The organism is Rhodococcus sp. NPDC058521, assembly GCF_042719695.1.
Lineage (GTDB): Bacteria > Actinomycetota > Actinomycetes > Mycobacteriales > Mycobacteriaceae > Rhodococcus_F.
Genome location: NZ_JBHXNL010000001.1, coordinates 486,453 through 544,123 on the forward strand (window position 1 = coordinate 486,453; position 57,671 = coordinate 544,123).

General features: G+C 65.2%; 54 protein-coding genes (2 of these 54 cut by a window edge). 33 read left to right on the forward strand and 21 right to left on the reverse strand.

Features of this window, described 5'->3' with window-relative positions:
* The 7 genes from ACFWO3_RS02265 to ACFWO3_RS02295 all read right to left on the reverse strand — a co-directional run.
* Nucleotides 1-128 carry the 5' portion of a hypothetical protein gene (locus ACFWO3_RS02265; protein WP_378573246.1) on the reverse strand. The gene continues 211 nt to the left of window position 1, outside the view, so 128 of the gene's 339 nt are visible here — the first part of the coding sequence; its start codon is at nucleotides 126-128; its stop codon lies off the left edge, out of view.
* Nucleotides 129-227: 99 nt separating this feature from the next.
* Nucleotides 228-2,015 carry an acetyl/propionyl/methylcrotonyl-CoA carboxylase subunit alpha gene (locus ACFWO3_RS02270; protein ID WP_378573248.1) on the reverse strand — a complete coding sequence of 596 codons (1,788 nt, stop codon included), beginning with the start codon at nucleotides 2,013-2,015 and terminating at the stop codon, nucleotides 228-230.
* A gap of 161 nt (nucleotides 2,016-2,176) precedes the next feature.
* Nucleotides 2,177-3,565, reverse strand: coding sequence for a condensation domain-containing protein (locus ACFWO3_RS02275; RefSeq protein WP_378573250.1), 1,389 nt, complete (start codon nucleotides 3,563-3,565; stop codon nucleotides 2,177-2,179).
* Nucleotides 3,565-3,981 (reverse strand): SufE family protein, encoded by a 417-nt coding sequence (locus ACFWO3_RS02280; protein ID WP_378573252.1) that lies wholly within the window; start codon nucleotides 3,979-3,981, stop codon nucleotides 3,565-3,567. The genes ACFWO3_RS02275 and ACFWO3_RS02280 overlap by 1 nt, the downstream gene beginning before the upstream one ends.
* A gap of 27 nt (nucleotides 3,982-4,008) precedes the next feature.
* Nucleotides 4,009-4,905, reverse strand: a complete 897-nt coding sequence (locus tag ACFWO3_RS02285; protein WP_378573254.1) for a sulfurtransferase — start codon at nucleotides 4,903-4,905, stop codon at nucleotides 4,009-4,011.
* Nucleotides 4,906-4,986: 81 nt separating this feature from the next.
* Nucleotides 4,987-6,435 carry a condensation domain-containing protein gene (locus ACFWO3_RS02290; protein WP_378573256.1) on the reverse strand — a complete coding sequence of 483 codons (1,449 nt, stop codon included), beginning with the start codon at nucleotides 6,433-6,435 and terminating at the stop codon, nucleotides 4,987-4,989.
* Nucleotides 6,426-7,937, reverse strand: a complete 1,512-nt coding sequence (locus ACFWO3_RS02295) for a condensation domain-containing protein (RefSeq protein WP_378573258.1) — start codon at nucleotides 7,935-7,937, stop codon at nucleotides 6,426-6,428. Before ACFWO3_RS02295 ends, ACFWO3_RS02290 begins: the two co-directional genes overlap by 10 nt.
* Nucleotides 7,938-8,202: 265 nt before the next feature.
* Here ACFWO3_RS02295 and ACFWO3_RS02300 point away from each other — a divergent pair, with 265 nt between their 5' ends.
* Nucleotides 8,203-9,987, forward strand: coding sequence for an MFS transporter (locus ACFWO3_RS02300; RefSeq protein WP_378573259.1), 1,785 nt, complete (start codon nucleotides 8,203-8,205; stop codon nucleotides 9,985-9,987).
* Here ACFWO3_RS02300 and ACFWO3_RS02305 read toward each other — a convergent pair.
* From ACFWO3_RS02305 to ACFWO3_RS02315, 3 genes are read right to left on the reverse strand one after another with little or no spacing between them, the layout of a single operon-like run.
* Nucleotides 9,889-10,548: a Maf family protein gene (locus ACFWO3_RS02305; RefSeq protein WP_378573261.1), complete on the reverse strand. Its 660-nt coding sequence runs from the start codon at nucleotides 10,546-10,548 to the stop codon at nucleotides 9,889-9,891. The two genes, ACFWO3_RS02300 and ACFWO3_RS02305, sit on opposite strands and share 99 nt — an antisense overlap.
* A complete protein-coding gene (locus tag ACFWO3_RS02310; protein ID WP_378573264.1) occupies nucleotides 10,545-10,913 on the reverse strand; it encodes an acyl-CoA carboxylase subunit epsilon in 369 nt (122 codons plus the stop codon). The genes ACFWO3_RS02305 and ACFWO3_RS02310 overlap by 4 nt, the downstream gene beginning before the upstream one ends.
* A complete protein-coding gene (locus ACFWO3_RS02315) occupies nucleotides 10,910-12,550 on the reverse strand; it encodes an acyl-CoA carboxylase subunit beta (protein ID WP_378573266.1) in 1,641 nt (546 codons plus the stop codon). The genes ACFWO3_RS02310 and ACFWO3_RS02315 overlap by 4 nt, the downstream gene beginning before the upstream one ends.
* A 115-nt stretch (nucleotides 12,551-12,665) precedes the next feature.
* Between ACFWO3_RS02315 and ACFWO3_RS02320 the strand changes: the two genes are divergently transcribed.
* Genes ACFWO3_RS02320 through ACFWO3_RS02335 form a run of 4 tightly spaced genes read left to right on the forward strand, consistent with a single transcriptional unit; the run spans nucleotide 12,666 to nucleotide 16,078 of the window.
* Nucleotides 12,666-13,514: a biotin--[acetyl-CoA-carboxylase] ligase gene (locus ACFWO3_RS02320; RefSeq protein WP_378573268.1), complete on the forward strand. Its 849-nt coding sequence runs from the start codon at nucleotides 12,666-12,668 to the stop codon at nucleotides 13,512-13,514.
* Nucleotides 13,515-13,527: 13 nt separating this feature from the next.
* The gene (locus ACFWO3_RS02325; protein ID WP_378573270.1) at nucleotides 13,528-14,046 is read left to right on the forward strand and encodes a PH domain-containing protein; all 519 of its coding nucleotides are present in this window, start codon (nucleotides 13,528-13,530) and stop codon (nucleotides 14,044-14,046) included.
* 22 nt (nucleotides 14,047-14,068) lie between these two features.
* Nucleotides 14,069-14,749, forward strand: a complete 681-nt coding sequence (locus ACFWO3_RS02330) for a response regulator transcription factor (RefSeq protein WP_378573272.1) — start codon at nucleotides 14,069-14,071, stop codon at nucleotides 14,747-14,749.
* Nucleotides 14,750-14,758: 9 nt separating this feature from the next.
* Nucleotides 14,759-16,078 carry an ATP-binding protein gene (locus tag ACFWO3_RS02335; protein WP_378573274.1) on the forward strand — a complete coding sequence of 440 codons (1,320 nt, stop codon included), beginning with the start codon at nucleotides 14,759-14,761 and terminating at the stop codon, nucleotides 16,076-16,078.
* Nucleotides 16,079-16,109: 31 nt separating this feature from the next.
* Here the strand turns inward: ACFWO3_RS02335 and ACFWO3_RS02340 are convergent, their stop codons facing one another.
* On the reverse strand, nucleotides 16,110-16,652 hold the full coding sequence (locus tag ACFWO3_RS02340) for a GtrA family protein (RefSeq protein ID WP_378573276.1): 543 nt from the start codon (nucleotides 16,650-16,652) through the stop codon (nucleotides 16,110-16,112).
* 168 nt (nucleotides 16,653-16,820) lie between these two features.
* Here ACFWO3_RS02340 and ACFWO3_RS02345 point away from each other — a divergent pair, with 168 nt between their 5' ends.
* Both ACFWO3_RS02345 and purE read left to right on the forward strand, forming a co-directional pair.
* Nucleotides 16,821-18,083, forward strand: a complete 1,263-nt coding sequence (locus ACFWO3_RS02345) for a 5-(carboxyamino)imidazole ribonucleotide synthase (RefSeq protein ID WP_378573980.1) — start codon at nucleotides 16,821-16,823, stop codon at nucleotides 18,081-18,083.
* Nucleotides 18,076-18,585, forward strand: a complete 510-nt coding sequence (gene purE / locus ACFWO3_RS02350; RefSeq protein ID WP_378573278.1) for a 5-(carboxyamino)imidazole ribonucleotide mutase — start codon at nucleotides 18,076-18,078, stop codon at nucleotides 18,583-18,585. The genes ACFWO3_RS02345 and purE overlap by 8 nt, the downstream gene beginning before the upstream one ends.
* Nucleotides 18,586-18,627: 42 nt before the next feature.
* On the opposite strand, the gene ACFWO3_RS02355 is transcribed toward purE, so the two are convergent.
* Both ACFWO3_RS02355 and ACFWO3_RS02360 read right to left on the reverse strand, forming a co-directional pair.
* The gene (locus ACFWO3_RS02355; RefSeq protein ID WP_378573281.1) at nucleotides 18,628-19,341 is read right to left on the reverse strand and encodes a TIGR03089 family protein; all 714 of its coding nucleotides are present in this window, start codon (nucleotides 19,339-19,341) and stop codon (nucleotides 18,628-18,630) included.
* 53 nt (nucleotides 19,342-19,394) lie between these two features.
* Nucleotides 19,395-20,864 (reverse strand): LCP family protein, encoded by a 1,470-nt coding sequence (locus ACFWO3_RS02360; RefSeq protein WP_378573982.1) that lies wholly within the window; start codon nucleotides 20,862-20,864, stop codon nucleotides 19,395-19,397.
* 127 nt (nucleotides 20,865-20,991) lie between these two features.
* Here ACFWO3_RS02360 and rfbD point away from each other — a divergent pair, with 127 nt between their 5' ends.
* From rfbD to ACFWO3_RS02380, 4 genes are all read left to right on the forward strand, one after another.
* Nucleotides 20,992-21,834, forward strand: a complete 843-nt coding sequence (gene rfbD / locus ACFWO3_RS02365) for a dTDP-4-dehydrorhamnose reductase (protein WP_378573283.1) — start codon at nucleotides 20,992-20,994, stop codon at nucleotides 21,832-21,834.
* A 62-nt stretch (nucleotides 21,835-21,896) separates the two neighbouring features.
* Nucleotides 21,897-22,796 (forward strand): glycosyltransferase family 2 protein, encoded by a 900-nt coding sequence (locus tag ACFWO3_RS02370; RefSeq protein WP_378573285.1) that lies wholly within the window; start codon nucleotides 21,897-21,899, stop codon nucleotides 22,794-22,796.
* Nucleotides 22,786-23,865 carry a sugar phosphate nucleotidyltransferase gene (locus ACFWO3_RS02375; protein ID WP_378573287.1) on the forward strand — a complete coding sequence of 360 codons (1,080 nt, stop codon included), beginning with the start codon at nucleotides 22,786-22,788 and terminating at the stop codon, nucleotides 23,863-23,865. The genes ACFWO3_RS02370 and ACFWO3_RS02375 overlap by 11 nt, the downstream gene beginning before the upstream one ends.
* Nucleotides 23,865-24,635, forward strand: a complete 771-nt coding sequence (locus ACFWO3_RS02380; RefSeq protein WP_378573289.1) for an SGNH/GDSL hydrolase family protein — start codon at nucleotides 23,865-23,867, stop codon at nucleotides 24,633-24,635. The genes ACFWO3_RS02375 and ACFWO3_RS02380 overlap by 1 nt, the downstream gene beginning before the upstream one ends.
* Here ACFWO3_RS02380 and ACFWO3_RS02385 read toward each other — a convergent pair.
* From ACFWO3_RS02385 to cofD, 3 genes are read right to left on the reverse strand one after another with little or no spacing between them, the layout of a single operon-like run.
* A complete protein-coding gene (locus ACFWO3_RS02385) occupies nucleotides 24,614-25,180 on the reverse strand; it encodes an NUDIX hydrolase (RefSeq protein WP_378573291.1) in 567 nt (188 codons plus the stop codon). The two genes, ACFWO3_RS02380 and ACFWO3_RS02385, sit on opposite strands and share 22 nt — an antisense overlap.
* A complete protein-coding gene (locus ACFWO3_RS02390) occupies nucleotides 25,181-26,521 on the reverse strand; it encodes a coenzyme F420-0:L-glutamate ligase (protein WP_378573293.1) in 1,341 nt (446 codons plus the stop codon).
* Nucleotides 26,518-27,504 carry a 2-phospho-L-lactate transferase gene (gene cofD / locus ACFWO3_RS02395; RefSeq protein WP_378573295.1) on the reverse strand — a complete coding sequence of 329 codons (987 nt, stop codon included), beginning with the start codon at nucleotides 27,502-27,504 and terminating at the stop codon, nucleotides 26,518-26,520. The genes ACFWO3_RS02390 and cofD overlap by 4 nt, the downstream gene beginning before the upstream one ends.
* Before the next feature lie 499 nt (nucleotides 27,505-28,003).
* Between cofD and ACFWO3_RS02400 the strand changes: the two genes are divergently transcribed.
* Nucleotides 28,004-28,264, forward strand: a complete 261-nt coding sequence (locus tag ACFWO3_RS02400) for a WhiB family transcriptional regulator (protein ID WP_378573984.1) — start codon at nucleotides 28,004-28,006, stop codon at nucleotides 28,262-28,264.
* A gap of 21 nt (nucleotides 28,265-28,285) precedes the next feature.
* Here the strand turns inward: ACFWO3_RS02400 and ACFWO3_RS02405 are convergent, their stop codons facing one another.
* Nucleotides 28,286-28,780, reverse strand: a complete 495-nt coding sequence (locus ACFWO3_RS02405) for a metallopeptidase family protein (protein ID WP_378573297.1) — start codon at nucleotides 28,778-28,780, stop codon at nucleotides 28,286-28,288.
* Nucleotides 28,781-28,915: 135 nt separating this feature from the next.
* Here ACFWO3_RS02405 and ACFWO3_RS02410 point away from each other — a divergent pair, with 135 nt between their 5' ends.
* The 15 genes from ACFWO3_RS02410 (at nucleotide 28,916) to secA (ending at nucleotide 47,568) form a co-directional block, all read left to right on the forward strand.
* Entirely contained in the window at nucleotides 28,916-29,311 is a 396-nt protein-coding gene (locus tag ACFWO3_RS02410) for a DUF3499 domain-containing protein (RefSeq protein ID WP_378573299.1), read from the forward strand.
* Between the two features lie 109 nt (nucleotides 29,312-29,420).
* Nucleotides 29,421-30,791 carry a phosphomannomutase/phosphoglucomutase gene (locus ACFWO3_RS02415; RefSeq protein WP_378573301.1) on the forward strand — a complete coding sequence of 457 codons (1,371 nt, stop codon included), beginning with the start codon at nucleotides 29,421-29,423 and terminating at the stop codon, nucleotides 30,789-30,791.
* A gap of 49 nt (nucleotides 30,792-30,840) precedes the next feature.
* On the forward strand, nucleotides 30,841-31,956 hold the full coding sequence (locus ACFWO3_RS02420) for a tobH protein (protein ID WP_378573303.1): 1,116 nt from the start codon (nucleotides 30,841-30,843) through the stop codon (nucleotides 31,954-31,956).
* Nucleotides 31,956-33,194, forward strand: coding sequence for a mannose-6-phosphate isomerase, class I (gene manA, locus ACFWO3_RS02425; RefSeq protein ID WP_378573305.1), 1,239 nt, complete (start codon nucleotides 31,956-31,958; stop codon nucleotides 33,192-33,194). Before ACFWO3_RS02420 ends, manA begins: the two co-directional genes overlap by 1 nt.
* A 58-nt stretch (nucleotides 33,195-33,252) precedes the next feature.
* Nucleotides 33,253-34,173, forward strand: coding sequence for a cation diffusion facilitator family transporter (locus ACFWO3_RS02430; protein ID WP_378573307.1), 921 nt, complete (start codon nucleotides 33,253-33,255; stop codon nucleotides 34,171-34,173).
* Between the two features lie 39 nt (nucleotides 34,174-34,212).
* Entirely contained in the window at nucleotides 34,213-35,754 is a 1,542-nt protein-coding gene (locus ACFWO3_RS02435; RefSeq protein ID WP_378573309.1) for an amino acid permease, read from the forward strand.
* A gap of 10 nt (nucleotides 35,755-35,764) precedes the next feature.
* Nucleotides 35,765-36,409 carry a TetR family transcriptional regulator gene (locus ACFWO3_RS02440; protein ID WP_378573311.1) on the forward strand — a complete coding sequence of 215 codons (645 nt, stop codon included), beginning with the start codon at nucleotides 35,765-35,767 and terminating at the stop codon, nucleotides 36,407-36,409.
* Nucleotides 36,410-36,466: 57 nt separating this feature from the next.
* The gene (ahcY, locus tag ACFWO3_RS02445) at nucleotides 36,467-37,951 is read left to right on the forward strand and encodes an adenosylhomocysteinase (protein WP_378573313.1); all 1,485 of its coding nucleotides are present in this window, start codon (nucleotides 36,467-36,469) and stop codon (nucleotides 37,949-37,951) included.
* Nucleotides 37,952-38,013: 62 nt separating this feature from the next.
* Entirely contained in the window at nucleotides 38,014-38,673 is a 660-nt protein-coding gene (locus tag ACFWO3_RS02450; protein ID WP_378573315.1) for a dTMP kinase, read from the forward strand.
* A 46-nt stretch (nucleotides 38,674-38,719) separates the two neighbouring features.
* Nucleotides 38,720-39,397, forward strand: a complete 678-nt coding sequence (gene mtrA / locus ACFWO3_RS02455; RefSeq protein WP_378573318.1) for an MtrAB system response regulator MtrA — start codon at nucleotides 38,720-38,722, stop codon at nucleotides 39,395-39,397.
* A complete protein-coding gene (gene mtrB, locus ACFWO3_RS02460) occupies nucleotides 39,394-41,250 on the forward strand; it encodes an MtrAB system histidine kinase MtrB (protein WP_378573321.1) in 1,857 nt (618 codons plus the stop codon). Before mtrA ends, mtrB begins: the two co-directional genes overlap by 4 nt.
* Nucleotides 41,247-43,010, forward strand: coding sequence for an MtrAB system accessory lipoprotein LpqB (gene lpqB / locus ACFWO3_RS02465; protein ID WP_378573323.1), 1,764 nt, complete (start codon nucleotides 41,247-41,249; stop codon nucleotides 43,008-43,010). Before mtrB ends, lpqB begins: the two co-directional genes overlap by 4 nt.
* Nucleotides 43,011-43,068: 58 nt before the next feature.
* Nucleotides 43,069-43,746 carry a ComF family protein gene (locus tag ACFWO3_RS02470; RefSeq protein ID WP_378573325.1) on the forward strand — a complete coding sequence of 226 codons (678 nt, stop codon included), beginning with the start codon at nucleotides 43,069-43,071 and terminating at the stop codon, nucleotides 43,744-43,746.
* A gap of 170 nt (nucleotides 43,747-43,916) precedes the next feature.
* Nucleotides 43,917-44,594, forward strand: coding sequence for a ribosome hibernation-promoting factor, HPF/YfiA family (gene hpf, locus ACFWO3_RS02475; protein WP_378573327.1), 678 nt, complete (start codon nucleotides 43,917-43,919; stop codon nucleotides 44,592-44,594).
* Nucleotides 44,595-44,724: 130 nt separating this feature from the next.
* Nucleotides 44,725-47,568, forward strand: coding sequence for a preprotein translocase subunit SecA (gene secA, locus ACFWO3_RS02480; protein ID WP_378573329.1), 2,844 nt, complete (start codon nucleotides 44,725-44,727; stop codon nucleotides 47,566-47,568).
* Nucleotides 47,569-47,589: 21 nt separating this feature from the next.
* Here secA and ACFWO3_RS02485 read toward each other — a convergent pair whose 3' ends face one another.
* Nucleotides 47,590-47,946, reverse strand: a complete 357-nt coding sequence (locus ACFWO3_RS02485) for an Rv3235 family protein (protein WP_378573331.1) — start codon at nucleotides 47,944-47,946, stop codon at nucleotides 47,590-47,592.
* Nucleotides 47,947-48,330: 384 nt separating this feature from the next.
* Here ACFWO3_RS02485 and ACFWO3_RS02490 point away from each other — a divergent pair, with 384 nt between their 5' ends.
* The 5 genes from ACFWO3_RS02490 (at nucleotide 48,331) to ACFWO3_RS02510 (ending at nucleotide 54,196) form a co-directional block, all read left to right on the forward strand.
* Nucleotides 48,331-49,755, forward strand: a complete 1,425-nt coding sequence (locus tag ACFWO3_RS02490) for a wax ester/triacylglycerol synthase family O-acyltransferase (protein WP_378573333.1) — start codon at nucleotides 48,331-48,333, stop codon at nucleotides 49,753-49,755.
* 28 nt (nucleotides 49,756-49,783) lie between these two features.
* The gene (locus ACFWO3_RS02495; RefSeq protein WP_378573335.1) at nucleotides 49,784-50,290 is read left to right on the forward strand and encodes a DUF6912 family protein; all 507 of its coding nucleotides are present in this window, start codon (nucleotides 49,784-49,786) and stop codon (nucleotides 50,288-50,290) included.
* Nucleotides 50,291-50,397: 107 nt separating this feature from the next.
* Nucleotides 50,398-51,513: a ferredoxin reductase gene (locus ACFWO3_RS02500; RefSeq protein ID WP_378573337.1), complete on the forward strand. Its 1,116-nt coding sequence runs from the start codon at nucleotides 50,398-50,400 to the stop codon at nucleotides 51,511-51,513.
* Nucleotides 51,514-51,571: 58 nt separating this feature from the next.
* The gene (locus ACFWO3_RS02505; protein WP_378573339.1) at nucleotides 51,572-52,819 is read left to right on the forward strand and encodes a fatty acid desaturase family protein; all 1,248 of its coding nucleotides are present in this window, start codon (nucleotides 51,572-51,574) and stop codon (nucleotides 52,817-52,819) included.
* A 138-nt stretch (nucleotides 52,820-52,957) separates the two neighbouring features.
* Entirely contained in the window at nucleotides 52,958-54,196 is a 1,239-nt protein-coding gene (locus ACFWO3_RS02510) for a fatty acid desaturase family protein (protein ID WP_378573341.1), read from the forward strand.
* A gap of 29 nt (nucleotides 54,197-54,225) precedes the next feature.
* Here ACFWO3_RS02510 and rsgA read toward each other — a convergent pair whose 3' ends face one another.
* Complete coding sequence (rsgA, locus tag ACFWO3_RS02515) at nucleotides 54,226-55,215, reverse strand: ribosome small subunit-dependent GTPase A (protein WP_378573986.1); 990 nt, start codon at nucleotides 55,213-55,215, stop codon at nucleotides 54,226-54,228.
* The gene (gene aroA, locus ACFWO3_RS02520) at nucleotides 55,212-56,531 is read right to left on the reverse strand and encodes a 3-phosphoshikimate 1-carboxyvinyltransferase (protein ID WP_378573343.1); all 1,320 of its coding nucleotides are present in this window, start codon (nucleotides 56,529-56,531) and stop codon (nucleotides 55,212-55,214) included. The genes rsgA and aroA overlap by 4 nt, the downstream gene beginning before the upstream one ends.
* 38 nt (nucleotides 56,532-56,569) lie before the next feature.
* Here aroA and ACFWO3_RS02525 point away from each other — a divergent pair, with 38 nt between their 5' ends.
* Nucleotides 56,570-57,328 (forward strand): SOS response-associated peptidase, encoded by a 759-nt coding sequence (locus tag ACFWO3_RS02525; protein WP_378573345.1) that lies wholly within the window; start codon nucleotides 56,570-56,572, stop codon nucleotides 57,326-57,328.
* 10 nt (nucleotides 57,329-57,338) lie between these two features.
* On the opposite strand, the gene ybaK is transcribed toward ACFWO3_RS02525, so the two are convergent.
* Nucleotides 57,339-57,671 carry the 3' portion of a Cys-tRNA(Pro) deacylase gene (gene ybaK / locus ACFWO3_RS02530; protein WP_378573347.1) on the reverse strand. The gene runs 162 nt beyond the window's last position, so 333 of the gene's 495 nt are visible here — the last part of the coding sequence; its start codon lies off the right edge, out of view; it ends in the stop codon at nucleotides 57,339-57,341.

Below are 57,671 nucleotides of genomic sequence, written 5' to 3' on the forward strand. Positions count from 1 at the left end.
TGGCTTCGCTGCACGTGGTCGGGATCGGTGATCGAGCCGTCTGCCAGGGCAGGCCGATCGTCCACTCGCTCGTCTGCCCGCAGTGCCCGCAGATACCATCCGCCGGCATTGATCTCCACTGGTTCCATCGTGCTGGCTCCTCGTTCGGTGTCGGGACATGTCGAACAGACCACTGCGCGCCGTGCAACGTGGAAGTTGCACGGCGCGCAGTTCTTGTTCCGAGCGTGCTATTTGATCTCGGTCAGCACGGTGCCCTGGGTGATGGCCGCACCCGGTTCGACCGACAGGCCGGTGACGACTCCGGCCTTGTGTGCGTTGACCGGATTCTCCATCTTCATGGCCTCGAGGACTGCGATCAGCTCGCCCTCCGCGACTTCCTGGCCTTCCTCGACGGCAACCTTCACGACGGTGCCCTGCATGGGTGCGGTGACCGCGTCGCCGGAGGCGGCGCCTCCACCTGCTCCGCCACGCTTGCGGGGCTTCGGCTTCTTGCGGATGGCACCGGCGTCGCCGGCACCGCCACCGAGCGAGAACTGGCCGGGCAGCGAGACCTCGACGCGACGTCCGCCGACCTCCACGACCACGTTCTGTCGGGGCTGAGCGTCGTCCTCGTCCAGCGGCTCACCTGCGGTGAACGGCTCGATCGGGTTGTCCCAGTCGGTTTCGATCCACTTGGTGTAGACGTCGAACTTCTCGCCGTCGCCGATGAAGGCCGGGTTGGACACGATGTGCCGGTGGAACGGGATGACCGTCGCCAGGCCCTCGACATTGAACTCGGCCAATGCACGGCGCGAACGCTCCAGTGCCTCGTCGCGGGTTGCGCCATACACGATCAGCTTCGCGAGCATGGAGTCGAACTGGCCGCCGATGACGCTACCGCTCTCGACACCCGAGTCCATGCGGACGCCGGGGCCTGACGGAGGCTCGAACTTGGTGACCGGTCCCGGCGCAGGCAGGAACCCGCGACCGGCGTCCTCACCGTTGATGCGGAATTCGAAGGCGTGGCCGCGTGGGGTGGGGTCTTCCTTGATGGACAGTTCTTCGCCATTGGCGATGAGGAACTGCTGGCGAACCAGGTCGATGCCAGCTGTTTCTTCGGTGACCGGGTGCTCGACCTGCAGGCGGGTATTGACCTCGAGGAAAGACACCGTGTCGCCCTGCACCAGGTATTCGACTGTGCCTGCGCCGTAGTAGTGGGCCTCGCGGCAGATGGCCTTGGCCGACTCGTGGATGCGTTTGCGCTGCTCGTCGGTGAGGAACGGCGCGGGGGCCTCCTCGACGAGCTTCTGGAAGCGGCGCTGCAGCGAGCAGTCGCGGGTGCCGGCGACGACCACATTGCCGTGCTTGTCGGCGATGACCTGCGCTTCGACGTGGCGAGCCTTGTCGAGGTACTGCTCTACGAAGCATTCACCGCGGCCGAATGCCGCCACAGCCTCACGGGTGGCGGATTCGAACAGATGCGGAATCTCTTCGATGGTGTGCGCGACCTTCATGCCGCGGCCACCGCCACCGAATGCCGCCTTGATGGCGACCGGAACGCCGTATTCCTTCGCGAACGCGACGACCTCGTCGGCGTCCTTGACCGGGTCCTTGGTGCCTGCTGCCATCGGAGCCTTCGCACGCTCGGCGATGTGACGAGCGGTGACCTTGTCGCCGAGGTCACGGATCGACTGTGGGGAGGGCCCGATCCAGATCAATCCGGCGTCGATCACAGCCTGAGCGAACTCTGCGTTCTCGGAAAGGAACCCGTAACCGGGGTGAACGGCGTCGGCGCCGGACTTGTGCGCCGCGTCGATGATCTTGTCGATCACCAGGTAGGACTCCGCAGACGTCTGTCCTCCGAGCGCGAAGGCTTCGTCAGCGAGGCGCACGAACGGTGCGTCGGCATCGGGTTCGGCGTAGACGGCGACGCTGGCGAGCCCGGCGTCGGCCGCCGCTCGAACAACCCGGACCGCGATCTCGCCGCGGTTTGCGACGAGAACCTTCGTTATGTGCGCACTGGCATGACTGGGCACTGAACCTCCTGTGGTTCTCATGGTCTTCTCGCGGAGTGGTCCCCAGAGGGAGCATCACCGGGTGGGTTACGAGCATCACATCGGAGTGTATGCACAGATATTGCGGAGCCCGTAACCGGATAGCGCTTACACATTAGGTGGCCGCCTCGGACTGCGAAAGCCTACCCACGGGTAGCGGCGAGGAGCAGTGGTCGCAGCTCGGATACCCATTCGGTCATATGCGCAACGGCGGTGTCGTTGTTCGGATAGCGAACAGACAGGTTGAGGCCCTGCGGCGTGCGGTTGATCCACACGTGGACATCGTGCGTGTACTGCCTGCTTCGCAGTGCCTGTGCACGCCACTCGTGCCACTCGTCGGCGCGTGGGACGAACCGAACATCCATGTACGACACGACGAATCTGGGACGGATCGGTATACCGAGCGTGTGCCCGATCCGGTCGAACGGCACCGCTCCGGCGGGACGCCCGTGGTTCAGGCTCGCCTGCGCGTTTCGGGCCACCGACGCGAAGGCACCCGGTTTCGAATCGTCGTGGTCGACCTCGAAATCGACCGGGCACAGCCCGACGAACCACCCGAGTGCCGCGAGCCACTTCGGATCGTTCCGGGTGTGGACCGGCGTAACTGCCCGGAACTGGCCACCCGCACCCATGCGGGTGCCTGCAATTCCCAGACAGGCGAGTGCACCGGCGAAGAAGCCCACGCCGGCATGTCGGCACGCCGCTGCGAAGTCCGTCGATTCCTCGGCGCCGAGAAGCCACTCGGACATACCTCGTTGTGGTCCGTCACTGCGTGGACCGATGTCGAGGGGGAACCGGGGCAGACCGGACTCGTCGAACACCTGCCGCCAGATGTCACGCGCGGCCTGCTCCGTGCCGTGATCGACCTCGGACCTGCGCTCGGCGCTGCCGAAATCCACGTAGCTACCCACTGGCACGAGGTCGGCGGGACCGTGTCCGGAAGCTTCGCGGTACAGGGCGGACAACTCGTGCGCGATCAGGACGATCGAGTACCCGTCGATGATCGAATGATCGGCGCCGAAGTAGACGGTGAAAGTGTCGCGCTCCGCAGACTCCAGCGTCGCGAAGATGTACGACGGCCAGTGGAACGGCGACGCGTAATCGTCGAACAGTTGCTGCAGATGTGCGGCGTTCGCCTCGGCGTCGGTGGCATACCCGTGGCTGACCGCGCCGACATGGATGCCTCCGACCGGCACGGTCTGCCGGCGGATCGCCGAATAGTCCGCTGCGTCGCCGCCCTGTGAGGTGTCACCGAATCCGGGAAGTAGCGACGTATGCGAACGCAGGACCTCGTGACGATCGATCCACGAAGTCAGAGCGGATCGGAACGCGGGCACATCCAGCGCCCCGGCGATCTCGAAGGCACAACCCAACCAGGCCTCACGGCCACCTTCGGCGCAATATCTCAGGTGTGCCTCGTGGGCGAACGACACCGATCGGTCGTCGTCCGTCCACGGAGACCGCGCGTACGGGAGCCATTCGGTCATGGCACCGGACCGAATCGGGTAGTCGCCGAGTTCGGTGAACTCCATCAGTTGCGCAGGTGCCGCTTGATGCGAGCCAGCATCGCCGACATTCCACGCAATCGCAAAGGGCTGACCGCCTCCGCGAGGCCGAGATCGGAGTAGAAGTCGTCGGGGACGGCAAGAATCGCGTCCGCACTGAGCCCGTCCAGGCCCTGATACAGGATCGAAGCGAACCCACGAGTGGTCGGCGCTTCCGCAGGCGCACTGAAGTGCAGACGTACCTTCTGTCGATCGGAATCGTCGACCGACAGGAACAGGGGAGACTGACACTCCGGGACGGGCTCCATCGCCGACTCCTCGAGCTCGGTTGGCAGCGGGGCCAATTCGCGACTGAACTCGAGGAGCAGCTGGAGTTTGTCCTGGGCGCCGACGGCTGCGAAGTCGTCGACGATCTCGGCAAGGGATTCGGGCAGGTCACTCATGGTTGTACTTCTCGCCTGTGATGTCGGTCAGTTCGCGACTGGAACGTCACCGGGCTCTTCGCCCTTCACGATCGGAACCCGCACGGCGTTGCCCCACTCGGTCCACGAGCCGTCGTAGTTGCGCACGTTCTCGTAACCGAGGAGGTGCGTGAGAACGAACCAGGTGTGGCTCGAACGTTCGCCGATGCGGCAGTACGCGACGACGTCGTCGTTCGGCGACAGGCTGCCATAGATCTCGTTCAGCTCCGAGCGGGAACGGAAACGGCTGTCCGGAGCCGCCGCTTTCGCCCACGGAATGCTCTCGGCACTCGGAATGTGGCCGCCGCGCAGTGCGCCTTCCTCCGGGTAATCGGGCATGTGCGTGCGCTCGCCCGTGTATTCCTGCGGCGAACGCACGTCGATCAGCGGACCCTTGCCCAGATGCGACAACACATCGTCCTTGAACGCCCGAATGGGTGCATCCTTGCGCTCGACCACCGGGTAATCCGTGGGCGAAGTCTCCGGCACGTCGAACGAGGTCTCGCGGTTCTCGGCGAGCCAGGCATCACGACCACCGTCGAGCAGTCGGACGTCCTCGTGGCCGAACAGTGTGAACACCCAGAGCGCGTACGCAGCCCACCAGTTGCTCTTGTCGCCGTACACGACGATCGTGTCGTCGCGAGCGATTCCCTTGCGGCTCATCAACTCGGCGAACCGGGCGCCGTCGATGTAATCGCGGGTGACCGGATCGTTGAGGTCGAGATGCCAGTCGACCTTCACAGCACCCGGAATGTGCCCCACGTCGTAGAGCAGCACGTCCTCGTCCGATTCGACGACCTTCACATCGGGTGAGCCGATGTTCGCGGACAGCCATTCGGTCGATACGAGACGGTCGGGGTGAGCGTATTCGGCGAACGACGGGTTGGGATCTGGCGCGACGGGCACGGTCTGGCTCCTGAGGCAGATTCGGTACGGGCTGTGACCCGAGTCTATGCGGAGTCCGCGAGTGAGTTCGATCTGCGTGCGTCAGTTGACGCGCACGGTGGTCAGATCGAGTTGGCTCGTGAGCTCCGCGATGGGCGTGACACCGTACTCGCAGATGTCGACGAGCACCTTCTGCAACGTGTCGAGAAACAGTGACACGCTGTGCCGTGCAGTCGGCGTCTCGGGGAACCGTGACCGCAGCGCCAGACCCTTGTTGGTTCGCGAGATCCAGAACTGAGCGTCGTCGGCAACAGTCACGTTGCTGATGTGGTGCGCGTTGAGCTCGTCGTGGTCGTCGGTGCCGGGCAGGCGCCGATAGTCGATGTAGGACACCATGAACACGTCGGTGCGGGTGCGGCGGTAACCGTCTCCGAGAGCCTCCCGCACCTGCGCCATGGAAACACCCTTGAGAGTGAGCGCGGTGCGGAACGAGGCGTGCGTGTGCGCGAGCGACGACTGGAAATCACCGTCCGGGGTGATCTCCACGGTCAGTGGCGCGCTGGTGGTGAGCCAGCCGAGTGCGTTGGCCCACTGGGCATCCTGACGGGTATGCAGCGGGAACTGCAACGGCATCCGGGATGTTCCGGTGATCGAGTGAACCGCCGACCCCATCGCGGTCAGCAGGCCCGTGAACAGGCTGCCACCGCTCTCGAGGCAGATCTCCTCGAACTTCTCCGTGATCGCAGCATCGGCGAGCGGACGCACGTCCGCACCCTGCGGTGCAGGGCGGCCCGGCTCGACTCCCAGAGCCATCGGGAAGCTCGGTGCGGTTCCGCCGCAGCGTTCGTAGAACCGCGCCCATTCGCGAACACGCGGATCGTCTGCTGCGGTAACAGGAGCTATCGATTCGAGTTCGCAGTAGCGGAGGAAGCTGCCGGGATCGCCGAGTTCCTGGGTGACGTCGTCTTCGGTCGGGCCGGTACCGTCCACGGTCCGCGTGAGAATTTCGTAGATCTGGCGCAGTTCGCCGAGCGCGATGACGAGCGAATAGCCGTCGACAAGGGTGTGGTCGAACGCGCTGACGACCGTGTAGTGCGACTCCCGTTCGATCGTTGCGAACAGATACGCGGGGAACGTCAGCGGGTCGCACACCGTCGTGAACCGGTGCCGCAAGTGCTCGCGGACCTCCTCGGACGACGTCGTGTGGACGGGCCCCGAGGGGACGAATTCGATGTCCGAAGGATCGAGATCGAAACGGCGGAGAGCACCGTCCACCACTTCGAATCCGGTCTGGAGGGTGTCGTGCCTGCGCACGAAGTACTCGAGTGACGTCGCGAGAGCCATGCGGTCCAGCTTGCCGGGGAGGTCGAACGCCGCAGCCATCCAGACGCTGCGCCCGACCCCGTGGGTGCGGGCCGTGTCCAGGTGGAATTGCTGGTTGTACGACGGCGGTACCGGGGACTGCGTCACCGAGTCAGGGCCTGTGGACACGGACCATTCGGTGATCTCGCCGGGTTCGAGCATGTATCGGTCGATCGAGGTTACGTGCATGGGGTCGTCTCCGCTCCCTCGTTGTCGGATGGTGTCTCGCTGTCGAACGCGTAGTCGCCCGTTTCGGCGACCGTCTTCATGATGGTGGACATTCGCTCGGCGTACGCGGCGACCGATTCGTGCGCCTGTTCCGTATCGGGATGCGAGATCGCCAACCACGTGCCCTCGAGGACACGATTCACCCACATCGACGCGATCTGCGTTGCCTTCCCTCCGACGAGGCCCGTCGCCTTGGTCGACACGTAGTCCTCGGTGCCGGGCAGGCGGCGCCCGTCGATGTACGACACGATCGGAGGCGGCGCAAGGGTCGTCTGGTGGGCTACGGCCTCCGGTCCGGCGGCTGCGCTCACGGTGTCGATGACCTGCTGAACGGACACCTCGCCGAGCGACTTACCGGAGTGGTACGCCTCCTGCGCGCGCGTCGCGAGTTCGGTGAACGAGTGCTTGTCCGAGATCTCGAACCCGACCGGGATGAGGTTGATGAACCAACCCTGAGACCAGAAGTATTCCGGAGCGTTGCGGGTACCGATGGGTGAAAGTGCCATGTACCGGCCGCGTCCGGCGAGTTCGTGTTCGGTGATGGCGAGCGCTGCGAACACACCACCGATGAAGTTGGAGCCGTTCTTCTTGCACACCTCACCGAACTTCTCGCACTCGGCGGCGTCGGCGAGATCGAAACGACTGCCGATCGCAGGCTTCGGCTCGTCCGCGGCGCCGAGATCGAGCGGGAAGCTGGGAAACGAGCCACCGCTGCGGGTCAGATGACCGATCCAGCCATGCACCTCCGGCGATTCGAGAGTGAGCGCCGCGGCGCGTTCACGTTCCTCCTGGCTGAAGGTGATGTAGCTGCCGGGCTCGGGTAGTTCGGGTTCCACTCCGTCGAGTTCGGCCTGGTAGATGATCCGCAACTCCGCGAACATCAGAATCATCGACTGCATGTCCGTGTGTGCGTGGTCGATGGCGTGGAAAAGCGTGAACGATTCCTCACCCGAGTCCCCGTGGTAGTGCTCGACGACCCCGAACACGAAGGCCGGCCACCCGAGCGCACTGGTCTCCTCGGCGAATCGCGCGGCGATGTGCTCGCGGACCCGAACCGGATCGCCGAGGAGTTCCCCCGTCACGGCCTCGAGCTCGATCGAATCCGCGGGCACGACGTGCCGGCGGATCGGATTCGCCTTGTCGGTGGGGTCGGCGTCGGGGTCTCCGAACGAGAACCAGCTGTGCAACGTGTCGTGCCGCAGGACGTAGCGCTGCAGCGAGCGTGTCATCGCCGCGGCGTCCAACCGTCCCACGAAATCGAACGCGATGCCGATCCACGGTGACTGAGCCTCACCGTTGTTGGCCGCCAGCATCGATCGGCGCAGGTGCCGCTCCTGCATCGTCGTGGGAAGTGCCGGATCGACCGGCGCCTCCGCCGCCGCCAATGCGCTGCGCTCGGTGACTTTCCACTCGACGACCCTGCCAGGTTGTGGTTTCCAGTGGGTGATCAAGTTCAAGTCCATCTAGCGACTCCTGCGGTGTTGGGTAGAGGGGGACGGTGGGTGGGACATCGGGTGGTGGACGCTGCATCAGAATGCGCCAACCGCAGCGATACTGCTCGGGGAACCCGATCACGAGATTGATTACAGCCCGGTGACGGACAAGTCAAGTTGTCTCCAAAAGCCCCCTGTCCTGCAGATTCGTCGCGTAAAGTTTTGAGGTTTGATGTTGCTCACACTCCTGTAACGCCGGAATGTTGGCAAGCCGAACCCGTACTAGCCTGACCGAATGCAGGTTGCGCAGCAAAAGATCACGAGTCGATGGGTCCCGTGGCTCGGTCTGGCGACAAGTCTCGTCGCCGTGTTCATGCAACTCCTCGACGCGACCATCGTCAACGTCGCACTTCCGAGCATTGCGGTGGACCTCGGGGCCTCGGTGTCCGCCCAGTTGCTGATGGTCAGCGTCTACACGTTGGCGTTCGCATGCTCGCTGATCACGGCCGCTCGACTCGGTGATCTGTTGGGTCGCCGCCGGGTGTTCCTGACGGCCCTCGCCGTGTTTCTCGTGGCATCACTGTTTTGTGGCATGGCACAGACCCCGACGGAACTCGTCGTATCACGCGCATTCCAGGGACTTGCCGCAGGTTCGATGTCCGCGCAGACCTTCGCCATCATCTCGGGGCTCTTTCCGAAGCGTCAGCACCCGCGCGTGTTCGGCATCTACGGCGCAACCATCGGACTTGCCACCATCTGCGGTCCGCTCGTCGGCGGCCTACTCATCGAATGGGACCTCTTCCAGTGGGGATGGCGGTCCATCTTCTATGTCAACGTCCCCATCGGTCTCGTTGCGCTCACCATCGGCTACTTCTATCTGGTCGATGCCAAACCGGACGGGGTGCGCGGGCTCGACATCGGTGGTGCCGTGCTTTCGGCGCTCGGTCTCTTCCTGCTGATCTTTCCGTTGGCGGAGGGGCGTGAACGCGGCTGGCCCGCTCCGATCGTCGCGATGTTGTTGTGCTCGATCCCAGTCCTGGTTGCTTTCGTTGTCTACGAATGGTGGCTGGGAAAACGGGGTGGAGATCCGGTCCTACGGCTCCATCTGTTCCGTGACCGAGCCTTCTCGATCGGGGCTGTTCTCGCCTTCGTCTTCTTCGGCACCCTCACGTCCTTGATCTTCACGATCTCGTTGACCCTGCAGTTCGGATTCGGATTCACACCTCTGCGTGCCGGTGTGATGACCCTGCCGTGGGCGCTCGGGACCGGTCTGGCAGCGCTGGCGTCGTCGACCGTGTACCGGAAGATCGGCAACTTGGTCCTGCCGTTGGGTATGGCGCTGTTCGCCGGTTCGCTCGTCGGACTGTCCTGGATTCTGCAGCAGGAGGGAACCGATCCGCGTTGGCTCGCGCTCGCCGGACCGCTGTTCGTCGGTGGTGCCGGACTCGGCCTCTTCGTGGCTCCCCTGCAGACTGCCGTTCTCGCCACCGTGCGGCCGGAGAACGCCGGTTCGGTCTCCGGTCTGTTGCCGACGGTGCAGCAGGTGGGCAGCTCGATCGGTTTGGCCGTCATCGGAGTCGTGTTCTTCAACCTGGTCGCGGGGCAGGCCGTCTCGGCCGTCCAGGACGAAAGGCCGGCCCTGGTCGCGCAGCTCGAGGCGAAGGGCGTGCCGTCCACGTTCGTCCCGCAGGCAGAGCAGAAATTCGTCGACTGTGCGACGGCGCAACTCGGTTCGACATCGCCGATGAAGGTGTCGGATCGGTGTCGGGATCTGTCGGCCGGGTCCGGAGCTGCAATGCAGCACCCCAGCCCGGCGCAACAGGAACTCCTCGACGACGCCGTGACCGTCGCGAAGGACTCCACCCGTAGCGCCGCAGGCGAGGCGTTTCTACAGGCGGAACGCCGCGTGCTGTGGATCATCTCGGCCGTCGCAGTGGCGATCGCCGTACTGTCGCTGACGCTGCCGCGCCGTAACCGCTGGTCAGAATCGGAGGTCGAGGTTTCGGTCGGTGGGGGAGTCGGCCCACAACTCGGCGATTCCGACACCGACGGTGTCGAGCAAACGTCGAACGAGCGGTAATCCGATTCCGATCACGCTCGACGGATCACCGTCGATGCGTTCGACGAACCAGCCGCCGAGACTGTCGAGTGTGAAGGCCCCGGCGACCTTCAGCGGCTCACTGCTGGCGAGGTAGGCCTCGAGATCGGCTTCCGAAGGCGACGCGAAGTGCACGACCGTACCGCTGCACTCGGCAGCTTCGCGATCGACTCGGCCGCGCCTGGTTCGGATCACGCAGTGTCCGGTGAGCAGGGACGCGCTGCGTCCCGCCATGGACTTCCATCGATCTCGTGCCCTGTCGACGGTCCCGGGTTTGCCCTGCAGTTCGCCGCCGATGGAGAGCATCGAATCGCATCCGACGATCACGACGTCCGAATGCCCTGCCGCGGCGACGCGGGCCGACACGTCGTGTGCCTTGGCACGCGCCAACTCGGTCACCACGTGCTCCGGGGCGGCGTCCGGCCCGAGGTCGGCGATGAGCGCGTCCTCGTCGACCTCGGACACCATGACGATCGGTTCGATGCCGGCGCTGCGCAGTACCGACAGGCGGGCCGGCGAAGCAGAGGCGAGAACGAGCCTCAACGTCGGTGCGACCCGAGGTTCACGAACGAGTACGGCGAGAACGGCGCGGCGACGCGGTGCGACTGCACCGGGTCACCCCATGTCTCGGCTGGGAGTGTCGATCCGGGAACCGCGGCCCCCGAGTTCGCCGCCGCGGCGAGCACGGTGACGAGAGCCGCCAGTTCCTCGTCGGTCGGCGACCCTTTGACCACCTTCACGAACGGTTCACCGGCAGCGGTCGAAGACGCGTTCTCCGCATCGGACAGCTCGGCGAGCCCTGCGTCCACTGCACCGTCCACCTGCGATCCGTTGACCGTGCTCGTGGCAGAGGCGGACTCGTCGGCTGAGGTCTCGGTGCGCACAACTTCCTCGGCGATCGATGTCATAGGGGGATGTTCCCATGCTTCTTGGGCGGAAGCGTCACCATCTTGCGCTCCAGAAGTCGCAGTGCGGACACGATCTGGCCGCGTGTGTGCGACGGGGGAATGACGGCGTCCACGTACCCGCGCTCGGCTGCGACGTACGGGTTCACCAAAGTGTCCTCGTACTCCTGCTGCAGTTCGAGCCGCAACGCATCGACGTCCTCGCCGTTCTTCGCGGCCTCGAGCAGACGCTTGCGGTAGACGAACCCGACGGCGCCCGAAGCGCCCATCACGGCGATCTGCGCAGTCGGCCACGCGAGATTGACATCCGCGCCCATGTGCTTGGAGCCCATGACGTCGTACGCGCCGCCGTACGCCTTACGGGTGATGACCGTGATCTTGCCGACCGTGGCCTCGCCGTACGCGTAGAGGAGCTTCGCGCCGCGGCGAATGATGCCGTTGAACTCCTGCTCGGTGCCGGGCAGGAATCCCGGCACGTCGACGAGAGTGATGATCGGGACGTTGAACGCGTCGCAGGTACGCACGAAACGTGCAGCCTTCTCGGACGCGTCGATGTCGAGACAGCCCGCGAACTGGGTGGGCTGATTGGCGACGATGCCGACGCTGCGGCCGTCCACACGTCCGAATCCGACGACGACGTTCATCGCCCGCTCGGCCTGGACCTCGAGGAACTCGTCGTCGTCGAGTATGCGACGAATGACCTCGTGCATGTCGTAGGGCTGGTTCGCCGAATCCGGGATCAGTGTGTCGAGCTCGAGGTCCTCCTCGGTGAGGGAGTTCTCGATCGACCCGTCGAACGGGTCTGACGGCAGCATGCGCGGAGCCGCCGCCTGATTGTTCGAAGGTAGGTACGAGAGCAGGTCCTTGACGTAGTCGAGGGCGTCCTGCTCGCCGGAAGCGACGTAGTGCGCGACCCCGGACTTGACCATGTGGGTGTGTGCGCCACCGAGTTCTTCCATGGTGACGTTCTCGCCGGTGACGGTCTTGATGACGTCGGGACCGGTGACGAACATCTGGCTGGTCTGGTCGACCATCACGACGAAGTCGGTCAGTGCCGGGGAGTACACGTGTCCGCCGGCGGCGGGGCCCATGATCAGCGAGATCTGCGGGATGACGCCGGATGCCCGGACGTTTCGGTGGAAGATCTCGCCGTACAGGCCGAGCGAGACGACACCTTCCTGGATACGTGCTCCTGCACCCTCGTTGATGCCGATCAGCGGACGGCCCGTCTTGATGGCCAGGTCCATGACCTTGACGATCTTCTCGCCGTAGATCTCGCCGAGGCTGCCGCCGAAGACGGTGGCATCCTGCGAGAACACGCACACGTCGCGGCCGTCGATCGTGCCGTAGCCGGTGACGACGCCGTCACCGAGCGGACGGTTCTCGGCGAGGCCGAAGTTGACGCTGCGGTGGCGTGCAAGTGCATCGAGTTCTACGAACGACCCCTCGTCGAGGAGCGCAGTGATGCGCTCGCGAGCGGTCAGCTTGCCCTTGGCGTGAACCTTCTCCACTGCGGCGGCGCCGCTGGGGTGCTTGGCCTCCTCCTGGCGATTGCGCAGGTCGGCGAGCTTTCCGGCAGTGGTGTGGATATCGGGTTTCGTCGCCGCCTCGGGGGCATTGGGCTCCTGGACAGTGGTCATGACTGGTGAGCTTAACCAGGGTCGGGGGGGATCTGACAAGGCAGGTGCGGATTCTGTGGAGTCTCCGGGATTGGCTACTGGTGAGTACGTTTCGGCCACGGAATAGTCTGGCGGAATGAGGACCGCCAACGATCTGCCCGCACTGGACCAGGGTGACCTGCGTCGCACGTTGGTTCGAACCGAGATCGACGAGGATCCGCCGAAGTTCTGGCGGCGCCTCGACGTGGTTTCTGAAACAGGTTCCACAAATGCCGATCTGCTCGAGCGAGTCGCGGCGGGCGAGTCCGACCGCCACGTATTGCTCGCCGAGTTCCAGGGGAGCGGTCGCGGTAGGCACGCACGCAATTGGGTGACCCCGCGCAGAGCGCAGATAGCAGTGTCGGTCGCCCTCACGATGCCCGGAATGCAGCCGGCCGGGATGGGGTGGTTGCCGCTGCTCACCGGGATTTCGGTGGTGGACGCCCTGCGGTCGGTGGCAGGAGTCGAAGCGGACCTGAAATGGCCGAACGACGTTCTCGTCGGAGGCAAGAAGGTCGCCGGGATCCTCGCCGAGGTTGCGCAGGTGACACCCGACCCGGTCGTCGTCGTGGGCATCGGACTCAACGTTGCTCTCGTTGCCGAGGAACTGCCCGTACCGACCGCCACGTCCTTGTTGCTCGAGAACGCTTCGACGACCGATCGCACGCTGCTCGTGAGTGCCATGCTCGATCGGCTCGCAGCCCACTGGACCCGGTGGCACGATTGCGCCTGGTCGTTCACCGAACTGGCGCAGACCTACCGCGAGCACTGCGACACCCTGGGTCGCCGGGTACGCGCCGAGCTGCCGGGCGACAATCGGATACTGGGGACAGCCGTCGATGTCGACGAACAGGGTCGATTGGTGATCGCACCCGACAAGGGCGGGGAGCCCTTCGCGGTGTCAGCCGGTGACATCACCCATCTTCGCGCCACCGACGTGTATTAGGCACACTCGTCGCATGGGATATCCGGAGGACGCGCTCGCGGAGGACGAAGAGCTGCTCTTGCACTGTCATCCGCACTGGAAGATGCTGATCGTGCCGGCCGGCGTGTTCGTCCTGTCGAGCGCGATCGCCGGGTTCGGGTTCGGGCTCGCGGGCAGCAAACTCACCGGAACCCCCTCGACAGTGGCGATGATCGCGATAGCAGTCCTGTGGTGCATCGTGGTCGCGCTTCGCGCCGCCGGACCCTTCATACGTTGGAAGTTCACCCACTTCATCGTCACCGACCGCCGGGTTCTCATCCGCGAAGGCGTCCTCACCCACACCGGAATCGACATCCCGATGGGCAGGATCAGCAACGTGCAGTTCCGGCACGGACTGCTCGATCGGATCGTCCGGACGGGAACGCTCGTGATCGCATCGGCCTCGGACGATCCCCTCGAATTCGACGACATCCCGCACGTTCAGCGCGTGCACGCGCTGCTCTACAACGAGGTGTTCGACGCGATGGATCCCCATCGCGATTCGCTGCGCTGACCGGCCTCCGTACAGTTGTCTCGTGACTGCAGTTCTGTTGGCCGAAGACGACGAGGCCATTGCCGCCCCACTTTCTCGTGCGCTCGGACGTGAGGGATACACCGTCACGATCGAGCAAACAGGCCCCGCGGCGCTCGAGAAGGCTCTCGAGGGCGACTTCGACCTGTTGATTCTCGACCTCGGGCTGCCGGGCATGGACGGGCTGGAGGTGTGCAGGCAGGTCCGCTCGCACAATGCCGAACTTGCGGTCCTCATGCTCACCGCCCGGACCGACGAGGTCGACTTCGTGGTCGGTCTCGATGCCGGCGCGGACGATTACGTGGGCAAGCCGTTCCGGCTGGCGGAGTTGATGGCGCGCGTGCGGGCGCTGCTGCGTCGGCGCGGCGGCGGCGAGGATTCCGTCGTGGAGGTCGGCGACATCAGACTCGAGCCTGCCGCGCGCCGCGTGCTGGTGGGTGGCGCCGAGGTGGCGTTGGCGAACAAGGAGTACGAATTGCTCCGGGTACTCCTCGAGCATGCCGGGCAGGTGGTGCCCCGCGAGGACATTCTCGCCGAAGTGTGGGGCGACGTGGAGTTGCGCGGCTCGAAGACTCTGGACATGCACATGTCGTGGCTGCGCCGAAAGATCGGCGACGAAGGACCGGCCGCAGAACGAAGAATCGCGACCGTGCGCGGCGTCGGATTCCGAATCAACAACGACTAGGCGCCGGCAGTGCGGCGCAGAATTCTCCAGTCCACGCTCGGTGTGGTGATCCTGACGGCGCTTCTTCTCGGGGTGCCGCTGATCTACACGGCATGGTTGTGGGTGGAGGACCTCGCACGAAGTGACCTCCAGAATCGCCTGGACCGGATGGCTGGAGAGATAATCGCTCAAGAGGGTCCTGACGGTGTCGTCAACGGAGAGCTGAATACGGCCTCCTTGGACCTTCTCACACCGAAAGACGGGCGATTGGTGGTCATCTACCCCACCGCCCCCGAGAACGCCGCGAGAGTGGACATCGGCGTCTCGGACGTCGCCTCGCCGCTGATCGAGTCACTTGCCATGGGATCCTCCGGTTCGCTCCGCCTCGAGGTGCCGTCCGACGTGATGCGCACTCAGCAGCGTCAGGCCGTCGGCGCGGTCGGACTGTTGGTGCTGATCTCGATCGCCGTGGGAACGGCGGTGGCGGTACTGACGGCGAAGCGCCTCGCGGACCCGTTGTCCGACGTGGCGAATCGGGCTGCCCGTCTCGCCGAGGGAGACTTCCACCCGGATCCACGCCGTCATTCGATCGCCGAACTGGATCGAGTCTCGGACGTCCTCGACTCGGCGACCGTCGAGATCGCGGGGCGGCTGCAACGCGAGCACACCTTGGTCGCGGACGTGTCGCATCAGCTGCGCAGTCGTCTCACCGCGGTTCGGCTACGCCTCGACGAGTTGTCGGAGCATTCCGACCCCGCGGTAGTGGAGGAGGCGGACGAGGCGATGGCGCAGGTCGACCGACTGACGGATGCCATCGACGAACTGGTTCGTTCGTCCAGGAGCAGCGGCGAGGAGAAGCAGGTTTCGGTCGTGCACGAGCTCGGCGCGGTTCTCGCCGACTGGGAGCGGCCGTTCGACGATGTCGGTCGAGCACTGACACTTGGTGGCGACGTGGACGTGATGGCGTCGACGACGGGGTCGCGGTTGCGTGAGGCGGTGTCGGTTCTCGTGGACAACGCGCTCGTCCACGGTGCGGGCACGTGCACGGTGTCGGTACGCCTCGCGAGGGGGGCGGGCCGGACGGCTTCGACCCGCGACTCGATGGTGTGCGTGGAAGTGTCGGACGAGGGGGAGGGCGTGAGCAACGAGCTCGCGCCGCACATCTTCGATCGCGGTTTCTCCGGTGCGGGATCGACCGGTGTAGGGCTCGCGCTGGCACGCGCGCTCATCGAGGCGGACGGCGGCAGATTGGAGCTTCAGCGTCGCAGGCCCGCACTGTTCGCGGTCTTCGTTCCCATCGGCCGTGAACCTGCGCCGACCCGGGTGGCGGGCAACCGAGAACCTCGCTGACGGAGCATGGCGTTCCGGTCAGAGAATCAGCTCAGGGCCGACCGGCTTCTTCTTCGAGCTCGTCCGCGGCGTCCTCGGTGTCGAAGGTGCCGTATTCCTCAGGGAATGCGAAGCGGCGCAGGGCCCAGAAGCGGAACACCATCTGCAGAAGGTTGCCGATGATGTAGTTGAGAACGAAGTCGACGACGACCAGGGTGGTCAGGCTTTCCGTGCCGGCGCGGATGTCGAAGATGTTGTTGGCGATCCACAGGGGAGCGGCGGCGAGCAGGACGCCGATTCCGCTGATCGTGAAGAACAGCAGCGCTTCGTGGTGGCGTTCGCGACCGCCACGGTTCTTGAACGCCCACTCGCGGTTGAGGATGTAGCTCAGGACAGTGGCGAGGACGCCCGACAGGACCTTGGCGACCGTCGGCTTCTCTTCGAGGATCGTGAGGCTCAGCGTGTAGAAGATCGCCAGGTCGAACACCATTGTCGTACCGCCGACTATCGCGAACTTGATCAGCTCGCGATGACGCAGCGCGAGAGCGCGGAAAGGCTGGGGTATGCGGGTGACAACCCCGTCGACGAAAGACACAACTCTCGAGTTTACGAAACGATCACCCTTCACCACCAACTGGTCACGAGATCATCAGCAGAATCACAGAAAGTGAACTGCACATGGTCGCGCCGTGAAACCGTCGGCCGACCCACCTACGGGCAGCGCATCGGCCCAGGCGTGACACCATGGTGTGTTGTGACCAGCATTTCCGATTCAGAGTCCACACCCGCTGCGCGGCCGTCGAGTCCACGCTCGCTCGCGTCCGGGCAACCCGTCGTCACCATGATCGGTGGTGGACAGCTCGCGCGTATGACACACCAGGCCGCGATCGCGCTCGGCCAGACGCTCCGTGTGCTGTCGGGAGGGGAGGACGAGCCGGCCGCACAGGTGACCCCGGACGTGGTTCTCGGTTCGCACACCGACCTCGATGCACTGCGGCGGGCCGCCGAAGGGTCGCACGCTCTCACCTTCGATCACGAACACGTGCCCACCGAACACCTCGACATGCTGGTCTCGGAGGGTGTCAACGTGCAGCCGCCGCCTCGGGCGCTCGTCTACGCGCAGGACAAGCTGGAGATGCGTCACAAGCTGCGCGAGCTCGGTGCACCGGTTCCGGAGTTCGCCGAGGTGACCTGGGCCGAGGACGTCGTGAAGTTCGGCGCGGAGCACGGCTGGCCGGTGGTGATCAAGGCGGTTCGTGGTGGTTACGACGGTCGCGGCGTGTGGATGGTCGACGACGCCGACGACGCCGAGGCGATCGTCGCGAAACAGCTCGACGCCGGTGCGCCCCTGATGGTCGAGCAGAAGGTCGAGATGACCCGCGAATTGTCCGCGATGGTCGCGAGGTCGCCGTTCGGGCAGGGCGCGACCTGGCCCGTGGTCGAGACCGTCCAGCGCAACGGGCAGTGCGCGGTCGTGATCGCACCGGCGCCCGGTCTGTCGGACGAGTTGGCGGGCGAGGCCGAGAGCTTGGCGCTGCGAATCGCTGCCGAACTCGGCGTCGTGGGATCGATGGCCGTCGAGCTCTTCGAAACCCCCGAAGGCAGGCTTGTCGTGAACGAACTCGCCATGCGCCCGCACAACTCCGGGCACTGGACCATGGACGGCGCCCGGACATCCCAGTTCGAACAGCATCTGCGCGCCGTACTCGACTACCCGCTCGGCGACACGTCGTCGACCGCACCGGTCACCGTAATGGGAAATGTTCTAGGCGCCCCGGAAGCGCCGCAGATGAGCATGGACGAACGGGTACACCACCTCATGGCACGGATGCCGGATGCGCGGATCCACCTGTACGGCAAGGGTGAGCGCAAGGACCGCAAGATCGGCCACGTGAACATCGTCGGCGGGGTGGGTTCGCTCGACGACGCCGACTACGTGGCGACGGTGCGCGAGCGTGCCGAGCGTGCCGCACATTGGCTTTCGCACGCAGAGTGGACCGACGGATGGGACGAACACGGTGAGTGAACAGCAGGGTGCTCAGGTCGGATTGATCATGGGCAGCGATTCGGACTGGCCCACGATGGAGGCAGCCGCCGAGGCTCTCGCCGAATTCGGCGTGCGCTTCGAGGTCGGTGTCGTGTCGGCGCATCGGACGCCGCAACGGATGCTCGACTACGCGAAGGACGCGGCCGGCCGCGGTGTGAAGGTGATCATCGCGGGCGCGGGCGGCGCTGCACACCTGCCGGGCATGGTGGCTTCGGCAACTCCTTTGCCCGTCATCGGTGTTCCCGTTCCTTTGAAGTACCTCGACGGCATCGACTCCCTGCTGTCGATTGTTCAGATGCCCGCGGGCGTGCCGGTCGCCACGGTGTCGATCGGTGGTGCGCGCAACGCAGGTCTGCTTGCCGTGCGCATCCTCGGCGCCGCCGATCCCGGTCTGCAGTCCCGGATGGCGCGTTTTCAGGACGGCCTCGAACAGATGGTGCTGGACAAGGACAAGGCGCTGCGGGACAAACTGCTGGGCTAGCGCCCTGTGAGTGGTTGACGAGTCTCTGGACTCGTCAACCACTCACAGGGGGAAGGTGACCTTCTCGGTGGCGTTTCGCCGTTCTGTCTTCTCGGGGTCCGGGTTCGCCACCTGTACGAGGGAGGCACCCACCGCCAGAACGGCCACCAAGCCGTCGATCAGATCGTCGGTGGTGTTCCAGTCAGCGGAGGACAGCGCTCGGTCGGTGCCGCCGAATCCCTGCCGGGACGCGGAATCCACCGCTGCGGCATGTACTTCCCGGACGCTGCGTCCCCCGAGTGCCGGGCCGGCGACGGTCGACCTGAATTGATCGCCGTGCACCCGCACCGACGTTGCGTAATCGGTGATCCCGACCGGTAGGTCCGGCACCGGCCGCCCGAATGCGTCGAGCGACAACGCTGCGACTTCCGCGACATCCTCGACGTCCTCGAGGCGATCGGCCGTGACCATCGCCAAATCGGCGTCGGGGTCCGCCTCGAGGACGACTTCGGCACCGGCCCACCACAATCCGAGCAGGACGGCAGCGGTCTGCCAATGAGCGGGAAGCAGCACCGATACCCGTGAACCAGGCTCGAGCGCGAACTCGTCTCGCACCAGATTGGCGGTCTTCGCGGCCCAGTTCGCAAGGGTGATCGCGGACAGTTCGACCCGCTCGCCCGTCGCGTCGTCGTAGAAGGTGATGCGGGGCCCGGCCGGATCGGCCGCCAGAATCGGGTCGAGGAGTTCGTCGGTCAGTGTGCGATCGGCATGGTTCATGGACAAGGCGTTCCGTTCTCTCGTGGGCGCGCTGGTTCTCTCGTGGGGCACGGTCAGTTGACGCAGCGAGGGCCCTCGGAGCCGGCATCGATCGGAGGGCCGGGGGGAGCGGGGGTCGGGGCGGTGGCTGCGCTTCCGGACGAGCCTGTTTCGGAGGTGCCGGATTCGCTGTCGGTGTCCGAACCGCTCTCGCTTGCGGCCGTCGGTCCGCTGTAGTCGTCGGTGAGGACCACTCGCACGGTTCCTTCCGGGAGTGACGGATCCTCTTCCGTGGCAAGGTCGCCGAGTTCGGCGGCCACGGCGGCCGCGCCGTCGTCGTCCGACGAATGCGCGAAGACCGTCGATTCGGAGACCGAACCCCCGTCGTAGTTGCCGACCTCGCCCTGGGCGTAGCCGGACGACGCCAGTACGTTCGCCACATCCGTGGCGAGACCACTCGTGCTGCCGGCGTTCGACACGTTCACGGTCACCGAGGACGTGTCGATGTCGGGCGCCTTCTTCGTGGTGGACGTCGTCTCCGATGGAGGCTCCTCGCCGATCAGGCCTGCGACGTACTTCTTCACGGCCTTGGGTTCGACCTTGACGATCGACTCGCCGTAGTCGGTCATACCGTTGAGATCGGCGACCGGGACGGTCTCGAACTTTACCTTGCCGCCGGCCAGATCCTGTAGCTGCTTTGCGAATTCGATGATGTCCCAGTCTTCGTCGAGCACCACCGAGCGCTGTACGGCCGACGTCAGTTCGTTGAGTTTGCCGGGGTCGCTCAGGGTCTTGGCACTGAGAACCTTGCCGACGAGCGACGCCATGAACACCTGCTGGCGGACGATTCGATCGAGATCGCCCCTGGGGAGGTCGTGTCGCTGTCGCACGAAGCTCAGCGCGTCCGGACCGTGCAGGGTTTGTTCGCCCTTGCTGAAGTCGGCGCCCGAGAGGGGTTCGTTCACCGCGTTGTTCAGGCAGACGTCCACGCCGCCGACCGCATCGGTGAGTAGGACGAACCCGAGGAGGCCGACCTCTGCGTAATGATCGACGCTGATGCCGGTGAGATCCGCTACCGATTCGATCAGGGCTTCACGACCGGCCTTGGTCGACTCTGTCTCTGCCTCCTGCTCGGTGGCGCCACTCTCCACCTCTTCGAGACGCTTGTTCTCTTTGGTCGCACCGTAGGCGGCGTTGATCTTCGACATCCCGACGCCGGGCACCTTGACGTAGGAGTCGCGGGGAATGGAGATCGCGGTGGCCGAGCTGCCGTCATTGGGAACTCGGATCAACACGATGGTGTCGGTGTTGGACGCGACTTCCTCGCCGGCCCGCAGCGAGTCGAGCTCACTCTGGGACAGTGGGTTGCCGTGCGCGTCCGTACGGCTGTCCGTACCGACCATCAGGATGTCGATTGCGCCGTCGTTGCCTTGGCCCAGTCCGAGCCCGCCTGCGGTTGCGAGGCTGTTGCGCAGAGAGTCGATGCTTTGCCATGCGAACCCGGTGATCACCAATGCCAGAACCGAGAGAACGGCGACGGCGATGTGCGCCGGGCGCCATCGCGGCGTCGGACGTGCGTCGGGGGATGGTGAGTCTTGTGGCACGGGACAAGGCTACTGGTCGGACTCTCGAGGGCATGGGAGGAGTAAACGGCGTGCCAGACTGTTGCTCGTGACGGAGATTCTGGTGACCGGGGGTCACGGACAGCTGGGTGGGCAGTTGGTGACGCGTGGGATCGCGCGGGGTTTCGCGGTGCGGGGGCCGAGTTCGCGTGAATTGGACATCACCGACCCCGATTCGCTGAAACCGCAGGTGAATGCGGGGTCGGTGGTGATCAATTGTGCCGCGTACACCGCGGTGGATGCAGCGGAGACCGACGAAGCCGGCGCATACGAGATCAATGTCGTCGGCGCCCGCAACGTCGCGGTCGCGTGTGCCGAGGCGGGCGCCCGAATGATCCACATCTCCACCGACTACGTCTTCGCAGGAGAAGCGGGCAGTCCGTACGAAACGGACGATCCTACCGAGCCGCGCACGGTGTACGGCCGTACCAAACTGGGGGGTGAAGAGGCCGTGCACGCCGTGCTCCCCGAAGCGCAGATCGTCCGCACGGCCTGGGTCTACTCGGGCACCGGTTCGGACTTCGTCGCTACCATGCGTCGCCTCGAACGCGAACGCGACCACGTGAAGGTCGTCACAGATCAAGTGGGATCGCCCACTTTCGCGGGCGATCTCGCCGAGGCGTTGCTCGATCTTGTCGAGTTGGGCGACGGCGCCGCACCCGTGCTGCACGCCACGAACGCGGGCCGGGCCAGTTGGTTCGATCTGGCCCGTGCGGTGTTCGAGGAGGTCGGGGCCGACCCCGACCGGGTGGTGGGTTGTACGAGTGCAGAATTCGTACGCCCTGCGCCACGCCCGTCCTACTCCGTTCTGTCGGGGCGGGCCTGGGCCGAGTCCGGACTCCCGCCACTTCGCGACTGGCGTGACGCGTTGGCCGCAGCGCTCACCGAGTGATACCCACCCGGTGACCGACGCACGATGATGTCTCGTGCGGGCGAACGGCTACGCTTGCCCGCGTGAGTTCGAAGCTGGCCGTCGTGACGGTGACCTACTCGCCCGGGGAGCATCTGGAGCATTTTCTGGACACGCTCACTGCGGCGACCACAGAAAAGCCGCAGGTGATCATGGCGGACAACGGTTCGACCGACGGGTCGCCCGAGGCCGCCGACGCCGCGCACGAGCACGTTCGGCTGTTGTGCACCGGAGGCAATATCGGCTACGGAGGCGCGATCAACCGCGCAGTCGCCGAGATCGACCCCGATATCGAGTTCGTCGTCGTGGCCAACCCGGACGTTCGCTGGAGCCCAGGGGCGATCGACGCACTGCTCGAGGCGGCGCAGCGCTGGCCACGAGCGGGCGCGCTCGGACCTCTCGTTCGTGAACTCGACGGCAGTGTGTATCCGTCCGCAAGGCAGGTGCCCGATCTGGTGTCGGGCGCCGGGCACGCTGTTCTCGGCACCGTGTGGCCGTCGAATCCGTGGAGTCGTCGATACCGACAGGAGAACGAGGCCGTCAGCGAGCGGTCGGTGGGGTGGTTGTCCGGTTCGTGCCTGTTGATGCGACGCACCGCGTTCGATGCGATCGACGGTTTCGACTCCCGCTATTTCATGTACATGGAAGACGTGGACCTGGGCGACCGCCTCGGCAAGGCCGGCTGGCTCAACGTCTTCGTACCGACGTCGGAGGTGACCCATGCGAAGGGGCACGCCGCCGGACGTCATCCGGAACTGATGTTGCCCGCGCACCACCAGAGCGCGTACCGCTTCCAGGCGGATCGGCACCCGCACTGGTGGCAGGCACCGCTCCGCTGGGCTCTGCGTGGTGGACTCGCCGTGCGATCGCGGATCGCGGTCGCCGCAGCGGTGCGTGAACGTCGTAGCGAAGAGAACGAGGGTGTGACCACACATGGCCATTGAGAAGAACACGGACGCGGTCGTCCTCGTCGGAGGCAAGGGGACACGTCTGCGCCCTCTCACGTTGTCGGCCCCCAAGCCGATGCTGCCCACTGCGGGTCTGCCGTTCCTGACGCACCTGCTCGCCCGTATCGCCGATGCCGGGATCGAGCACGTGGTTCTCGGAACCTCGTTCAAGGCAGAGGTGTTCGAGGAGCACTTCGGTGACGGATCGAAGCTGGGCCTCGAGATCGAGTACGTGACGGAGACGGACCCCCTCGGGACCGGCGGCGGCATTCGTAACGTGCTCCCGAAGTTGCGCGGCGAGAACATCATGGTCTTCAACGGCGACGTTCTCGGCGGCACCGACCTCGGCGGTATTCTCGACACGCACGTCACGACCGAAGCCGACGTCACGCTGCACCTGGTTCGCGTCGGCGATCCTCGCGCGTTCGGATGTGTTCCCACGGACGAGGACGGTCGAGTGACCGCGTTCCTCGAGAAGACCCAGGATCCGCCGACCGATCAGATCAACGCGGGTTGCTATGTCTTCCGCAGGTCGGTCATCGAACAGATTCCGGAGGGTCGTGCGGTGTCGGTGGAACGCGAGGTGTTCCCGGCGTTGCTGGCCCAGGGTGCCCGAGTATTCGGACATGTCGACAGTTCGTACTGGCGTGACATGGGGACACCCGAGGACTTCGTGCGTGGTTCCGCGGACCTGGTGCGCGGGATCGCCCCGTCGCCCGCACTCGAGGGTCCGCGCGGTGAGTCGCTCGTTCACGGCGGCGCCGGTGTCGCCCCCGGTGCCGTTCTCATCGGCGGCACCGTCGTCGGGCGAGGCGCCGAGGTGGGTGCCGGTGCCCGGCTCGACGGTGCGGTCGTGTTCGACGGTGCTGTCGTCGAGGCCGGCGCGACCGTCGAACGTTCCATCATCGGCTTCGGTGCCCGAATCGGTCCGCGCGCGCTGGTCCGTGACGCGGTGATCGGCGACGGCGCAGATGTCGGTGCACGCTGCGAGTTGCTGCGCGGGGCTCGGGTGTGGCCAGGGGTGGCGCTGCCCGACGGCGGAGTCCGATTCAGTACGGATGTGTGATGAGTAACCACGATTTCGAGCGTTACGTCGCCCTCGGCGATTCTTTCACCGAAGGTGTCGGGGACCCCGAGGACCGGTACCCGAACGGTTTGCGCGGGTGGGCCGATCGTGTCGCCGAGCAACTTTCGGTCGATCACCCGAATTTTGCCTACGCGAACCTGGCGATCAGAGGCCGTTTGATGGTGCCGATCGTCGACGAGCAGATCGATGCGGCGGTCGCCCTCGAACCCGACCTCGTGACGATCTACGCCGGCGGGAACGATTTGATGCGTCCCGGGGTCGACCTGGATGCGATTGTGTCGCACTACGACTCGGGCATCGCCAAGCTCACCGCAACGGGTGCGAAAGTGGTGATGTTCACGGCCTACGACTCGGGGTGGGCACCGGTGTTCGGGATGCTCCGGGGTCGGGCCGCGATCTACAACGAACTCGTCCGCGAGGTGGCCGAGCGTCACGGGGCCACGATCGTCGACTTCTGGCGTTTCGGCGAGTATCAGGACTTGCGTATGTGGGACTGGGATCGTCTGCACATGTCCACCGCAGGCCACAAGAACATGGCCGTTCGGGTGCTCGAGACGATTGGCGTCGAACACGACGAGCACCGGCCCGATCTCGGTCCGGCACCGAAGTTGGCCGATGTGCAGCGCCGGAAAGAGGACCTGCAGTGGGCCAAGGGATTCCTGATTCCCTGGCTCGGTCGGCGGGTGCACGGAACGTCGTCCGGGGACGGCGTGAGTCCGAAACGTCCTCAGCTCGCGCCGGTTCGCTGACGATTATCGGCCAGCTGCACCAGGTGATCGATCGTCGACTTCTCCGCGTCGGCGGGTAGGTCGTTCACAGGAAACCATCGCAGGTCGGTGGATTCCTCGCTTCGGGTGATTCGCGCGCCGGCAGGCGCCCGGACCAGGAACCGGAGATCGAGGTGACGTGTCGGAACGCCCAGCGAGCACGTGATGGGATGTGTGTTCGCCGAGAGCAGTTCGGGGTCGATCGTCAGCGCGTCGATGCCGGATTCTTCGCGTGCCTCGCGCAGGGCCGCGTCCACCACCGTCTCGTCGGTCGGCTCGCAGTGACCGCCCAACTGAATCCAGCGCCCCACCCTGGGATGGAGCGTGAGCAATACCTGCCGACCGGTGTGATCGAGAACCAGAGACGATGCGGTGACGTGACCGGGTGCGTGTTCCCGGAGGCACGCCTTCGGGGCTGCGTCCATGAACGCGAGCAGCGTGTGACGCAGCGATTCGTCGGAATCGACTGTCGGTCGCCAGTTCTCGAGGAGCCGGGTTGCCGACGCGTGCAAGGAATCGCCGCTCATCTACTTCTCCACGAGTGCGTCGCCGGCCGGGGCGACGTCGCGAGGGGTGAGGGGCTCGAGCGGGTGGCCGATCGCGATGGTGCCGAGCGGGTCCCAGTCGTCGGATAGATCGAGAACGTCCCGAACGACGTCCGGCGCGAAGATCGTCGAACCGATCCAGCAGCTGCCGACTCCCTTCGTGGCCAAGGAAACCAGCAATCCCTGTACCGCGGCACCGACCGCCACGGTGAACATCGTGGACTCGGCGGCCGTTCGGCGCTCGTCCGGGTACGAATGTGCGCCGTCGGGCACACAGAACGGAATCAGCATCTCGGGGGCGTCGAAGAGGATGTTGCCCTTCGCGACTCGCCTGTCCACCGATTCCGACGAGTGCCCGTCCGAGGTGAGATCGTCGCGCCACCTGTCGCGCAGCGCGGTGAGTAGCTTCGCGCGCACCTGCGGCGTGCGAACCCAGACGAACCGAACGGGACGTGTGTGGTGAGGAGCGGGGGCGGTGAGTGCTTCGTCGACCGCTCGCCGAATCACGTCCGGATCCACTGGCTCGTGCGAGAACCGGCGGATCGATCGGCGCAGCAGCAACGCCTCCGAGCGACCTCGAGCGAAGGACTCCTCCGTCCCGAGCCAGAAGAGGTCCTCCGATCCGGGGCGGACCAGTTGTCGAGCAGTGGAGCCGTCGTCGCGTGGTGTCAGTCCACGAAGCACGGCGACGGGAACACCGCCCAGCTTGCCCTTGACGAGGTCGCCCGCAGCCGCGATTTCGTCGGCGACGGCGACCTCGGTGACGAACAATTCGTTGCCCTGACTGTCCACCGAACCCGCATAGGCGTGGAGAACCGGGAGCCCGGCGGACCCGATGGCGGCGTCGATCTGACCGGTTCGCCAGGCTCGGCCCATCGTGTCCGTGACCACGATCGCCACGTCCACACCGAGCCGTTCACGAATCCCCGAGCGCAGAGCTCGTGCGCTGGCGTCCGGATCCTCGGGGAGAAGGGCGAGTTCGCCACCGTCCACGTTGGAGCCGTCGATGCCCGATGCGGCCTGGACGATGCCCAGTCGATTCTCGGTGATGAGGGTGCGGCCCTTGCGTGCCACGACGCGCACGGCCTCCTGGTCCACGAGGCGCCTACGCGCGGTGTCACGTTCCTCCGGGTCGGTGGGGGAGTCCACGATGCGTCCCTCGACCTTGGAGAACACCTTGCTGGTGACGATCACGACGTCGTCGTTCGCCAACCACGGGGCACGGGCCACGAGAGCGTCGGCGAGATCGTCGCCCGGCCTGAACTCGGGCAGGCCGTCGACGGGATGAATCTCGATGGACCGGCCGGGGGCGTGATCGGTCACGGCGTCACGCCTGCGATGTCGAAGGCGACGCGCACCATCTCGGCGGTGGTTTCCGGGTCGGTCATGATCAACGGAATGCTGCGCACCTCGACTCCGGGGACCTCGGCCTCGTCGGTCTCGTGTACCAGCCACCCGTCGAGCAGGCCGGTGGCAGACCTGGCGCCGTAGTACCGGCCGACGGCTTCGGCGGACGTCTCGACTCCGATGGTCTCGAGGCACTCGTCGGCCATGCCCCGCAACGGTTCACCGCCCACCACCGGCGAGAGTCCGACGACCTTTGCCGAGGTGGTGCGAAGCGCGCCACGAATGCCGGGTACCGCCAGGATTGCTCCCACGCTGACGACGGGATTCGACGGGGCGATCAGCACGACGTCCGCCGATTCGATCGCTTCGAGGACGCCGGGTGCCGGTTTTGCCTGTTCGGCGCCGATATTGGCGAAACTGTGCGTTTCGATGCGGGCGCGGTGACGCACCCACCACTCCTGGAAGTGGATCGCCTTCTGCTCACCGTCTTCGGGATCGGTCACGACGACGTGGGTCTCGCTGCGGTCGTCCGTCACGGGTAGCAGGGTCACTCCCGGCTGCCACCGATTGCACAGCGCTTCCGTGACCGCCGACAGCGGATAGCCGGTGCGGAGCATCTGGCTCCGGATCAGGTGTGTGGCGATGTCGCGGTCGCCCAGTCCGAACCAATCGGGTTTGGCCCCGTACGCGGCGAGTTCATCCTTGGCGTTCCAGGTTTCACCGACGTGGCCCCACCCGCGTTCGGGATCTATGCCGCCGCCGAGCGTGTACATGCAGGTGTCGAGGTCCGGGCAGATACGAAGCCCGTGCATCCAGACGTCGTCGCCGACGTTCACCACGGCCGTGATTCGATGGGCGTCGTCGGCGCCTTCACCGGCGGGGACTTCGCTCAGAAAACTCTGTACGCCTTGCAGGAATCTCGCCCCACCGACGCCGCCAACCAATACAGTCACGTTCACGGCCCCGAGCCTAAGCGTTGCGAACGCGTACGGTCAGCGGGGTCGGGTGCGCAACCTCACCGCAAACGGATTTCGATGCGGTGTCGGGGTCGTATGCGCCCTCGCGACGACGAATAGGCGCGAAATAGTAATGGAGATTCTCCCGTACGCTTGACCGCGACACGCTGGGCGTGTGTAATCACAACCATGTCATTCGGATGTTGCGAGGTGAGATCGCTTGCAGCGTCCAGCAATTCGAACGAACGTTCGAATCGGGATTTTCGAGTCTCGGCGTTCGTTTCGGGTTGCGGCATGGTTACCGCGTTCGAACCTGCTCCGGCAGATCGAGCGAGAGAAATGTCTGCGCTATCACAGGTGAGGAGGCGGAACGATGCCCAATGAGCATGCCGAGTTCGAATACGGCGCGAGCGCAGCGAGCTACGAACCGCAGACCAATTCCGAAGCGGGCGCAGCCGAAGGCGCCCGCGCACGTGAAGACCGGCCGGTCGACCGGCCTGCGTTGAGTCTGGTTCCCGGATTCGACGAGTTGTTCGAGACGATCGAGGATCAGTGGCAGGAACGTGCACTGTGTGCACAGACCGATCCCGAGGCGTTCTTTCCCGAAAAGGGTGGTTCCACAAGGGAAGCCAAGCGCATCTGCCTCGGATGTGAAGTCAAGGACGAGTGCCTCGAGTACGCCCTGTCCAATGACGAGCGCTTCGGAATCTGGGGTGGACTGTCCGAACGTGAACGTCGTCGTCTCAAACGTGGAATCGTCTGAGCGCGTCCCTGATCGAGCGTGTCAGACGTCGTCTTCGCCCGGCAGGGTGGGGTCGATGATGTCGGGGGCGACACCCAGGTAGGTGCCTACCTGGTGCACGAGAACGTCGTGGACCAGATCCGTGAGATCGTCCGGATCCTCTGCTCGTCGTTCGAGCGGCCGTCTGAACAAGACGACCCGTGCACGCGTTGCGACACCGTGCTTGTCGATACCGGCAGGGATGAGTCGTGACAGTGGAACGGGGCCGTCGGCCACGACCTCGTCCGGCCAGTTCACCGAGTCCGGGTCGAGTGCTCGAATCTTCGGTACCTCGTCGACGGCGATGTCCAACTTCGTCAATCGGTCGTGCCACATCGAGTCGATCGGTGCGAACGCGTCGAGAACCACCAAGTCGAACTTTTCCGCCCGCGTTCGCCGCGCCGGCACGTCGGGGGGAAACACCGAGCTGCGGACTCCGCGTCCGCGGCGGTCCACGGAGCGGCTCGTCGTCGTGCGTCTGCGTCGGGCTCGGGACATGGACGCGACATTACGACAGAACGTGCCTCACGAGACGGTCGCCCCGAGCGCTTCACCGAGCTGTGATGTTCGGATGCGTACCGTCCGGTGTGTCCGAGTAGGTCTGTGCCGAGGAGAGGGCTAGGGTTCCCAACTGTGAGATCTCTGCGTCGATGCTGCCGCCCCGGGTGCAAGAACCCGGCTGTCGCGACGCTCACGTATGTCTACTCGGACTCCACTGCCGTCGTCGGGCCTCTGGCCACCGTCGACGAGCCGCATTCGTGGGATCTGTGCGAGACCCATGCGTCGCGCATCACGGCACCCAAGGGTTGGGAACTGGTCCGCTACGAGGGCGGGTTCTCGTCGAGCACTCCGGACGAGGACGACCTGACTGCTCTGGCCGAGGCGGTGCGCGAAGCGGGCATGCGAGATCGTTCGCGTGCCGAGGACGTCGAGACGGACGACGAGGGCGCGCAGGTCGCGATGCCTTCCGGATCGCCGCGCACGGGTCGTCGCGGACATCTGCGGGTGCTTCCGGACCCAGCGAACTGACCCGCCGCCGGCCGTCGAGCGTCCGACGTGGGAACGGCTGCGAAGCATTCACGATTCATGAGGCACTACGCTTGCGCCAGCACTGGTGTTGGTGAAGGAGAATTAAGAAGTGGCGCGATCAGCCGAGTCCGTTGACGCCGTGATCAAGGCATACGACGTGCGGGGAGTCGTCGGTGAACAGATCGACGCCGCATTCGTTCGAGACGTGGGCGGTGCGTTCGCGCGTCTGGTCCGCGAGGATGCCGACGCAGACCGAGTCGTGATCGGGTACGACATGCGTGATTCCTCGCCGGAACTCTCCCGGGCCTTCGCGGAGGGCGTCACCGCCCAGGGGCTCGACGTGATTCTCGTGGGACTGGCGTCCACCGATCAGCTGTACTTCGCGTCGGGTCTGCTCGACTGTCCTGGTGCGATGTTCACTGCCAGCCACAATCCGGCCCGCTACAACGGAATCAAGTTGTGCCGTGCCGGTGCCAAGCCGGTGGGTCAGGACACCGGTCTCGCCACCGTGGCCGCCGAACTGGTCGCGGGTGTACCGGACTACGACGGCCCGCACGGTTCGATTTCCGAGCAGGACGTACTGGCCGACTACGCCGCTTTCGTCCGCAAGCTGGTCGACCTCTCCGACCTTCGTCCGTTGACGGTTGCGGTGGATGCCGGCAACGGCATGGGCGGGCACACCGTCCCTGCGGTGTTCGAACCGCTTCCGTTGCAGGTCGAGTCGTTGTACTTCGAACTCGACGGAACGTTCCCCAACCACGAGGCCAACCCCCTCGACCCCGCCAACCTCGTGGACCTTCAGAAGCACGTGACGGCGACCGGCGCCGATATCGGCCTCGCATTCGACGGTGACGCGGACCGGTGTTTCGTCGTCGACGAGAAGGGGCAGCCGGTCTCGCCGTCCGCGGTGACCGCCCTCGTGGCCGAGCGTGAACTCGCGAAAGAGCCGGGTTCGACGGTCATCCACAACCTCATCACCTCAAGGGCGGTCCCGGAACTGGTCACCGAACTCGGGGGAACGCCGGTTCGTACCAGGGTCGGGCATTCGTTCATCAAGCAGCAGATGGCTCAGACCGGCGCGATCTTCGGTGGTGAGCACTCCGCGCACTACTACTTCCGCGACTTCTGGGGTGCAGACTCCGGAATGCTCGCAGCGCTGCACGTACTTGCTGCGCTGGGGGAGCAGGATCGTCCGCTGTCCGAGTTGATGGCGAAGTACGAGCGATACGCGGCTTCCGGTGAAATCAACTCCACGGTCGCCGATGCGGGCGAGCGGACCGAAGCCGTGTTGTCCGCCTTCGCCGACCGGGCCCGATCGGTGGACCGTCTGGACGGTGTGACCGTCGAGTTGGGCGACGGTGCGTGGTTCAATCTTCGCGCCTCGAATACCGAGCCGCTCCTTCGTCTGAACGTCGAGGCACCGACCACCCCGGACGTCGATGTACTGGTTGCTGAGATACTGGGCATCGTGCGGTCCTGACTGCCATAGTTGAAGTACGCGGAGTGACGAGGAAAGGGGGTGCGGCGGCATGACAGCGCCGATGCCCCTGTTGGATCTCGACGACGTCGACGCCCTCGTCGGTGCGGACGTCGACGGCATCCTGCGGTCGACTGCCGGCGGCGGTGCTCAGATTCGAGCGACGCTGTCCGCGGTCCAGGAGGGGGCGCTACATCGACTGGACGGGCTGCGTCCGCGGTGTGTGGTGATCGTGGCCGGAGACGGACGTGCCGGACGTGCGGCGTCTCTGGTGTGTTCGCTCGTCGCAGCCCGAATCGGTTTTCCATTGGTGCAGGCGCCGAATACACCCCGCTGGGTCGGCCCGCTCGACGTGGTTGTCGTGGCCGGGGACGACGCGGGGGACCCGAGGCTGGCGGAGGCGGTGGACAGCGCCCTTCGTCGTGGTGCAGAGGTCGTGGTGGCGGCCCCCGACGAGGGACCGCTCGGCGCCGCTGCGGCGGGGCGGGCGATGGTTCTCGAGCCTCGGGTCGCTGTCGGACCGGGACACGATCTGTTGCGATACCTGGCGGCGTACCTCGTGGTCCTTCGAGCACTCGACGTGACCCACGATCGCAGCTTGTTGCCGGATGCCGCGGACCTCGCCGATGCCGTCGATTCCGAGGCGGTCCGAGACAGCCCGGTCAACGAGGTGTTCCACAATCCCGCGAAGTCTCTCGCGGCGCGCATGCAGGGCCGCCGAATCGTGCTGGCCGGAGACGGCGAGGGCGCACTCGAGGTGGCGCGGGCGGGAGCCGAGGCCGTGCTGCACGCAGGGCGCGTCGCAGCGGTCGGCAGCCTGGGTGACGTGTTGCGTGCGAGCGGCGTCCTCGCGGCGTCCGCGGAGGGTGCGGTGCACGCGGACTCGATCTTTCACGATCCCGATCTCGACGGTCCCGCGGGTGTCGAGCCGGTCCGGGCGTTCGTCGTGACCTTCCAGGCGACACGTCCGATCACGGAACGCCGCCTCGCCGGGTTGCCGGACGGCGACTTGGTGGCCACCGACGTCGGCCGAGAGGAAGACGCCTCCCGCGGCGTCGGGACTCGGGACTCGAGTGCGGCAGCGCCGTCCGAATTCGAACAGGCCGCAGTGCTCGTCGCACGGTTCGACATGGCAGCGGCCTATCTCCGGTTGACAGGTGGTCACTAGTGCACCTACTCGAAGGTGCGCTTCGGTCATATGCTTGGGGTTCGCGCACCGCAATCGCAGCACTGCGTGGGCTCTCGGTGCCGACGCCTCATCCCGAGGCCGAACTGTGGCTCGGTGCGCACCCCGGAGATCCCGCGCACGTCGTGACGGGTGGTGAGAGTCGGTCGTTGCTCGACGTCGTCAACGAGGATCCTGTCGGTCAACTCGGCTCCGACACCGTGGCGTCCTTCGGTGAGCGTCTTCCGTTCCTCCTGAAGCTCCTCGCGGCGGAGGAACCCCTGTCTCTGCAGGCACATCCGAGTGCCGAGCAGGCACAGGAGGGATATGCCAAGGAGAACGCCGCCGACATCGCGCTCGACTCCTCGTACCGAAACTATCGAGACAGCTATCACAAGCCGGAACTCGTCGTCGCACTGAGCAGGTTCGAGGCATTGGCCGGGTTCCGGGATCCCCGACGTACCGTCAAACTTCTCAGTGCCATCGACGTGCCCGAGCTCGAATCGTACGCGGGCCTCCTTGCCGGACAACCGGATTCGGATGGGCTGCGGGCGCTCTTCACGACGTGGATCACGCTGCCGCAGCCGGTTCTGGCCTCCCTGCTGCCGGCAGTGCTCGAGGGATGCGTTCGTTACCTGTCGGCGGCGAGCGGGTCCGAGTTCGTGGCGGAGGTGCGTACGGTCCTCGAGTTGGGCGAGGCATACCCGGGTGACGCCGGCGTCCTCGCCTCGTTGTTGCTCAATCGCATCACTCTCGAACCCGGGCAAGGGCTCTACCTCGATGCGGGCAACCTGCACGCCTACCTCCACGGCATGGCCGTCGAGATCATGGCGAACTCGGACAACGTGTTACGCGGGGGGCTGACCCCAAAGCACGTGGACGTTCCGGAACTTTTGAAGGTCCTCGACTTCGAATCCCTGGAGATCCCCGTTCTCGAATCGGAGCAGGTCGGCGAGTCGGCAGAGTTCACCTACTCGACACCGGCACCGGAATTCGCGCTGTCGAGACTCGAAATCGACCCCAACGACCCCGATCGCAACTCGTACACAGCGCCGGCCGAAGGTCCGCGAATCCTGCTCTGCACTTCCGGTGGTGCCCGTCTGACCAGCGGTGACGGTCAGCTCGACCTTCCGAAGGGGGCTGCCGTGTGGGTGTCGGCAGACGACCGTGCGGTGACGGTCGAAGCACTGGAGCCGAACACGCAGGTGTTCAGCGCGGTGGTGGGGAGATTCGTCGCGTAATCTGTGATCCCTCCACAGCGACTGCGCTGTGTTCACAGGTACGAGAGAGGGGTTGCCGGTGTCGGCACACGGAGGCAAGAAGGCCATCCTGGCTGCGCTCGGCGCGAACGCGGGTATCGCGGTCGCCAAGTTCACCGGGTTCCTCATCACGGGATCGTCGTCGATGCTCGCCGAGTCGGTGCACTCGGTCGCCGACACGTCCAACCAGGGCCTGTTGCTGCTCGGGCAGAAGCGCTCCGAACGCGAAGCGGACCAACTGCACCCGTTCGGATATGGGCGTAATCGCTACTTCTACTCGTTCGTCGTTGCGCTGGTTCTGTTCACCCTCGGGTCGATGTTCGCCATCTACGAGGGAATTCACAAGATCCAGCATCCCGAGGACCTGTCCTCCCCGATCATCGCCGTCGCGATCCTGCTGATAGCGATCGCCCTCGAGGCGTTCAGTTTTCACACCGCGGTGAAGGAATCGCGACCGCTGAAGGGCGACGGTGGTTGGTGGTCCTTCATCCGTAACTCGCGGAGCCCGGAGCTCCCCGTCGTCCTTCTCGAAGACACCGGGGCCCTGGTCGGACTGGTTCTGGCGCTCGGTGGCGTCGGGCTGACCATGGTGACCGGCTCTCCTGTGTGGGACGGCATCGGAACGTTGTGCATCGGCGTACTGCTCGGAATCATCGCGGTCATCCTCATCATCGAGATGCAGAGCCTGCTGATCGGCGAAGGCGCCACTGCCGACGAGGATGCGCGCATTCGCGCGGCCCTGGTGGACGGGGAACAGATCGACAGCGTCATTCACATCAAGACGCAGTACCTCGGCCCCGACGAGATGCTCGTTGCCGCCAAAGTGGCCGTTGCGAGCGGGCACGACATCGGGACCGTTGCAGCGGCAATCGACGGAGCGGAGGCGCGGGTCCGCAAAGCTGTGCCTGCTGCCCGCGTGATCTATCTCGAACCCGACCTGCTTCGGCCGGTAACGCAATAGGCTGACGCCTGTTCTCGATCAGAGGAGACCGAAGTGGTGATGTCGGACAAACGACAGTCCGGATTGTTCCGGACGAAGTCGATCGAGCAGTCGATCACGGACACCGACGAGCCGGAGACCAAACTCCGTAAAGACCTGAACTCCTGGGACCTGACCGTCTTCGGGGTCGCCGTCGTCATCGGTGCGGGCATCTTCACGCTCACCGCGCGGACCGCCGGCAACGTGGCGGGCCCCTCGGTTTCCCTCGCCTTCGTGATCGCCGCCGTCGCATGTGGTCTCGCTGCGCTGTGCTATGCCGAGTTCGCGTCGACGGTGCCCGTCGCCGGCAGCGCGTACACGTTCTCGTACGCCACGTTCGGTGAGTTCATGGCATGGATCATCGGATGGGACCTCATCCTCGAGTTCGCACTCGCCTCGTCGGTGGTGGCAAAGGGATGGTCGCTGTACCTCGCCGAGGTGCTCGGCGATCTTTCACCCTCGGTCACCGTCGGGGGGGTCGATTTCGACTGGGGTGCAGTCGTCATCGTCGCTGCGATCACCGTGGTGCTGGCCACCGGTACCAAACTGTCCTCGCGGGTGTCGCTCGTGATCACCGCGATCAAGGTTGCGGTCGTCGTTCTGGTAGTCGTGGTCGGCGCGTTCTATATCGACACCGACAACTACTCGCCGTACATTCCGCCATCGGAGGCGGGGGACACCGGGTCGGGCGTTCACCAGTCCCTGTTCTCCTTCGTCACCGGTGCGGGCGGCAGCACGTTCGGTTGGTACGGGCTGCTCGCCGCCGCCAGCCTCGTCTTCTTCGCCTTCATCGGATTCGACGTAGTGGCGACCACCGCCGAGGAAACCAAGAACCCCCAGAAGGCACTGCCGCGTGGCATTCTCGGCTCGCTCCTCATCGTCACGGTGCTGTACGTGGCCGTCACCCTCGTCCTCACCGGGATGGTCGATTACCACGACCTTGCCGGCGACGAATCGAACCTCGCCACGGCGTTCGGTATCCACGGTGTCGACTGGGCGAAGAACGTCATCTCCTTCGGCGCCCTCATGGGTCTGACGACGGTCGTCATGGTGCTCATGCTGGGGCAGACTCGCGTGCTGTTCGCGATGTCGCGGGACGGCTTGATGCCACGGGCATTGGCACCCACCGGCAAGCGTGGAACCCCCGTACGCATCACCCTCCTCGTCGGCGTGGTCGTGGCGGTTCTCGCGGGCTTCTTCCCGATCGGCACCCTCGAAGAGATGGTGAACATCGGCACCCTGTTCGCGTTCGTGCTCGTGTCCATCGGAGTGATCGTGCTGCGGCGCAAGCGCCCCGATCTGGAGCGTGGATTCAAGGTCCCGTTGGTTCCGCTCGTACCGATCCTGGCCGTCGTGGCCTGCCTGTGGCTGATGGTCAACCTGTCGGTCGAAACGTGGATTCGATTCGTCGTCTGGATGGCGATCGGCGTCGCGATCTACTTCCTCTACAGTCGACGGCACTCGGTGCTGGGCCAACGTATCGTCCAAGGCTTGCAACAGGATTCGGCGGCGACGGGTGATGGAGCGGCACTGGGCCGAGAGTCCGACGACCGAGGCGACTAGTGTTCTCGCCATGAATTCGTCGCGGGGGAGAGTTCCGTACCAGGAGGCGACCAGGCAGCTGCTGCGCCATTCGCTGCTCGACGCGATGCGCGATCTGTTGCTCGAGAGTGACTGGTCCGGCATCACGATGTCCGCGGTGGCGTCCGGTGCCGGAGTGAGCAGGCAGACCCTCTACAACGAGTTCAAGTCGAGGCAAGGGCTGGCCGAGGCGTACGCGTTGCGGCTTGCCGACGAACTGGTCGACTCCGTCGGTGAGGCCCTCGCCGCCAACGAAGGTGAAGGTCGGACCGTCCTGCTCGAGGGCTTCGCCGGCTTCTTCCTGTCCAGCATCTCCGATCCGCTCGTTCAGTCGTTGCTGCGGGGAGACGCGAAACCGGAGCTGCTTCGATTGATCACCACCGACAGCGCGCCCATCATCGAGCGGGCATCGGCGCGGCTGGCCCGAATGTTCGAAAGCAGCTGGGTCGAAGCGGATCCGGTCGATGCCGCGATCCTCAGCCGAGGGGTCGTGCGGCTCGCCATGAGCTACATCTCGATACCCCCGGAATCCGGCGTGAACGTCGCCGAAGATCTCAGCACCCTGCTCGGGCCATTCGTCGACGAGGCCGTGCGCAACGCCGGGCGCAGCCCAGTGCGGGAAGGCGACCGTGCGTGAGAGTTCTCGGTTACCGATAGCCTTGGGCGAACAGCAGCATCCAACCAGGAGAGGCAGATGACGACCTCAGAAGCAACCACACCTTCGGTGACCAGTCTCAACGGCATCGATTTCAAGGTCGCAGACCTTTCGCTCGCCGAGTTCGGCCGCAAGGAGATCCGTCTCGCCGAGCACGAGATGCCGGGCCTGATGGCACTTCGCCGCGAGTACGCGGAGGTCCTGCCGCTGAAGGGCGCCCGGATCTCCGGCTCCCTGCACATGACCATCCAGACGGCCGTCCTGATCGAGACGCTCACCGCTCTCGGCGCCGAAGTCCGTTGGGCATCGTGCAATATCTTCTCCACCCAGGATCACGCCGCGGCTGCGATCGTCGTAGGACCTCACGGCACCCCGGAGGAGCCGAAGGGAACTCCGGTCTTCGCATGGAAGGGCGAGACCCTCGAGGAGTACTGGTGGGCGGCGGAGCAGATGCTCACCTGGCCCGAGGCGGACAAGCCCGCGAACATGATCCTCGACGACGGTGGTGACGCCACCATGCTCGTCCTCAAGGGCGCCCAGTTCGAGAAGGCGGGCGTCGTACCTCCCACGGACGAGGAGAACGACGCCGACGAATACAAGGTCTTCCTCGGACTGCTTCGTCGCTCGCTCGAGTCCGATTCGCAGAAGTGGAGCCGCATTGGGGAGTCGGTGAAGGGTGTAACCGAGGAGACCACCACCGGCGTTCTGCGCCTGTACCAGGTCGCCGCGGCCGGTGAATTGACCTTCCCGGCGATCAACGTCAACGACTCGGTCACCAAGAGCAAGTTCGACAACAAGTACGGCACTCGTCACTCGCTCGTCGACGGCATCAACCGTGGCACAGATGTCCTCATCGGTGGTAAGGCCGCCCTCGTGTGCGGTTACGGCGACGTCGGAAAGGGCTGTGCCGAGGCGTTGCGTGGTCAGGGTGCGCGCGTGGCGGTCACCGAGGTCGACCCGATCAACGCTCTCCAGGCGCTCATGGATGGGTTCGAGGTCAAGACCGTCGAGCAGGCGATCGGCTGGGCGGACATCGTCATCACGTCCACCGGCAACAAGGACATCATCACCTTCGATCACATGAAGCAGATGAAGCACCAGGCGATCCTGGGCAACATCGGCCACTTCGACAACGAGATCGACATGGCCGGCCTGGAACGATCCCCCGAGATCACCCGCGTCAACATCAAGCCGCAGGTCGACGAGTTCACGTTCGGTGACGGGCACTCGATCATCGTGTTGTCGGAGGGTCGCCTGCTGAACCTCGGCAACGCCACCGGGCACCCCTCGTTCGTGATGAGCAACAGCTTCTCCAACCAGGTCATCGCGCAGATCGAACTGTGGACGAAGCCGGACGAGTACGACAACGAGGTGTACCGCCTCCCGAAGCACCTGGACGAGAAGGTAGCGAAGATCCACGTCGAGGCACTGGGTGGCACCATCACGAAGCTGACGAAGGATCAGGCCGATTACATCGGCGTGGACGTCGAGGGCCCGTACAAGCCCGAGCATTACCGCTACTGATCGAGCCACGCAATTCCGTCCCCCGGTCTGCCCACGCAGGCCGGGGGATAGGCTTCTTCGCCGTGGGAACTCTGGTGGCGGTGGAAGGCCTCGACGGTGCGGGTAAACGCACGCTCGTCGACAAGGTGACGAAGCGGCTCTCCGAGGCGGGCCTGTCGGTCGCCACTCGGGCCTTTCCCCGGTACGGGGAGTCCGTGCACGCCGACCTCGGAGCCGAGGCGCTCGCGGGTGCACACGGTGATCTCGCCGATTCCGTGTACGGGATGGCGACCGTCTGGGCGAGTGACCGCAGTGCGACTGTCGGTGAACTTAGTGAGTTGCTGACCGGCCACGACGTGGTGATTCTCGACCGATACGTTGCGTCCAATGCGGCGTACGGTGCCGCGCGGTTGCATCAGGACGGGTCGGGCGACTTCGTGACCTGGATCGACGACCTCGAGTTCGGGCGCCTGGCGTTGCCTCGCCCGGACTTGCAGATCTATCTCGACGTCCCGGTCGAACTCGCCGGCGAGCGTGCCCGCAGCCGCCAGGAGTCCGAGCCTTCGCGCGCACTGGACGCCTACGAACGGGATGGGGGACTGCAGGTGCGGACGGGTGCCGTGTACCGCGATCTGGCCGCGGCGGGATGGATCTCACCCTGGTGGGTTGTGGGCCCGGATACCGATCCGGGCGAGATCGCGGAAAAACTGGCACTCTCGATTGGAGAACACGGCGCGCCGTGACGGTCGAACCGCCTGTCCGACGCTTCGAAGATGTAACGATGGGAACATGAAACCAAGGATTCTGGTTGTCGACGACGACACGGCTCTCGCCGAGATGCTCACGATCGTGCTCCGCGGCGAGGGTTTCGATCCGTACGTCGTGGGGGACGGCACCCAAGCATTGACGGCGGTTCGTGAAACCCGACCGGATCTGGTGCTGCTCGACTTGATGCTGCCCGGCATGAACGGCATCGACGTGTGCCGTGTGCTGCGAGCGGACTCCGGCGTGCCGATCGTGATGCTCACCGCGAAGACCGACACCGTCGACGTCGTTCTCGGTCTGGAATCCGGTGCGGACGACTACATCATGAAGCCGTTCAAGCCCAAGGAACTCGTCGCGCGAGTGCGTGCGCGGTTGCGCCGAACCGAGGACGAGCCGGCCGAGTTGCTGAGCATCGCCGACATCGTGATCGACGTGCCGGCGCACAAGGTGAGCCGCAACGACGAACTGATCTCCCTCACTCCACTCGAGTTCGACCTGCTCGTGGCCTTGGCGCGTAAACCGCGTCAGGTGTTCACCCGTGAGGTATTGCTCGAGCAGGTCTGGGGTTACCGACATGCCGCGGACACTCGGCTCGTGAACGTGCACGTGCAGCGCCTCCGAGCCAAAGTCGAGACTGATCCCGAGAATCCAGAGGTGGTTTTGACGGTCAGGGGGGTCGGCTACAAGGCCGGACCGCCGTGACAGGTGTTTCTCGATGGCGGCGTCGTGTGAATCGGCGGCTCACACCGATCTTGCGTTGGAGCCGTTCCATGAGCAATACGCTCGCTCACACGTGGCGTCGCTCGCTTCAGCTGCGCGTGGTCGCTTCCACGCTCTCGCTTTCCGTCATCGTGATCTTGGTGTTGGGTGTCGTGTTGACCAGCCAGATCACCGATCGCCTCCTCGAAAGCAAGATCTCCGCCGCCACCGAGGAGATGGATCGTGCCCGCAGCACGGTGGAGGCGCAGCTCGCTGGGTCCGACGGGCTGACCTCGGTGAGCACCCAGTTGGATAGTGCAAGCGCAGCCCTCACCAATCGCGGTTCCGATTCCGGTGAAGCGTCCGGCTCCGCAGGCACCTTCGATCCGGTGCTGATCGTCGCGGGAGACGGGCCTCGTGAACCCACCTCGACGGGTTCTGCGGATCAGATTCCTGAGTCGTTGAGGGCGTTCGTCCAGGCCGGTCAGGTGAGCTACCAGTTCGCCACCGTGGACGAGCCAGAGGGCTATTCGGGCCCCGCACTGATCGTCGGCTCGCCGACTGGTGCATCGCTCTCGACACTCGAGCTGTACCTGGTGTTCCCGCTCGCAAGCGAGGACCGGACGTTGTCGCTCGTCCGGGGGACGTTGCTGATCGGCGGTGGTGTGCTGGCCGTGCTGCTGGCAGCTGTGTCGTTGCTCGTCGCCAGGCAGGTCGTTCTCCCCATTCGTTCGGCATCTCGCATCGCGGTGCGTTTCGCCGACGGTCGCCTCAAGGAGCGCATGCCAGTGCGGGGTGAGGACGACATGGCGCGCCTGGCGATGTCGTTCAACGAGATGGCGGAAAGTCTGTCGAAGCAGATCACCCAGCTCGAAGAATTCGGCAATTTGCAGAGACGATTCACCTCCGACGTCAGCCACGAGCTGCGCACGCCGTTGACGACGGTGCGGATGGCAGCCGACCTCATTCACGACGGCAGCGACAGCCTCGACCCCGTGCTGCGCCGGTCTTCGGAGTTGTTGGTCGCAGAGCTCGACCGGTTCGAGGGATTGCTCGCCGACCTACTCGAGATCAGCCGCCACGACGCCGGTGTCGCCGAGCTGGCAGCCGAACAACTGGACGTCCGTATGTGTGCGCGGGCGTCCATCTCGACTGTTCGTCACCTCGCCCGAGAGACGGCCACAGAACTGCTCGTGGACCTCCCGGACGAGCCGGTGGTGGCGGAGGTGGATCCGCGCCGTGTCGAGCGGGTGCTGCGAAACCTGCTGGCAAACGCCATCGATCACGGTGAAGGGAAACCGGTGTTGCTGCGTCTGCGCGCCGACGACAATGCGCTTGCGTTCATCGTCCGGGACCAGGGCATCGGGCTGCGGCCCGGCGAGGAGAAGCTCGTGTTCAATCGGTTCTGGCGCTCCGACCCGTCGCGCGTGCGACGGTCCGGAGGCACCGGCCTCGGACTGGCCATCAGCGTGGAAGACGCACACCTGCACGACGGCCGGCTCGAGGCCTGGGGCGAACCCGGAAACGGCGCGTGCTTCCGACTCACCCTGCCGCTGGTGCGTGGACGCAAGGTGGCATCGAGCCCGTTGCCGCTCAAGCCGGGAACCGGTCGACACGTGCAGGGGCAACCGTTGCCAGGAGACCCGGAGCCGTCCGAGGAAGTCACGGAGGGCACGGAGGGCACGGAAGCCGCGAGCGGAGCAAGTGTGAACACCACCGATGCGGATACCGAAGTGGACCGCGTTACCGAAGCCGCGGACGAGATCACTGCGAAGCCGGTGGCCGGTTCCGGTGAGGGCGAGGTTTCCCGTGCTGACGAATCTCGTGCGGGCGCGGCCGGGGAGTCACGCGAATGAGGCGGGCAGGGTTGGCCGCAGGCGTCGTGGCGCTGGCCCTCGTGGGCGGGTGCGCGAGCCTGCCGGATTCGTCTGCGCCACAGGCGATCGGAACGATCGAGCGTGATTCGGCGGGCACGAGCGTGGAAGCGCCGGCGCCGGGCCGAGAGCCGGACCTTCTGCTTCGCGACTTCTTCAAGGCCAGCACGGATCCGACCAATCAGCACCTAGCAGCCCGTCAGTTCCTCACCGCCGGCGTGTCCGGAAAATGGGACGACGCAGCCAGCACCACCATCGTCGACAAGATCGATGTGCTGCCGGAGCAGCGCAGCAACGAGCGCAGCACCTACACGATTCGTGCGAACAAGGTGGGCCAGCTCGAACCCGGCGGGCTCTACGTCGCCGAGGAGGGCAGCTTCGAGACCGAGGTCGGACTGGTCAAGGTCGACGGTGAATGGCGCATCGATCAGTTGCCCGCCGGCGTCATCATGGATCGCGCCGAGTTCCTCAACTCGTACAAACGCAAGTCGTTGTACTTCCTCGACCCGTCCGGATCGACCGTCGTCCCGGATCCGCGCTGGATCGCCGGTGCGCAGGACCAGATGGCGTCGCAGTTGGTCGGCCTCATGATCGACGGACCGAAGTCCGCGCTCACTCCCGCTGTACGCAACGAGTTCGGCGACGGTGTGTCCGTGCTCGGGCCGATCACCAAAGCCGACGGACGTACCGCTCAGGTGGGCGTGGGTCTCGGCGGAATCCGCATCGACTTCCAGGGCTTGAGTCAGAAGAACGAGCAGGAGCGGGGTCTCTTCGCAGCGCAACTCGTGTGGACTCTGGCGAACGCCGACATCTCCGGGCCGTACGTGATCCTTGCCGACGGGGAGCCGCTGGACGAACGATTCCCGAACGGATGGACGACCGCCGACGTCGCGTCGACGAATCCGCTCGCGACCACGAGCGCAACCGTGGGTCTGCACGCTCTCCGGGACGGATCGATGGTCAGCGTTTCCGACTCCGGCGCCACCCCGGTGGAGGGATATTTCGGTGAGGCCCGCAGCCTGCGGTCGGTGGGACTGTCCCCGAACGGCAATCTCGTGGCCGCCGTGTCGGACACCGGAAAGCCCACACCCGAACCCGCGAATGCGTTGATGGTGGGCGACTACGACGGCCAGGCGGCGCCCGCGCTCGAGGGCGGGGCGATCACCCGGCCCACCTGGGGCCCGGACAACGCGGCGATCTGGGTGGCGGTGAACGGCAACACCGTCGTGCGGGTGCTGCGTGAACCGGGTACCGGCCGCGAGTCGGTCGTCAACGTCGACGCGGGCGCCGTCACCGCACTCGGGACGAACATCACGGAACTTCGGTTGTCGCGAGACGGTGTGCGAGCCGCCCTCATCGTGGACGGCAAGGTGTACACGGCGACCGTCGTGCAGCGGCCGAACGGGACCTTCGAGCTGAGCAGCCCGCGCGCGATCGCCCTCGGGCTGGGGAGCCCGGCCCTGTCGCTGGACTGGAGCGACGGCGAGACGATCGTCGTCGCACGCGCCGCGAACGACACCCCGGTCGTACAGGTGTCCGTGGACGGTTCGCGGATGGATGCGTTGCCCAGCCGCAACCTCACGGCCCCGGTCGTGGCGGTCGACGCCTCGGCGACGACGGAGTTCGTTGCGGACTCGCGGGCGGTGTTCCAACTGAACAACAACGATCCCGCAGGCGATCGGTACTGGCGAGAGGTGCCCGGGCTGACCGGTATGAAGGCCACCCCGATCCTTCCGGGCTGACGAACGGCCGGGACGGAGCGCAGGGTTCCTGTCGGTGCCCTGACCCATACTGTTCGGCATGACAGCCGGTGGGGGGTTCGGGGCAGTTCTGGATCTGTTGGTGCCTGCGGTGTGCGGTGGGTGTGGGGTGCCCGGCACACCGTGGTGCGAAGACTGCGCTGCCGAACTGTCCGATCACCCGATACGACTGTCACCGCGGGTCGATCCGGGTGTGCCGGTGTGGGCGCTGGGGCGTTACGCGGGTGTACGTCGGCGTGCAGTGATCGCGATGAAGGAGCGCGGGCGGCGCGATCTCGCCGGGCACCTGGGGTCCGCGCTCGCGCTTGCTCTGGGGCGTCTGGGTGGTTGGCACGAACTGGATACGTCAGCGCCGCTCGTACTGATACCTGCCCCGTCCAGAGCCCGAGCGGCTCGCAGGCGTGGGGGAGATCCGGTCACCCGAATGGCGGCCGCCGCGGTGGGCGACGAACGGGTGTGTCGTGCGTTGAAGCTGCGGCTCGGGGCACGTGACTCGGTCGGGCTGTCGGCGGCGCAACGAAGGACCAACCTCGGGGGCCGCGTGCGGATCACCGGCCGTGGACATGCGCTCGCGGAGGTCGCCGGTAGTCGGCCAGCTTCCGTGGTGTTCGTGGACGACGTGATGACCACTGGCACGACTGTCACGGAGTCGACCGCCGTGCTCCGAAACGCTGGAATCGAAGTGTCCGCGGCGCTGGTTGTGGCGGGTGTCGGATGAAATTCTGCCGAACAGTGGCACTCCATCAAGTTACGTACTAGCGTCGCGGACACACCCGAAAACACAGGTAGGAGGTGAAACTTCGAACCTGGTGCCGGCGAGCCCTCTCCCGGCACGTGCACAACTTCGCCACCACCCGTTCCGGGTGTGGCCGCTATCGGGAGGTACGAGTGACGACCCCTTCGCAAGCCTCGGTATTCGTCGACGACAGCGCGTCGGATCTGGAGGACAAGGCCGACACGACCAACGCCGAGATCGTCGTCAAAGGGCGCAATGTAGAAATACCGGACCACTTTCGGGTGTATGTCGCCGACAAGTTGTCCCGTCTCGAACGCTTCGACCCTTCCATTTACCACTTCGACGTGGAACTACAACACGAGCGCAATCGACGCCAGGCGAAGAGTTGCCAGCGGGTGGAGATCACGGCGCGAGGTAAGGGGCCCGTGGCCCGAGCGGAAGCCTCTGCCGACAGTTTCTACGCCGCGTTCGAATCGGTGACCGCGAAACTGGAGAGTCGACTCCGGCGCACGAAGGACCGAAAGAAGGTTCATTACGGGGACAAGAGGCCCGTGTCGGTGGCGGAGGCCACCGCCGAGCTCGCGAGCGACGATTCTCTCGGCATATCGCCCGATATCTCGCTCGACGGCTACGAACCGGACGAGCACGCTCCTGGACAGATCGTGCGAACCAAGGAACACACGGCGACGCCGATGACCGTCGACGACGCCCTGTACGAGATGGAACTGGTAGGACACGACTTCTTCCTGTTCCATGACAAGGAATCGGACCGGCCGTCCGTCGTGTATCGGCGGCACGCGTTCGACTACGGATTGATCCGCCTGGCGTGACCTTGTCCGCGGTCCGGCCTACTCGCCCGATCGCGAATACGCCTACCATGGATTCCGGCCGCGGTTCTCGGACCACGGCCGGAATCCATGTGTCATCCATCTGTTGCCGAATTTGAGGACGAACAAGACTGTGCCGTCGTTGTCGCTATCGAAGCTGCTCCGTGTTGGTGAAGGTCGCATGGTCAAGCGGCTCAAGCACATCGCGGACCATGTTGCCTCTCTGTCATCCGAGGTCGAAGGCCTGAGCGATGAGCAGCTGAACGCCAAGACCGCCGAGTTCCAGAAGCGCTACGCGGACGGCGAGAGTCTGGACGAACTGCTCCCCGAGGCGTTCGCCGTCGCACGTGAGGCCTCGTGGCGCGTGCTCGGTCAGAAGCACTTCGAGGTGCAGATCATGGGCGGTGCCGCCCTGCACTTCGGCAACATCGCCGAGATGAAGACCGGTGAGGGCAAGACCCTGACCTGTGTGTTGCCCGCTTACCTCAACGCCATCTCGGGTGACGGCGTTCACGTCGTCACGGTCAACGATTACCTGGCCAAACGTGACTCCGAGTGGATGGGTCGTGTCCACCGCTTCCTCGGGCTCGAGACCAGCGTGATTCTGTCCGGCATGACTCCGGCCGAGCGTCGGACCGCATACGCTGCGGATATCACCTACGGCACCAACAACGAGTTCGGCTTCGACTATCTGCGCGACAACATGACGCATTCGCTCGAGGACCTCGTGCAGCGTGGTCATAACTTCGCGGTGGTGGACGAGGTCGACTCGATCCTCATCGACGAGGCACGTACCCCACTTATCATCTCCGGTCCCGCCGATTCGTCGAGCAAGTGGTACGGCGAGTTCGCTCGTATCGCCCCGCTGCTCAAGCGCGACGTGCACTACGAGGTCGACATCCGTAAGCGCACCGTCGGTGTGCACGAGGCGGGTGTGGAACTCGTCGAGGATCAGCTCGGTATCGACAACCTGTACGAGGCGGCCAACTCTCCGCTGGTGAGCTACCTGAACAACGCCATCAAGGCCAAGGAGCTCTACACCAAGGACAAGGACTACATCGTCCGCAGTGGCGAGGTCATCATCGTCGATGAGTTCACCGGTCGTGTGCTGTCCGGTCGCCGCTACAACGAGGGCATGCACCAGGCGATCGAGGCCAAGGAAAAGGTCGAGATCAAGGCCGAGAACCAGACCTTGGCGACGATCACCCTGCAGAACTACTTCCGTCTCTACGAGAAGCTGTCGGGTATGACGGGTACGGCCGAGACCGAGGCCGCGGAGCTGCACCAGATCTACAGCCTCGGTGTCATTCCGATTCCGACGAACCGTCCGATGATCCGTGTCGACCAGGGCGATCTGATCTACAAGTCGGAAGAGGCCAAGTTCGACGCCGTCGTCGACGATGTCGTGGAGCGGCACGAGAAGGGCCAGCCGGTCCTCATCGGTACGACCAGCGTCGAGCGTTCCGAGTACCTGTCGAAGCAGTTCACCAAGCGTGGTGTTCCGCACAACGTGTTGAACGCGAAGTTCCACGAGCAGGAAGCCACCATCATCGCGGAGGCCGGCCGTTCCGGCGCCGTCACGGTGGCGACCAACATGGCCGGTCGTGGTACCGACGTCGTGCTCGGTGGCAACCCGGACATCATCGCCGACATCGCGCTGCGAAAGCAGGGCCTCGATCCGGTGCAGGCGCCGGACGAGTACGAGGCGGCCTGGGACGACGTACTCGAGAAGATCAAGGCCGAGGTGAAGGACGACGCGGCCTACGTCCGTGAGGCGGGCGGTCTGTACGTGCTGGGCACCGAGCGTCACGAGTCGCGTCGTATCGACAACCAGTTGCGGGGCCGCTCCGGCCGTCAGGGTGATCCGGGCGAATCGCGGTTCTACCTGTCGCTGGGTGACGAGTTGATGCGCCGCTTCAACGGCGCCGCACTCGAATCGATCATGACGCGACTCAACCTGCCCGACGACGTTCCGATCGAGGCCAAGATGGTCTCCAAGGCGATCAAGAGCGCGCAGACGCAGGTCGAACAGCAGAACTTCGAGATCCGCAAGAACGTCCTCAAGTACGACGAGGTGATGAACCAGCAGCGCACGGTCATCTACAAGGAGCGTCGCCAGATCCTCGAGGGTGAGGACATGGAGGGTCAGGTCGAGGAGATGATCACCGACGTCGTCTCCGCTTACGCGGACGGTGCGACGGCCGAGGGTTACCTCGAGGACTGGGACCTCGAGCAGCTGTGGACGGCACTGAAGACCCTGTACCCGGTCGGTCTCGACTACAAGCAGCTCGCGGGGGACAGCGAGGACGGCGAGCTGTCGGATCTTTCGCGAGGCGAGCTCAAGACGCTTCTGCTCGAGGATTCCCACGAGGCGTACCGGCGTCGTGAGGAGGAGATCGACGCGGTCGCAGGTCAGGGATCGATGCGCGAACTCGAACGTCGAGTGCTGTTGTCGGTTCTCGATCGCAAGTGGCGTGAGCACCTCTACGAGATGGATTATCTCAAGGAAGGCATCGGCCTGCGTGCCATGGCACAGCGTGATCCGCTGGTCGAGTACCAGCGTGAGGGCTTCGACATGTTCTCGGCGATGCTCGAGGGACTCAAGGAAGAGTCCGTGGGGTACCTGTTCAATCTTCAGGTGGAGGCGCAGGCCCCGCAGCAGGGCAACGGTGTGAACGTGACTCCGGCGTCGGCGGCCGCAGTCTCGTCCGCGGCTCCGCGACCGCTGCCGACGGAGACGGCAGCCAACTCGAACAACGAGGGTGAGCGGCAGGCTGCACCGGCCGCGCTTCGTGCGAAGGGTCTCGAGAACAGCGAACCGCGTGGTCTCACGTACTCCGGTCCTGCCGAGGACGGCTCGGCTCGGGCCAGCAGAAGGGCGAGCGACGGCAAAGCGGAGCCCGCTCAGCACGGGACTCGCCGGGAACGTCGAGAAGCCGCGCGCGCTCAGGCCAAGGGACGCAAGCGTAAGCGCTGACCCGGTCTTCGGACGCCCCGGTCAGACCAGCTGAAGTTGAGTGATCGTCCACGCGGGATCTGGTCCCGCGTGGACGGTGGTTCGTTCCATTCGGGCGGCATAGGCGAACACCCGGTCGCCGCGCGAATAGGTGCCGAAGATTTCGGCAATGTCGTTGCTCTGCAACTGGACCCGGAGTCTCTGCAGGGTGGCTGCGCCTGCCGAGCCGGTCGATCGCGGACTGCAGGATCGAGCCCGCACGACCTCGATCATGCGGTCGGAGATCATCGGACGTAGTTGGCTGGGACTGCGTCGCCGGTCGAGTACCTCGAGCGCGAGCCGGATCGCGTGATGCGCGAATTGCCGTCCGTCGTCCCGAGATTCCGGCGAAACAGGCACCGGAGAACGGTGGCGTGGTGAGGACCCCGCGTGCGAGGACCGGCGAGCGGGTGACCGTCTCGGCGAACCCGGAACAGCGGCTCGTGTCGTCGCCGTGCGACCGCGGTCCGTCGGGGTCGGCCCCGGGCGGCGGTGCGCGGCGGCTACTCGTGTGCGGGCTGCGCTCGGCGGCGGTTCGCAACTCGGTGCACTGGACAGAAATACGTATGCGTCGGTCATGACGAATCCCCCCGGATGTTGTGAACGATCTCCCTGTTGCCTGTGGCAACATTCGGGGAACATGTTTGCACGGATTCGAATGTCGCGTCGCAGATCGGACAATCGCACCCTAGGGTGAACATCACTTATCGACAGCCGTCCGGCAGTGAGGGGGAAGCACCGCCCATGGCGACGAGACTCACGACGCAGGACGCGTCGTTCTATTACCTGGAAGCAAGCAGTACTCCGATGCATGTCGGATCTCTCGCGATCTTCTCGCAACCGCGTGACGGTCTGGACTACGAGACGCTTCTCGGGGTGGTCGAGTCTCGTTTGAGTCTGGTGCCGCGCTATCGGCAGAAGGTGCGCGAGGTCGCTTTCGGGCTGGCCCGGCCGGTGTGGGTCGACGACCAGGAATTCGACATCGAGTACCACGTTCGGAGATCCGCTCTGCCGAAGCCGGGTTCGGACGCGCAACTGCACGACTTGATCGCCAGGCTCACTTCCCGCCCACTCGACAACTCGCGTCCGCTGTGGGAGATGTATCTGATCGAGGGGCTGGCCGACGACAGGGTCGCGATCTTCACCAAATCGCACTCTTCGCTGGTGGATGGGGAAGAGGCGCTCGAGATCGGCCAGGTGATCCTCGATACCGAGCCGGCGGGCCGTGCGGTGCCGGAAGAACTGTGGATGCCCAGCCCGGAGCCGAGTCGATCGACTCTCATCGCCGGTGCGCTCGGCGACCTGGTGGTCAGTCCTCGGGACGGGGTCGCGAGCCTGCGAACGACGTTGGGTGACATGGTTTCCACGGCAGAAGACAGCGTCCGCGCCGTCGGCCGATTCGCTGCGGCGGTACGTTCGGCCACGCAGGTGGCCCCGTCGAATCCGCTGAATGCTCCGATCTCGCGGAACCGCCGATTCTCCGTCGTCAGGACCGATCTCGCAGATTACCGCGAGATTCGCGCGAAGTACGGGTGCGAGGTCAACGACGTGATCCTCGCGGTCGTGTCAGGGGCGTTGCGGTACTGGTTGCTCTCGCGCGGTGAACCGGTGTCCGAGTCGACGACCGTCCGTGCAATGGTTCCGATGTCCGTGTATGCGGAGCCGGACTGCGATCCCGATCTGGGTGTCCAGCGCGGCGACTGGTCCGATCCGCGCAGCATGGTCTGGTCGTTCCTGATCGACTTGCCGGTCGGGGAGGGCAACGCGGCTGTGCGACTATCGCACGTCGCGCACGCGACCGAGGCGCAGGCGCGCCAGACCCAGCGGGTCACTGCCCAGACACTCGTGCGTTTGTCGGGGTTCGCCCCCGCCACCCTGCATGCCATGAGCGCACGTGCGGCGAGCAGTTTCTCACAGCGCATGTTCAATCTCATGATCACCAATGCACCCGGTCCGCAGGTGCCGCTGTATGTGGCGGGTGCGCGGATGCTGGAGATGTACCCGGTGTCGCCGCTGCTGAAGAATCAGGCTTTGAGTATTGCGCTCACGTCGTACGACGGCAACGTCTACTACGGTTTGAACGCGGACCGCGATGCGATGGCAGATGTGGACGTCATGGCATCGCTGCTCTACGAATCTCTCGAAGAGTTGCTGGACGCCTGCCGGTGACGACGGAGCGAAGAAGGGCACAGGACACATGACGAGGGTGTACATCCCGGCCACCATCGAGATCCTCCAGCGCCTCGTGGCAGACGAGGAGGTGGACCCGATGAGTCGTACGGCGTTCGCGGTGACCGCCGCGCTGCGCGAGGCGTACTCGTCCGGAGACGACGAGGAGTTGGCCGAGGTCGCGATCGCGGAGGCTGCGCGCGCCTCGCTTCGCCTCATCGCTGGAAGAGTCGCGGAGGGTGCCGAGGTGTTTCACCGCCGTGCCGTGATTGCCGCAGACGTGGACGACGTCACGCCACGACCCGATCTCGACGATGCCGTGGTCCGATTGCCCGCACCTGTGAAGCTGGCCCGAGTGGCGTCGGTGCATGTCGATCTCGCGGAGGCCGAGCCGGACGTCGAGCGCGCGGTCGCCGCGGTGGACGAGGCGGATCTGGGGGACCAGGACGCGGAGTTCGTGCTCGGTGACGCGGAGGACCATGTCCTCGCCTGGTACGCGACGCAGGAACTTCCTTTCCTCGTCGAACTCATGTGATCGCGGCCCGCAGGCCGATGGTCGCGGGTGCCGCATCGCCGGAACCTACGGTATCGTAAGTTCGTCGCTTACGGACCCGTGGGCGGTCGGAGGTATGTGGAGGTCGAATGGGTCTGAAGGACTGGATCGAGGCGCCCGCGACAGCGGTCGTTCCGGCAACACGGTCGAAGCTCAACTGGTTGCGTGGTGCCACCGCACGGTTGACCACGCCTCTGTTGCCTGACGACTATCTGCATCTGGCGAACCCACTGTGGTCGGCAAGGGAACTGCGCGGAAGAATCGTCGATGTCCGTTCGGAGACTTCGGATTCGGCGACGATCGTGATCAAGCCCGGGTGGGGTTTCGACTTCGATTACGCGCCCGGCCAGTACGTCGGAATCGGTCTGCACATCGATGGCAGATGGCACTGGCGGTCCTACTCGCTCACCTCTCCTCCCAACTGGGACGACAAGAGGATCTCGATCGCGGTCAAGGCGATGCCGGAAGGCTTCCTGTCCGCGCATCTGGTCAACGGTGTGCCGTCGGGCACGATCGTCCGGTTGGCGACCCCGAGTGGGAACTTCGCGCTTCCCGACCCGCCTCCGGAACGCATTCTCTTCCTGACCGCGGGCAGCGGTGTCACCCCGATCATGGCGATGCTGCGAACTCTGAGCCGGCGTGGTCGACGCCCGGACGTGCTGCACGTGCACTCTGCTCGCACGGAGTCCGAGGTGATGTTCGGTGACGAACTGAAGGCGCTGGCGGACGATCACCCCGAGTTCCGGTCGCACATTCAGCTCACTCGCAGCCAGGGTAAGTTCGCGCTGTCCTCGCTGGACGAGTTGTGCCCCGATTGGCGCGAGCGCACCACGTGGGCTTGCGGTCCACTTCCGATGCTCGACGAGATCGAACGGCGGTGGCAGGACGAAGGTATTACGGACAAACTGAACCTCGAGCGGTTCGCGGTGTCGCGTGCGGACACGTCCGGCAAGGGCGGGACGGTGACGTTCGAGAAGTCGGGTAAGACCGTGACCGTCGACGGTGCCACCACCTTGTTGGAGGCAGGCGAGGGAGCCGGTGCGCTGATGCCGTTCGGTTGCCGGATGGGAATCTGCCAAACCTGTGTCGTTCCCGTGCTGTCGGGTCACGCCATCGATCTGCGCAACGGTAAGGAGCACGCCGAAGGTGACCGCGTGCAGACCTGCGTTTCGGCTGCGGCCGGTGACTGCACGCTGGATGCCTGACAGCCCCCGTTCATCTTGATCGGCTATTTTCGAGTTTTCGGATACACGGAGGATCCCGGTGGCAATTACCGACATCAAAGAGTTCGCTCATCTCAGCGAGGCGGACATCGAGTCGCTGGGTAGGGAGCTGGATTCGATCCGGCTCGAGGTCGAGGAATCACGCGGTCTACGGGATTCTCGCTACATTCGCCGGACCATCCGCATGCAGCGGGCACTCGAACTCGGTGGTCGTGCTGTTCTCTTCGGGAGCAAGTACCGGCCGGCCTGGGTGGTCGGCACGGCGATGCTGTCGTTGTCGAAGATCATCGAGAACATGGAGCTCGGGCACAACGTGATGCACGGGCAGTGGGACTGGATGAACGATCCCGAGATCCACTCGATGTCGTGGGAGTGGGACCAGACCGGACCATCCGATCATTGGAAGCGTGCGCACAACTATTCGCACCACACCTACACGAACATCGTGGGCATGGACGACGACGTCGGATTCGGTATCTTGCGGATGACTCGTGACGAACCGTGGAAACCGGTCAATCTGTTGCAGCCACTCGCGAACATACTGCTCGCGGCTACTTTCGAGTGGGGGATCGCGCTCCACGATCTGAAGTTCGCCAACGAGCTCGAAGGCGTGCCACCTGGAACGTTGAATTCGCGCAGCAACAAGGAGTTCGCGGCCAAGATCTTCCGGCAGGTCGGTAAGGACTTCGTTCTGTATCCGGCACTGACCGGACCGGCGTGGAAGAGCACACTGACGGCGAACACGACTGCGAACCTGGTGCGAAACCTGTGGGCGTACGTCGTGATCTTCTGTGGTCACTTTCCCGACGGTGCCGAGAAGTTCACCGAGGCGGAGTTCGAGAACGAGACCCGGCACGAGTGGTATCTACGGCAGATGCTGGGTAGCGCGAATTTCGATTCCGGTCGTGTCATCGGCTTTATGTCGGGGAACCTGAGCTACCAGATCGAGCATCACGTATTTCCGGACCTGCCCAGTAACCGGTATCCGGAGATCGCTGTGCGGGTGCGCGAACTGTGCCACAAGTACGACCTCCCGTACACGACAGGTTCACTGGCGAAGCAGTACCTGCTGGCGCTTCGCACGATCCACAAGTTGGCCCTGCCGGACAGTTGGCTACGGGCGACCGCGGACGACGCGCCGGAGACCTCTTCCGAGCGAAAGTTCCGGGATGCAGGTGCGGCGATGGTCGAGACTCTGCGGACCGACCCGGTCACGGGGGAGCGGCGTGGGCTTCTGTCCGCCCTTCGCGCCCGTGCCGAGCAGCGGGTTTCACGCCACAAAAAGTGAGATGGTTCACACCTACGCCTCCGTAACCTACGGAACCGTAAGTTGGGATATTGTGAGTGTCGCCCGCGGACGCCGTACCTCGGCTTCGAGTGTGGATGACGGGCGCGAACTATCGATACTTCGGGAGGGAGATCCCCGGTGGCCATTGCCGATGTCAAGGAATACGCGCACCTCACGGAATCGGACGTGGAGGCGCTCGGGCGTGAACTCGACGCCATCAGACGTGACGTCGAGGCCTCGCGTGGGGAGCGCGATGCTCGGTACGTCCGGAACACGATTCGGCTGCAGCGCAGTCTCGAGGTGGGCGGACGCGTGGTGCTGTTCGCGAGTCGGCGCCGGCCGGCGTGGTGGGCCGGAGCCGGCATGCTCGGGATGGCGAAAATCATCGAGAACATGGAGCTCGGGCACAACGTGATGCACGGGCAGTGGGACTGGATGAACGACCCCGAGATCCACTCGACCTCCTGGGAATGGGACAACACCGGGCCGTCGGCGCACTGGAAGCAGACCCACAACTACCTTCATCACAAGTACACGAACGTTCTCGGCATGGACGACGACGTCGGATACGGACTCCTGCGCGTCACGCGTGACCAGCGCTGGAAGCCTTTCAATGCAGGCAATCTGGTCTACAACACGCTCCTTGCACTGATGTTCCAGTACGGCGTTGCGGTGCAGCACCTCGAACTCGGCAAGGCGCTCAAGGGGCGGGTGCCGAAAGCGGAAACGCAGCGCAAGTTGCGCGAGGTCGGCGAAAAGATCGGTAAGCAGGTCCTCAAGGACTACGTCGTTCACCCCGCCGTGACGGGCCCTGCTTGGAAGAGCACCCTCACCGCGAACCTGCTCGCCAACGTCATTCGCAACGTGTGGACCAACGCCATCATCTTCTGTGGACATTTCCCGGATGGCGCCGAGAAGTTCACGAAGGCGGACATCGACAAGGAAACGCAGGCCGAGTGGTACCTCCGCCAGATGCTCGGAAGCGCGAACATCACGGGCAGCAGGGCGATGGACTTCATGTCCGGAAATCTCAGCTACCAGATCGAGCACCACGTGTTCCCGGACCTTCCCAGCAATCGGTATGCCGAGATCGCAGTCAGGGTTCGTGAGCTGTGCGACAAGTACGACCTGCCGTACACGACAGGTCCGTTCCTGATTCAGTACGGCAAGTCGTGGCGCACCATCGCGAAACTATCGCTGCCGAACAAGTATCTGAAAGCAACGGCGGACGACGCTCCGGAGACCGCTTCGGAACGCAGGTTCGGCGGCAACACCACCGCTCTCGTCGATCCCGAGACCGGTAAGCGCAGCGGCCTGCGCACCGCGATCGGCCGGTCACGTAGGCGGCGGGGTGTTCGGTCGTCGATCGCTCGATGATCCCCGCCGTGGGCGTCGCCCGTCGATACTCACCAGGTTTCGTTCGAGCTGATCGCTTCCAGTAGGTGGCGGACGGCGCCGACACGGCGGGCAGACTTGCCTTCCAGCTCGTCCAGCGCGCATTCCGGGTCGGCCGGCGGGCCCAGATGCGTGCACCCACGAGGACAGTTCTGTACGGCCTCGGCGAGATCCGAGAACGCAGCCACCACGTCCTCCGGGGAAATGTGGGCGAGTCCGAACGAGCGAATACCCGGTGTGTCTATCACCCAGCCCGCGCGCGGCAGGTGAAGGGCGACCGATTGCGTCGACGTGTGTCGGCCCTTGCCCACCCCGGACACCAGGCCGACGGCTCGATCTGCTTCCGGCACAAGGCGGTTGACGAGTGTCGACTTGCCCACTCCGGAGTGGCCGATGAGGGCGGTGAGTTCGCCGGCGAGCATCGTCTCGACGTCGTCGATCGGGTCCTCCCTTCCGGCGACGACCACCGGGACGTCGAGGTCTGCGAACGCCGCCGTGAACTCTTCGGGCGACGCCAGGTCGCTCTTGGTCAGGCACAGAATCGGGCGCAGCCCCCCGACATAGGCGGCGACGAGTGCACGTTCGACGAAACCCGTGCGCGGTGGGGGATCGGCGAGCGCCACGACGATGAGAAGCTGTGCGGCATTGGCCACGACGATCCGCTCGTAGGGGTCGGTGTCGTCCGCAGTTCGTCGGAGAACCGTGGAACGGTCCGCGACACGAACGATTCGTGCCAGCGTGTCCGGCTTGCCGGACAGGTCGCCGACCACGTCCACCCTGTCACCGACGACGATCGGTGTGCGGCCCAGTTCGCGGGCCCGCATGGTGACGACCGGCCTTTCCGGGTCGCCGCCGAGGACGCACCCCCAGCGGCCGCGGTCCACGGACACGACCATCGCCGACTCCGCGCTCCGGTGCTCCGGCCGCGTCTTGGTACGGGGGCGAGTGCCCTTGCCCGGCCGTACCCGGACATCGGACTCGTCGTACCGCCGCCGGCTCAGCGGTTCGCCTTCCGCTCGACCGCCGGGTGTTCGGGCAGCACATCCATCCAGAGCATCTCGAACCCGGGCAACGTCTTCGCGGTGGTTCCGATGTCTTCGACCTGCACGCCCTCGACCCTCAGGCCGATGATCGCGCCCGCCGTGGCCATGCGGTGGTCGGCGTAGGACCGCCACACACCGCCGTGGAGCTCGGTGGGAGTGATCACCAGGCCGTCGTCCGTCTCCACCGCTGTTCCGCCGAGGCCTTCGATCTCCGAGGACAGTGCGGCGAGGCGGTCGGTCTCGTGACCGCGCAGGTGTGCGATTCCCCGTAGGTGGGAGGGGCTGTCGGCAAGCGCCGCGAGCGCGGCCACGGTCGGGGTCAGTTCACCCACGTCGTGGAGATCGATGTCGATTCCTCGCAGGGTCCGTGGACCCTCGACGGTCAGGACGGAGTCGGACAGGACGACGTCGGCACCCATCCGCTCCAGGATGTCGCGGATCGCGTCGCCCGGTTGAGTCGTCGTGGCGGGCCAATGCGGGATTCGGATGCGCCCCCCGGTAACCGCAGCGGCGGCGAGGAACGGCGTCGCGTTCGAGAGGTCGGGCTCGATGACCCGGTCCACTGCGCGAATCGGCCCTGGTGCGACGTTCCACGTGTTCGCCTCCGCGCCGTCCTGCGGTGTCCTCACCGTGACGCCCGACTCGCGCAGCATCTCGACGGTCATGTCGATGTGCGGCATGGATGGCACAGCCTTGCCGTCGTGGTGAACGGTGACTCCGTTGTCGAATGCCGCTGCGGACAAGAGCAATCCGGAGACGAACTGGGAGGACCCGGATGCGTCGATGGTCACCACGCCGCCCCGCAGGGCGCCCCGCCCGCGGACGGTGAAGGGCAGGGAGCTGCCCTCGACGTCGGCTCCCAGTCCACGGAGAGCGTCGAGGATCGTGTCGAGTGGACGCTTTCTCGCCTGCTCGTCACCGTCGAAGGCGACGTCACCGGACGCCAGGGCCGCAAGAGGAGGGGCGAACCGCATGACCGTGCCGGCCAGACCGCAATCGACGGTGCCGCCGTGGAGTTCGGCGGGTACGACTTCGACCGTGGTGCCCTCGCCGGTCACGACGACGCCCACCGCGCGAAGCGCTTCGATCATGAGGTCGGTGTCGCGGCTGCGCAACGTACCTGTGATGGTCGAGGGACCGTCGGCGAGCGCAGCGAGTACCAGAGCGCGATTGGTGATCGACTTGGATCCGGGAAGCGCGACGGTCGAATTGACGGGCGAATGTGCGCGGGGGGCGTTCCACAGGGTCTCGGTCACGGGTCCATCTTCCCTCATGCCGTTCGGATGTCGCAGGTGCGTGCCATCCTGGTGCTATGTGCGGGAGATATGCGACCACGGCAAATCCGGCCACGTTGGCCGCGGAGTTGGATGCCGTGGACGAGGTGTCCGATGTCGACGAGACGTCGAGGCCTGTGCCCAAGTACAACGTCGCACCCACGGACCGGGTGTGCACGGTGGTGGATCGGCGTGGTTCGCGGCGCATTCGGAGCATGCGCTGGGGTCTTGTGCCGTCCTGGACGAAACAGTTGGGCAAGGGTCCGGTGCTGATCAATGCGCGCGCGGAATCCCTCGCCGAGAAGCCGGCCTTCCGGACCGCGGCGAAGCACAAGCGCTGTCTGGTGCCCATGGACGGCTGGTTCGAGTGGCAGACGACGTCCGAGTCCGGTCCGCGCGGGCCGAAGGCGGTCAAGACCCCGTACTTCATGACTCCGCAGAATCGTCCTCGGTTGTTCGTGGCCGGGCTGTGGTCGGTGTGGCACGACCCCGAGACCGCGGGATCGGACGAGTCGATGCCGCTGCTGAGTTGCAGCGTGGTGACCGTCGATTCGGCTGCCCATCTCACCGAGGTGCACGACCGAATGCCTCTGGTGTTGCCGGTAGACAGGTGGGACGCGTGGCTCGATCCCGAGCACGTTGCCGCCCCGGAATTGCTCGAGCCTGTCTTGGACGCCTATGCGGACATCGAGGTGCGGAGAGTGTCCACGCAGGTCAACTCGGTGAAGAACGACGGACGAGAACTCATCGACCCGGTTGCGGAGGATCAGGTGGGAGAGCAGATCACCCTGCTGTGATCGGCGCGACTCAGCTGGATGTGATCGGCGCGATCGTTGCAGCGGTCAGGTCGGCGAGATCGGTAGGAGACATCTCGATCTCGAGCCCGCGACGCCCCGCGCTGCAGAGAATGCGATCGAGGGCACGAGCGGACTCGTCCAGAACCGTGGGCAGTCGCTTCCGCTGCCCGAGGGGAGACACGCCACCGAGAACGTAACCGGTGGTTCTTTCCACTCGGCGCGGGTCGGCCATGGTTGCCTTACGGGCACCGAGGGCGCTGGCGGCGCTTTTCAACGACAACGATCGAGGGACCGGAAGAACGGCCACTGCAAGGGCGCCGGTGTCGAGTTCGACGACGAGCGT

Bases quoted from the DNA above. Each gene is read 5' to 3' on its own strand.
- ACFWO3_RS02275 (WP_378573250.1), bottom strand. From the start codon at position 3,565: ATGGAGTTCACCGAACTCGGCGACTACCCGATTCGGTCCGGTGCCATG.
- ACFWO3_RS02280 (WP_378573252.1), bottom strand. From the start codon at position 3,981: ATGAGTGACCTGCCCGAATCCCTTGCCGAGATCGTCGACGACTTCGCA.
- ACFWO3_RS02290 (WP_378573256.1), bottom strand. From the start codon at position 6,435: ATGCACGTAACCTCGATCGACCGATACATGCTCGAACCCGGCGAGATC.
- ACFWO3_RS02295 (WP_378573258.1), bottom strand. From the start codon at position 7,937: ATGGACTTGAACTTGATCACCCACTGGAAACCACAACCTGGCAGGGTC.
- ACFWO3_RS02300 (WP_378573259.1), top strand. From the start codon at position 8,203: ATGCAGGTTGCGCAGCAAAAGATCACGAGTCGATGGGTCCCGTGGCTC.
- ACFWO3_RS02310 (WP_378573264.1), bottom strand. From the start codon at position 10,913: ATGACATCGATCGCCGAGGAAGTTGTGCGCACCGAGACCTCAGCCGAC.
- ACFWO3_RS02315 (WP_378573266.1), bottom strand. From the start codon at position 12,550: ATGACCACTGTCCAGGAGCCCAATGCCCCCGAGGCGGCGACGAAACCC.
- ACFWO3_RS02320 (WP_378573268.1), top strand. From the start codon at position 12,666: ATGAGGACCGCCAACGATCTGCCCGCACTGGACCAGGGTGACCTGCGT.
- ACFWO3_RS02325 (WP_378573270.1), top strand. From the start codon at position 13,528: ATGGGATATCCGGAGGACGCGCTCGCGGAGGACGAAGAGCTGCTCTTG.
- ACFWO3_RS02355 (WP_378573281.1), bottom strand. From the start codon at position 19,341: ATGAACCATGCCGATCGCACACTGACCGACGAACTCCTCGACCCGATT.
- ACFWO3_RS02375 (WP_378573287.1), top strand. From the start codon at position 22,786: ATGGCCATTGAGAAGAACACGGACGCGGTCGTCCTCGTCGGAGGCAAG.
- ACFWO3_RS02380 (WP_378573289.1), top strand. From the start codon at position 23,865: ATGAGTAACCACGATTTCGAGCGTTACGTCGCCCTCGGCGATTCTTTC.
- ACFWO3_RS02385 (WP_378573291.1), bottom strand. From the start codon at position 25,180: ATGAGCGGCGATTCCTTGCACGCGTCGGCAACCCGGCTCCTCGAGAAC.
- ACFWO3_RS02405 (WP_378573297.1), bottom strand. From the start codon at position 28,780: ATGTCCCGAGCCCGACGCAGACGCACGACGACGAGCCGCTCCGTGGAC.
- ACFWO3_RS02420 (WP_378573303.1), top strand. From the start codon at position 30,841: ATGACAGCGCCGATGCCCCTGTTGGATCTCGACGACGTCGACGCCCTC.
- ACFWO3_RS02435 (WP_378573309.1), top strand. From the start codon at position 34,213: ATGTCGGACAAACGACAGTCCGGATTGTTCCGGACGAAGTCGATCGAG.
- ACFWO3_RS02440 (WP_378573311.1), top strand. From the start codon at position 35,765: ATGAATTCGTCGCGGGGGAGAGTTCCGTACCAGGAGGCGACCAGGCAG.
- ahcY (WP_378573313.1), top strand. From the start codon at position 36,467: ATGACGACCTCAGAAGCAACCACACCTTCGGTGACCAGTCTCAACGGC.
- mtrA (WP_378573318.1), top strand. From the start codon at position 38,720: ATGAAACCAAGGATTCTGGTTGTCGACGACGACACGGCTCTCGCCGAG.
- lpqB (WP_378573323.1), top strand. From the start codon at position 41,247: ATGAGGCGGGCAGGGTTGGCCGCAGGCGTCGTGGCGCTGGCCCTCGTG.
- ACFWO3_RS02470 (WP_378573325.1), top strand. From the start codon at position 43,069: ATGACAGCCGGTGGGGGGTTCGGGGCAGTTCTGGATCTGTTGGTGCCT.
- ACFWO3_RS02490 (WP_378573333.1), top strand. From the start codon at position 48,331: ATGGCGACGAGACTCACGACGCAGGACGCGTCGTTCTATTACCTGGAA.
- ACFWO3_RS02495 (WP_378573335.1), top strand. From the start codon at position 49,784: ATGACGAGGGTGTACATCCCGGCCACCATCGAGATCCTCCAGCGCCTC.
- ACFWO3_RS02500 (WP_378573337.1), top strand. From the start codon at position 50,398: ATGGGTCTGAAGGACTGGATCGAGGCGCCCGCGACAGCGGTCGTTCCG.
- aroA (WP_378573343.1), bottom strand. From the start codon at position 56,531: ATGAGGGAAGATGGACCCGTGACCGAGACCCTGTGGAACGCCCCCCGC.
- ACFWO3_RS02525 (WP_378573345.1), top strand. From the start codon at position 56,570: ATGTGCGGGAGATATGCGACCACGGCAAATCCGGCCACGTTGGCCGCG.